The organism is Flavobacterium album (genome assembly GCF_003096035.1).
GTDB lineage: Bacteria > Bacteroidota > Bacteroidia > Flavobacteriales > Flavobacteriaceae > Flavobacterium > Flavobacterium album.
Map to the genome: position 1 here is coordinate 3,515,979 of NZ_CP029186.1, position 57,671 is coordinate 3,573,649.

The 57,671-nt window shown below is 44.6% G+C and carries 47 protein-coding genes, 1 tRNA gene and 1 other RNA gene (2 of these 49 cut by a window edge); 21 read left to right on the forward strand and 28 right to left on the reverse strand.

Annotated elements, in window-relative coordinates; genetic code table 11:
- Positions 1-466: the final stretch of a TonB-dependent receptor gene (locus tag HYN59_RS15860; RefSeq protein WP_108779216.1), read on the forward strand. Its footprint begins 2,105 nt before the window's first position; the window shows 466 of its 2,571 coding nt (coding positions 2,106-2,571); its start codon lies beyond the left edge, outside the window; its stop codon occupies positions 464-466.
- 57 nt (positions 467-523) lie between these two features.
- On the opposite strand, the gene HYN59_RS15865 is transcribed toward HYN59_RS15860, so the two are convergent.
- Complete coding sequence (locus HYN59_RS15865; RefSeq protein WP_108779217.1) at positions 524-946, reverse strand: hypothetical protein; 423 nt, start codon at positions 944-946, stop codon at positions 524-526.
- 242 nt (positions 947-1,188) lie between these two features.
- Positions 1,189-2,463 carry a Glu/Leu/Phe/Val family dehydrogenase gene (locus HYN59_RS15870; RefSeq protein ID WP_108779218.1) on the reverse strand — a complete coding sequence of 425 codons (1,275 nt, stop codon included), beginning with the start codon at positions 2,461-2,463 and terminating at the stop codon, positions 1,189-1,191.
- Positions 2,464-2,761: 298 nt separating this feature from the next.
- Between HYN59_RS15870 and HYN59_RS15875 the strand changes: the two genes are divergently transcribed.
- The 4 genes from HYN59_RS15875 to HYN59_RS15890 all read left to right on the forward strand — a co-directional run bounded on the left by HYN59_RS15875 (position 2,762) and on the right by HYN59_RS15890 (position 6,473).
- Entirely contained in the window at positions 2,762-3,556 is a 795-nt protein-coding gene (locus tag HYN59_RS15875; RefSeq protein WP_108779219.1) for a sulfite exporter TauE/SafE family protein, read from the forward strand.
- A 38-nt stretch (positions 3,557-3,594) separates the two neighbouring features.
- The gene (locus tag HYN59_RS15880; protein WP_108779220.1) at positions 3,595-5,001 is read left to right on the forward strand and encodes an MBL fold metallo-hydrolase; all 1,407 of its coding nucleotides are present in this window, start codon (positions 3,595-3,597) and stop codon (positions 4,999-5,001) included.
- An 84-nt stretch (positions 5,002-5,085) separates the two neighbouring features.
- A complete protein-coding gene (locus HYN59_RS15885; protein ID WP_108779221.1) occupies positions 5,086-6,222 on the forward strand; it encodes a redoxin domain-containing protein in 1,137 nt (378 codons plus the stop codon).
- Positions 6,223-6,392: 170 nt separating this feature from the next.
- A tRNA-Tyr gene (locus HYN59_RS15890) sits at positions 6,393-6,473 on the forward strand.
- Between the two features lie 300 nt (positions 6,474-6,773).
- Here HYN59_RS15890 and HYN59_RS15895 read toward each other — a convergent pair.
- Positions 6,774-7,757 (reverse strand): fasciclin domain-containing protein, encoded by a 984-nt coding sequence (locus HYN59_RS15895; protein WP_108779222.1) that lies wholly within the window; start codon positions 7,755-7,757, stop codon positions 6,774-6,776.
- A 182-nt stretch (positions 7,758-7,939) separates the two neighbouring features.
- Positions 7,940-8,869 carry a MerR family transcriptional regulator gene (locus tag HYN59_RS15900; protein WP_108779223.1) on the reverse strand — a complete coding sequence of 310 codons (930 nt, stop codon included), beginning with the start codon at positions 8,867-8,869 and terminating at the stop codon, positions 7,940-7,942.
- A 175-nt stretch (positions 8,870-9,044) separates the two neighbouring features.
- On the opposite strand from HYN59_RS15900, the gene HYN59_RS15905 reads away from it, so the two are divergent.
- The 7 genes from HYN59_RS15905 to HYN59_RS15935 all read left to right on the forward strand — a co-directional run bounded on the left by HYN59_RS15905 (position 9,045) and on the right by HYN59_RS15935 (position 16,034).
- Positions 9,045-10,115, forward strand: a complete 1,071-nt coding sequence (locus HYN59_RS15905; protein ID WP_181369464.1) for an FAD-binding domain-containing protein — start codon at positions 9,045-9,047, stop codon at positions 10,113-10,115.
- Complete coding sequence (locus HYN59_RS15910) at positions 10,099-10,803, forward strand: SDR family NAD(P)-dependent oxidoreductase (protein ID WP_108779773.1); 705 nt, start codon at positions 10,099-10,101, stop codon at positions 10,801-10,803. Before HYN59_RS15905 ends, HYN59_RS15910 begins: the two co-directional genes overlap by 17 nt.
- A 2-nt stretch (positions 10,804-10,805) precedes the next feature.
- Positions 10,806-12,218 carry an SDR family oxidoreductase gene (locus tag HYN59_RS15915; RefSeq protein ID WP_108779225.1) on the forward strand — a complete coding sequence of 471 codons (1,413 nt, stop codon included), beginning with the start codon at positions 10,806-10,808 and terminating at the stop codon, positions 12,216-12,218.
- Between the two features lie 5 nt (positions 12,219-12,223).
- Positions 12,224-12,502, forward strand: coding sequence for a TIGR03643 family protein (locus tag HYN59_RS15920; protein WP_108779226.1), 279 nt, complete (start codon positions 12,224-12,226; stop codon positions 12,500-12,502).
- Positions 12,499-12,660, forward strand: coding sequence for a DUF2256 domain-containing protein (locus HYN59_RS15925; RefSeq protein ID WP_108779227.1), 162 nt, complete (start codon positions 12,499-12,501; stop codon positions 12,658-12,660). The genes HYN59_RS15920 and HYN59_RS15925 overlap by 4 nt, the downstream gene beginning before the upstream one ends.
- Positions 12,606-14,174, forward strand: a complete 1,569-nt coding sequence (locus tag HYN59_RS15930; protein ID WP_245895600.1) for a cryptochrome/photolyase family protein — start codon at positions 12,606-12,608, stop codon at positions 14,172-14,174. Before HYN59_RS15925 ends, HYN59_RS15930 begins: the two co-directional genes overlap by 55 nt.
- A 330-nt stretch (positions 14,175-14,504) precedes the next feature.
- Positions 14,505-16,034 carry a sensor histidine kinase gene (locus HYN59_RS15935; RefSeq protein WP_108779229.1) on the forward strand — a complete coding sequence of 510 codons (1,530 nt, stop codon included), beginning with the start codon at positions 14,505-14,507 and terminating at the stop codon, positions 16,032-16,034.
- Positions 16,035-16,105: 71 nt separating this feature from the next.
- Here the strand turns inward: HYN59_RS15935 and HYN59_RS15940 are convergent, their stop codons facing one another.
- The 5 genes from HYN59_RS15940 to HYN59_RS15960 all read right to left on the reverse strand — a co-directional run bounded on the left by HYN59_RS15940 (position 16,106) and on the right by HYN59_RS15960 (position 20,806).
- Positions 16,106-17,065: a sodium-dependent bicarbonate transport family permease gene (locus tag HYN59_RS15940; protein WP_108779230.1), complete on the reverse strand. Its 960-nt coding sequence runs from the start codon at positions 17,063-17,065 to the stop codon at positions 16,106-16,108.
- Positions 17,066-17,161: 96 nt separating this feature from the next.
- Positions 17,162-18,118, reverse strand: coding sequence for an L-threonylcarbamoyladenylate synthase (locus HYN59_RS15945; protein ID WP_108779231.1), 957 nt, complete (start codon positions 18,116-18,118; stop codon positions 17,162-17,164).
- Positions 18,115-18,954: a DUF6671 family protein gene (locus HYN59_RS15950; protein WP_342748328.1), complete on the reverse strand. Its 840-nt coding sequence runs from the start codon at positions 18,952-18,954 to the stop codon at positions 18,115-18,117. The genes HYN59_RS15945 and HYN59_RS15950 overlap by 4 nt, the downstream gene beginning before the upstream one ends.
- Entirely contained in the window at positions 18,951-19,208 is a 258-nt protein-coding gene (locus HYN59_RS15955; RefSeq protein ID WP_108779233.1) for a hypothetical protein, read from the reverse strand. The genes HYN59_RS15950 and HYN59_RS15955 overlap by 4 nt, the downstream gene beginning before the upstream one ends.
- A 161-nt stretch (positions 19,209-19,369) precedes the next feature.
- Entirely contained in the window at positions 19,370-20,806 is a 1,437-nt protein-coding gene (locus tag HYN59_RS15960) for an NADP-dependent isocitrate dehydrogenase (protein ID WP_108779234.1), read from the reverse strand.
- Positions 20,807-20,898: 92 nt separating this feature from the next.
- On the opposite strand from HYN59_RS15960, the gene HYN59_RS15965 reads away from it, so the two are divergent.
- The 5 genes from HYN59_RS15965 to HYN59_RS15985 all read left to right on the forward strand — a co-directional run bounded on the left by HYN59_RS15965 (position 20,899) and on the right by HYN59_RS15985 (position 26,985).
- Complete coding sequence (locus tag HYN59_RS15965) at positions 20,899-21,819, forward strand: LysR family transcriptional regulator (protein ID WP_108779235.1); 921 nt, start codon at positions 20,899-20,901, stop codon at positions 21,817-21,819.
- A gap of 78 nt (positions 21,820-21,897) precedes the next feature.
- Complete coding sequence (locus HYN59_RS15970) at positions 21,898-22,578, forward strand: TetR/AcrR family transcriptional regulator (protein WP_108779236.1); 681 nt, start codon at positions 21,898-21,900, stop codon at positions 22,576-22,578.
- Positions 22,575-24,248, forward strand: coding sequence for a peptidase domain-containing ABC transporter (locus tag HYN59_RS15975; protein ID WP_108779237.1), 1,674 nt, complete (start codon positions 22,575-22,577; stop codon positions 24,246-24,248). The genes HYN59_RS15970 and HYN59_RS15975 overlap by 4 nt, the downstream gene beginning before the upstream one ends.
- The gene (locus HYN59_RS15980; protein ID WP_108779238.1) at positions 24,242-25,600 is read left to right on the forward strand and encodes an HlyD family secretion protein; all 1,359 of its coding nucleotides are present in this window, start codon (positions 24,242-24,244) and stop codon (positions 25,598-25,600) included. Before HYN59_RS15975 ends, HYN59_RS15980 begins: the two co-directional genes overlap by 7 nt.
- On the forward strand, positions 25,597-26,985 hold the full coding sequence (locus HYN59_RS15985) for a TolC family protein (protein WP_342748329.1): 1,389 nt from the start codon (positions 25,597-25,599) through the stop codon (positions 26,983-26,985). The genes HYN59_RS15980 and HYN59_RS15985 overlap by 4 nt, the downstream gene beginning before the upstream one ends.
- A gap of 145 nt (positions 26,986-27,130) precedes the next feature.
- On the opposite strand, the gene HYN59_RS15990 is transcribed toward HYN59_RS15985, so the two are convergent.
- The 5 genes from HYN59_RS15990 to HYN59_RS16010 form a co-directional block, all read right to left on the reverse strand.
- Positions 27,131-27,547 (reverse strand): hypothetical protein, encoded by a 417-nt coding sequence (locus tag HYN59_RS15990; RefSeq protein WP_146185967.1) that lies wholly within the window; start codon positions 27,545-27,547, stop codon positions 27,131-27,133.
- 112 nt (positions 27,548-27,659) lie between these two features.
- The gene (locus tag HYN59_RS15995) at positions 27,660-29,093 is read right to left on the reverse strand and encodes an MFS transporter (protein ID WP_108779240.1); all 1,434 of its coding nucleotides are present in this window, start codon (positions 29,091-29,093) and stop codon (positions 27,660-27,662) included.
- A gap of 47 nt (positions 29,094-29,140) precedes the next feature.
- Positions 29,141-30,898 carry a family 43 glycosylhydrolase gene (locus HYN59_RS16000; protein ID WP_108779241.1) on the reverse strand — a complete coding sequence of 586 codons (1,758 nt, stop codon included), beginning with the start codon at positions 30,896-30,898 and terminating at the stop codon, positions 29,141-29,143.
- Between the two features lie 3 nt (positions 30,899-30,901).
- The gene (locus HYN59_RS16005) at positions 30,902-32,995 is read right to left on the reverse strand and encodes a glycoside hydrolase family 97 protein (RefSeq protein ID WP_108779242.1); all 2,094 of its coding nucleotides are present in this window, start codon (positions 32,993-32,995) and stop codon (positions 30,902-30,904) included.
- 148 nt (positions 32,996-33,143) lie between these two features.
- Positions 33,144-33,350: a YqaE/Pmp3 family membrane protein gene (locus HYN59_RS16010; RefSeq protein ID WP_108779775.1), complete on the reverse strand. Its 207-nt coding sequence runs from the start codon at positions 33,348-33,350 to the stop codon at positions 33,144-33,146.
- Between the two features lie 129 nt (positions 33,351-33,479).
- On the opposite strand from HYN59_RS16010, the gene HYN59_RS16015 reads away from it, so the two are divergent.
- Together HYN59_RS16015 and HYN59_RS16020 are read left to right on the forward strand one after the other, a co-directional pair.
- Positions 33,480-34,313, forward strand: a complete 834-nt coding sequence (locus HYN59_RS16015; RefSeq protein WP_108779243.1) for a hypothetical protein — start codon at positions 33,480-33,482, stop codon at positions 34,311-34,313.
- 2 nt (positions 34,314-34,315) lie between these two features.
- Entirely contained in the window at positions 34,316-34,699 is a 384-nt protein-coding gene (locus HYN59_RS16020) for a hypothetical protein (RefSeq protein ID WP_108779244.1), read from the forward strand.
- Between the two features lie 63 nt (positions 34,700-34,762).
- Here HYN59_RS16020 and bglX read toward each other — a convergent pair whose 3' ends face one another.
- The 7 genes from bglX to HYN59_RS16055 all read right to left on the reverse strand — a co-directional run bounded on the left by bglX (position 34,763) and on the right by HYN59_RS16055 (position 48,177).
- Positions 34,763-37,006 carry a beta-glucosidase BglX gene (bglX, locus tag HYN59_RS16025; RefSeq protein WP_108779776.1) on the reverse strand — a complete coding sequence of 748 codons (2,244 nt, stop codon included), beginning with the start codon at positions 37,004-37,006 and terminating at the stop codon, positions 34,763-34,765.
- A gap of 107 nt (positions 37,007-37,113) precedes the next feature.
- A complete protein-coding gene (locus tag HYN59_RS16030; protein ID WP_425433049.1) occupies positions 37,114-38,493 on the reverse strand; it encodes a glucoamylase family protein in 1,380 nt (459 codons plus the stop codon).
- A gap of 138 nt (positions 38,494-38,631) precedes the next feature.
- Positions 38,632-39,582 (reverse strand): LamG-like jellyroll fold domain-containing protein, encoded by a 951-nt coding sequence (locus HYN59_RS16035; RefSeq protein ID WP_108779245.1) that lies wholly within the window; start codon positions 39,580-39,582, stop codon positions 38,632-38,634.
- Between the two features lie 30 nt (positions 39,583-39,612).
- Positions 39,613-41,073: a RagB/SusD family nutrient uptake outer membrane protein gene (locus HYN59_RS16040; protein WP_245895601.1), complete on the reverse strand. Its 1,461-nt coding sequence runs from the start codon at positions 41,071-41,073 to the stop codon at positions 39,613-39,615.
- Between the two features lie 26 nt (positions 41,074-41,099).
- Positions 41,100-43,904, reverse strand: coding sequence for a SusC/RagA family TonB-linked outer membrane protein (locus tag HYN59_RS16045; protein ID WP_108779246.1), 2,805 nt, complete (start codon positions 43,902-43,904; stop codon positions 41,100-41,102).
- A 242-nt stretch (positions 43,905-44,146) separates the two neighbouring features.
- The gene (locus HYN59_RS16050; RefSeq protein WP_108779247.1) at positions 44,147-46,891 is read right to left on the reverse strand and encodes a helix-turn-helix and ligand-binding sensor domain-containing protein; all 2,745 of its coding nucleotides are present in this window, start codon (positions 46,889-46,891) and stop codon (positions 44,147-44,149) included.
- A gap of 65 nt (positions 46,892-46,956) precedes the next feature.
- The gene (locus HYN59_RS16055) at positions 46,957-48,177 is read right to left on the reverse strand and encodes an NAD(P)-dependent oxidoreductase (protein WP_108779248.1); all 1,221 of its coding nucleotides are present in this window, start codon (positions 48,175-48,177) and stop codon (positions 46,957-46,959) included.
- A 206-nt stretch (positions 48,178-48,383) separates the two neighbouring features.
- Here HYN59_RS16055 and ssrA point away from each other — a divergent pair.
- Positions 48,384-48,779: a transfer-messenger RNA gene (ssrA, locus tag HYN59_RS16060) on the forward strand.
- 169 nt (positions 48,780-48,948) lie between these two features.
- On the opposite strand, the gene HYN59_RS16065 is transcribed toward ssrA, so the two are convergent.
- From HYN59_RS16065 to HYN59_RS16090, 6 genes are all read right to left on the reverse strand, one after another.
- The gene (locus tag HYN59_RS16065) at positions 48,949-49,926 is read right to left on the reverse strand and encodes a T9SS type A sorting domain-containing protein (RefSeq protein WP_108779249.1); all 978 of its coding nucleotides are present in this window, start codon (positions 49,924-49,926) and stop codon (positions 48,949-48,951) included.
- Positions 49,875-50,669, reverse strand: coding sequence for a choice-of-anchor tandem repeat GloVer-containing protein (locus HYN59_RS16070; RefSeq protein ID WP_108779250.1), 795 nt, complete (start codon positions 50,667-50,669; stop codon positions 49,875-49,877). The genes HYN59_RS16065 and HYN59_RS16070 overlap by 52 nt, the downstream gene beginning before the upstream one ends.
- A 95-nt stretch (positions 50,670-50,764) precedes the next feature.
- Entirely contained in the window at positions 50,765-53,194 is a 2,430-nt protein-coding gene (locus HYN59_RS16075; RefSeq protein ID WP_108779251.1) for a T9SS type A sorting domain-containing protein, read from the reverse strand.
- A 304-nt stretch (positions 53,195-53,498) separates the two neighbouring features.
- Complete coding sequence (locus HYN59_RS16080; protein WP_108779252.1) at positions 53,499-54,407, reverse strand: helix-turn-helix domain-containing protein; 909 nt, start codon at positions 54,405-54,407, stop codon at positions 53,499-53,501.
- Positions 54,408-54,425: 18 nt separating this feature from the next.
- Positions 54,426-54,605, reverse strand: coding sequence for a hypothetical protein (locus HYN59_RS16085; protein WP_146185968.1), 180 nt, complete (start codon positions 54,603-54,605; stop codon positions 54,426-54,428).
- 65 nt (positions 54,606-54,670) lie between these two features.
- A complete protein-coding gene (locus HYN59_RS16090; RefSeq protein ID WP_108779254.1) occupies positions 54,671-55,378 on the reverse strand; it encodes a hypothetical protein in 708 nt (235 codons plus the stop codon).
- A gap of 348 nt (positions 55,379-55,726) precedes the next feature.
- Between HYN59_RS16090 and HYN59_RS16095 the strand changes: the two genes are divergently transcribed.
- Positions 55,727-57,418, forward strand: a complete 1,692-nt coding sequence (locus HYN59_RS16095; protein WP_146185969.1) for an AraC family transcriptional regulator — start codon at positions 55,727-55,729, stop codon at positions 57,416-57,418.
- A gap of 62 nt (positions 57,419-57,480) precedes the next feature.
- On the opposite strand, the gene HYN59_RS16100 is transcribed toward HYN59_RS16095, so the two are convergent.
- Positions 57,481-57,671: the 3' portion of a hypothetical protein gene (locus HYN59_RS16100; RefSeq protein ID WP_108779256.1), read on the reverse strand. It continues 199 nt past the right edge of the window; the window shows 191 of its 390 coding nt (coding positions 200-390); the start codon falls outside the window, past its right edge — the gene reads right to left on this strand; the stop codon is at positions 57,481-57,483.

Below are 57,671 nucleotides of genomic sequence, written 5' to 3' on the forward strand. Positions count from 1 at the left end.
GAGCAAAGGTGATTACACTTTTGTGTATCAAAATGAGGAAGGCGTAACCATAACCGATTTCCAGAACTTCAACAGGACGGCTTATAGCTGGACTACAAGGATCAACTCAAAAATTACCCTGCCGGGGAAGATCGACTGGCAGCTGAACGGACAGTATGATGCGCCCCAAAACAATGCCCAGGGCCGCAGGGTTGGCGTAGCAAGCGCTAACACCGTGCTCAGTAAAGATTTATTGAAGGACAAGGCTACCATTGCCCTTAATGTGCAGGACATCTTCAATTCAAGGAAAATGAAAAATGACACTTATGTTCCCGGTGAATTGAGGTCGTATAGCGAAATGCAATGGAGGCAGCGCCAGGTAACGCTTTCGTTTACCTACCGCTTCAACATGACCAAGTCTGACAGGCAGAAGGAAAACCAACAGAAACAGCAAGATGGTGGCGGCGATGATTATATGGGAGGATAAAATGTTATTTTAAATTCATCTATAGTAAAAATGCTGTCTAAACTTTGACAGCATTTTTTATGGATTTCCGGTAAAAAACTCAACACCTTTTGGCTTAAGCTTAACCGAATAATCTTTTCCGCTGTTCACTATTAAATTAATCCCCCTTACGAGACCCACAATGTCATACGCATAACCGGAGTCAAGGCGATAGGAATTGAAAGAAGGCTGCGGCATATCCGTTACAAACCCGGCATTTTGCCCAAAGTAGAATTTGTTGTTAGCACCTACATACACGCTTCGCTTCGAGATCTTTTGTGCATCGAAGGTATACTGGTAGTAATCAAATATCGTATTGTAATTTTTGGAATAAAAAGTAAAGTCCGGCTTTTGAAATACAATAGAGTCGTTGGCCTTAGTCATTGGCGCTGAATTCCCCGATACCTGTGCCTTTGCAGTAAAACCGGCAGCTATAGCGAAAAACAAAAGGTACTTTTTCATGGCGTGGTTTTTTGGTATTCCAAATATAGGGAATATTTTTTAGCCACGAACCCGCCTCTCTTAGGCAGGGTTTTACAAATTTTAAATTCATTCTTAATATAAAATCCGCGTCAATCTGCCAAATCCGCGCCATCCGCGTTCCATAAAATTTGTGTAATTCGTCTAACCTTGAATGTAGCAGGCAGGTAGGCAAAATAAAAAAAGGCGCCAAATTGGCGCCTCCTTGGTAATATGTATATCCATTAAGGGAAAATACCCCTTTGTTTGTAAGCCATTTCAATACGGGTAAGGGCCACAATGTATGCTGCGGTCCTCCAGTCGGTTTTGAACTGTACTGAAGATGTTACCACTTTTCCGAAAGCCTCTTCAAGCTTCTTCCTTAGTTTGATAATTACATCGTCCATCGTCCATATTTCGCCGTTACGGTTTTGGAGCCATTCGAAATAGCTGCCAATAACACCGCCTGAGTTACAAAGGATGTCCGGGATGATATCGACACCATTAGCAAGAAGTATTGCCTCGCCTTCTGTATCTGTAGGGCCGTTGGCGCCTTCAGCGATTACCATAGCCTTGATATCTCCTGCATTTTCATCGGTTATCTGGTTGCCCAATGCTGCCGGTATAATAATATCGCAATCAATACCGAAGAATGATTTTGAATCGTATTCCTGGGTGCCTTTAAACCCGGTTATTGTAGCATTGTCTGCCTGGTAACGCAAAAGCGCTTCAGGGTCGATACCTTCAGGATTGTAAATAGTTCCTGTAGCATCCTGTACACCTACCAGTATAGCGCCATTCTTGTTCATGAAATGTGCAGCCCAGTATCCTACGTTACCGAAGCCCTGCACGATATATCTTTTTCCTTCAAGGGTTGTGCCTTTCACATTTGCCCATGACTCCAAAGTAACTACAACGCCAAAGCCTGTTGCCCTGTCACGCCCTTCCAGTCCGCCCGACCCTACCGGCTTACCGGTAACGACGTGCTGGTTCTTGGAACGCTCAGCAGGCGATTTGGTTGACATATAAGTGTCAGCTATCCAAGCCATCATCTGTGCATTGGTGTTCACGTCCGGAGCAGGAATGTCATGCTCAGGGCCGATATTATCTCCCAAAGCAAATGTGAACCTCCTTGTTATCCTTTCAAGCTCTCCCTGGGAATATAATTTCGGGTCGATCTGGATACCGCCTTTCCCACCGCCATACGGCAGCCCTGCCAGCGATGTTTTCCACGTCATCCAGGTAGCCAGTGCCCTTGCAGCATCGATATCTACTGTGTGGTGGTACCTTAGGCCGCCTTTATATGGGCCTAAAGCATTGTTATGCTGTACCCTGTAACCGGTAAAAACCTCAACCGTGCCATTATCCATTTTTACAGGGAAATGCACTACGATTTCATTATTGGTTATAGAAAGGATTTTTTTAACGCTTTCGTCCAGCCCCATGACGGCTGCAGCTTTTTCAAACTGGTTCTTTACATTTTCATACATGCCCACACGGGCCTTTACTGCTGTTGCCATAATTTTAACTTACAACTTGTATAATAATAAAAATTTTACTTTTTTAAAAAGCATCACAAATATAAAGCAAACACAATGATTGAATTAATAATTTTATAAAAAATAAATGCTAAAATTATGATTGCTGTAATTTAGTCCATCAAAAAACCTACCAAAATATATATTATGTAATTTTTATTACCACAATGCACCCGCAAACAATTCATAATCAATAAAATAGAAAATAAGGCTGGTTTTTCGCCTCATTGTCAGGTATAGCAACCGTTTTTGTTATACATTTATTCGCTGAAAAATCACAATGGAATTAATAGCAGGCTATACCGGAGCTTTTATGATCGGCCTTACACTTGGGCTTATGGGAAGCGGCGGCTCTATACTTACAGTTCCGCTTCTGGTATATGTATTTGGAATTGACCCGGTAATTGCTACTGCCTACTCGCTCTTTATCGTAGGCACTACGTCAGCGGTTGGCGCTGTTAAAAATTACATTAAAGATAACGTATCTGTAAAAACAGGATCGATTATCGCAATCCCTTCTTTCCTTTCGATATATCTTACCCGAAGGTATATCGTAACACGATTACCCGAAGAGTTTACCCGGGATAACTTTACAATAACGCGGCATACCTTTATAATGACCGTATTTGCGATTGTCATGCTGTTAGGTGCTGCATCGATGCTCTTAGCAAAAATTGACAACAGGGAAGACCAGATACCAAAAAAGATCAATTATTCTTTTATACTGCCCTGTGTAGCGGTAATAGGTATTGTTATGGGGCTTGTGGGTTCCGGGGGCGGCTTCCTCATTATCCCCATGCTGGTTTTTTTTGGAGGCCTCACAATAAAAAAATCCATAGGCACATCATTATTCATTATCACAATCAATTCATTAACGGGTTTTGCGGGCGACCTGCATGCTATAAATATTGACTGGCATTTTCTTTTATTAATTACGATAATCTCAGTTTTTGGTATATTTGCAGGGACTTATCTGCACAGGTATGTGAATGAGGGCCAGCTAAAAAAAGGATTCGGCATTTTTATCCTTGTTATGGCCGTATTCATAATAGCAAAAGAAATGACAGGTTTTTAACGGGATTGAACACAACAGAAGGCTAAAACACACACATTATGAAAATCGAACAAATTTATACCGGCTGCATCGCACAGGCAGCTTACTATCTGGAGAGCAACGGGGAAGCTGCCATCTTTGACCCCCTGAGGGAAGTACAGCCTTATATTGACCGCGCTGCCAAAGACAACGCTAAGATCAAATATATCTTTGAAACCCATTTTCATGCCGATTTTGTCTCGGGCCACCTGGACCTGGCAAAGAAAACAGGCGCGCAGATCGTATACGGGCCAACTGCCAAGCCTGATTTTGAAGCGCTTATTGCTGCTGACGGACAGGAATTTACCCTGGGCAATTATACCATTAAAGCCATACACACACCGGGGCACACGCTGGAAAGCACTTGCTACCTGCTGAGTGAGAACGGTGAGCCGACAGGCATTATCACCGGCGATACCTTATTTATTGGTGATGTGGGCCGCCCTGACCTTGCGCAGGCCCTAACCGAAGAGCTGACACAGGAAGTTCTTGCCTCGCACCTGTATGATTCGCTGCGCAACAAGATAATGGTATTGCCGGACAGCCTTATCGTATACCCGAGCCATGGTGCCGGAAGCGCCTGTGGAAAAAACATGAGTAAGGAAACTACCGACCTGCTTGGTAACCAGAAAAAAACAAACTATGCGCTTAGGGCCGATATGACCAAAGAGGAATTCACGAAAGAATTGCTTGACGGGCTTAGCGCTCCCCCCGCCTACTTTCCGCAAAATGTAATGCTGAACATACAGGGTTATGAAAGCCTGGATACAATACTGAAAAAAGGTTCAGTTCCTTTGACTGCATCTGAATTTATGGCTGCAGCAAATGAAAAGGACGCATTAGTGCTGGATGTAAGGCACGAAAACGACTTTGTAAAAGAACATATCCCGGGCTCGATATTCATTGGCCTTAACGGAACATTCGCCCCATGGGTAGGCGCGCTCATAATGGATGTTAACCAACCCCTGGTTCTTGTAACGCCTGAAGGCATGGAAGAAGAAACCGTTACAAGGCTGGCGCGCGTGGGCTTTGACAATACGCTTGGCTACCTGAGCGGAGGCCTCAGCGCGTGGAAAGAAGCCGGCTTTGAAACTGACAGCATCCGATCCATATCTCCTGAAGAGTTTGCTGACAGGCTGGAATCGGAAGAGAAAATAGTGGTTGATTCCAGGAAGCCGGGCGAATTTAACGGTGGGCATGTTATTAATGCGGTAAACATTCCGCTTGACTTTGTAAACCAGCAACTGGCAGAAGTGCCAAAAGAGGAAGACTTCTATTTGCACTGCGCCGGAGGATACCGTTCGGTAATCATGGCATCTATACTTAAAGCGAGAGGCTACCATAACATGATCAATGTTGAAAAAGGCTTTGGAGGTATAAAAAACACATCGGTAAAAACCACTTTCATACAGCCGGCCTGCTCATAATTCCACACTGAAAAATAAATTTTAAACACGGCAGGGCGCAATGGATTTTTAAATACTTTTGCACCATTATTTAAACAAAAAAATATGAAAAAATTTCTTTTATTTCTTGCGGTATCAGCTACGGTTGTATCATGCAAGAAAGACCAGTATGAAATAGCAGGAACTGTAGATAAATCGCTGAATGGAAAGAATGTTTTCCTTGAGACAAACGGTGACATGGGAGGCTTTACAGCTAAAGACACCGTAAAAGTAGAGAATGGTAAATTTGTATTTGAAGGAACCGCTACTGAACCGGCATTGTACTTTATACAGGTTGAAGGCCTGAACGGAAAAGCAGAGATCGTACTTGAACAGGGCGATATCGAAGTTAACATCGATAAGGACTCGCTTTTCAAATCGAAACAGGGAGGTACTTTTAATAATGATATGCTGCACCAATACTATCAGGATATAAACAAGATCAGGACAAAAATGATCTCTTTCCAGAAAGCCAACCAACAGGCAATGATGAATGCCTACAAATCCAACGATACGGTGGTTATGAACAGGCTGAATAAAACCTATACGGCTATTGGAAAGGAAATGACAAACGCTTCTTTAGATTTTATAAAGAAAAACCCGAAAGCGTATATCAGCGTGCTTCTTTTGAAGCAGCAGGTAGCAATGGGTAAATCATCTTACGCTGACATTAAAAAGCTATATGATCCGCTTGATGAAGCCAATAAAAAGACTAAGGAAGGAAAAGAGCTTGCTACAGAAATGGCAAAACTTCAGAAAGCTGAAGAAAGCAAGGCAAGTGTAGAAATTGGGAAGCAAGCCCCTGACTTTAGCGCCGCTACCCCTGACGGAGCAAAAATGTCGCTTAAACAATCGCTTGGCAAAGTTACGCTTGTAGACTTTTGGGCATCATGGTGCAGGCCTTGCAGGGAAGAAAACCCTAACGTAGTGGCTATGTACAACGAACTTCACACCAAAGGCCTTAACATTATAGGCGTATCGCTTGATAAAGAAGGAGCCAAATGGAAAGAGGCTATTGCTGCCGACAAACTTGTGTGGAACCAGGTATCTAACCTTAAGTTTTGGGACGAACCGATTGCAAAGCAATATGGCGTACAATCAATCCCTGCGACTTTCCTTCTTGATGCTTCAGGAAAAATTGTTGCCAAAGACCTTAGAGGCGCTGAGCTTAAAGCCAAAGTAGAAGAGCTTTTGGCTAAATAACAAAAGGCTTTCCATATAAAATTATAGAGAATCTCCTCCGGGAGATTTTTTTATTGAATTAACTTACAGACGTTTAAAAAATAGTTGCCAAAATAGCAGCAAATATGTTTGTTTACTTAAAAAACAACCCTATATTTGCAACCGCAATAAGCGAAAAAGGTAAAGCCTTTGGGGAGATACTCAAGCGGCCAACGAGGACGGACTGTAAATCCGTTGGGAAACCTTCGCAGGTTCGAATCCTGCTCTCCCCACAAAAGGGTTAATAAGGAAATAAATGCTTTTCCAAATTTTTCAAAGCCCACAAAAATGCATAAACCTGCAAATGATAAATTTGCAGGTTTTTTTATGTTTTGCACTTTGTAAAATACTTTAATTGCCGAAGGGATTTCATAGAAAAGCCTAAACTATACAATAAGAAAGTTTAAATTATAAACGGAATGATATATAATTCCGATACACCCACGAAAGATTACAATTGGATAATTAAGCGTGTAAAATAAAAGAAGGGCGCACATTAAATGCACGCCCCTCAATTAACCAACCAACCTATTTTACATTTGAGGTAACAATACCTTATTTATAGCGTGGATAACACCATTCGATGCCTGCACGTCTGTTGCGATGATGTTTGAAACCCTTCCGTTAGCGTCTGTGATTGATGCACCTCCTTCAAGGTTAACCGTAAAATCACCACCCTGGAATGTACCTACTTCCATATTGTCCATCAGTGAAGTCGAAAGCACATTTTGCCCGGTTACCACGTGGTATTTGAGCGTGTTTTCCAGCGTAGCCTGAGGGATTGAGGCCAATCCGGGAAGGTTAAGCTCTGTAAGCAGCGATGTGAATGCAGCATTGTTTGGTGCAAATACGGTAAATGGCGAGCTCTGTGTTCCTGATAAGATGCCTGCAAAGTCGGGCTGGTCATTTCTAGTAAGCGCCTGTACAAGGACTGAGAAATCCGGATTTGCGATTGCGTGGCTCGTTACTGTTGGAAGGTCGATTACGCTGTTAACCACATGCACTACCCCATTGCTTGCCATAATATCGGGAGTAGTTACTGTAGCGCCGCCGTTGGTTGCACCACCATTCAATACTACACCGTTTGAAGTGTTTACAAACATGCTTAGCGTATTAGTAGCAGAGGCACTACCCTTGCCCAGTGTCTTTACATAACCGGTTTCCAAAGATGAAGAAATTGCGGTTCCTGATACTACGTGGTTAAGCAATATTTCTTTAAGTGTAGCTACGGGCACCTCGTTGATTGATGCAAAGCCTTTATCGTCCAAAAAGTTCTCGAATGCCTGATTCGTAGGAGCAAAAACGGTATAACTTCCCTGGCCATCAAGTGTTGCCACAAGATTAGCGCGGTCCAGCGCCTGTACCAGTATCGAAAGGTTTTGGTTTGCCGATGCAATATCCGCAATGGTATTGCCGTCCTGATTTGTGTTGTTGTTGTCATCGTCACTGCACGAGGTGAACAAAGGCAGTACCATTAGCATAAACAGACCTGCCGTTTTAAAAATTTTTCTTTTCATGATTATAATTTGTTGAGGTTTTGATACAACAAACTTAAACAAAAAGTTTTTTGTTTAACTATTCCGGCTAATTATTTAAACAAAAATTTAACATTTAAAACTCATGCGAACCGTAATTGGGCATCAAACAATATCCCGATTATAAGTAACAAAAGAGACCTGATCTGGAACAATTTACGCCATTAGTTACTATTGCTCTCTTGCGCAAAGGCGAGGGAAAGCGCTTCGACAGACATTGATAGTGAAGTAAAAAAGCGAAGGGTATCAGACTCGGGAATCTCCAATCCCATTGTCTTCCTTCCTACCACCCATAGAGCCGAACCGTTGCGCTGTATCTTGCCATGAAGTGCCGGTATATACTCCGTAAGTGGTTTTTCCTCAGGGGTAACAGTAAGATAGGTGATATAGGTAATGCCTGTAAAAAGCCTTGTAACTTCCGTGAGGCTATCCAATGACATATTGCTTCCGAGGTAGATGCAGTTGCGTCCTGATGCGGTAATTTCATACTGAAGGTAGAGCAGGCCAAGTTCATGGATCTCGCCAAAAGGGAGAAAAAGTACAAATGCCGGCTGCTGGCCCTTTTTGATCTTTCGGCTGGAGGCCGCAGTCTGCTGAAGTACAACCATCCTGATGAGATTGCTTACAAAATGCTCATGGGCAGGCTCAATGGTGGCTGTCTGCCACATGAGCCCTATTTCTTCCAGCAAAGGGAGGAAATAGCGCATAAACACTTCCCGGAACGGCATCTTCGAGAGCAGCTGCTCTGTCATATCAATAAAGGATGCCTGGTCAAAGGTCATCATCGCAAGCTTGTATTGGTGGACAACCGGCGCAATATCAGTACGCGTACTTCTCACTTCGGTCACCAGGACCTCGATCTGGCGCGCATCCATCGCTGCGACCCTGGATATTTTAAAGCCGTGACCCGTAAGCAAAGTCACATTCAGCAGCTTACGCAGCTCATCCAGCGTATAGGTCCGGCGCATGCCCGACTCCCCCCGCCCGGGCGTAAGCAATTCGTAGCGCTTCTCCCACATACGGATCGTATGGGCTTTAATACCTGATAGATTTTCGAGGTCGCCTATTGAGAATTCTGTCTTTATATTGTTCATTATAACTTGATTTAAACGGAGCGGTTCCGGAAACAAAGTAACAAAATTTTGTTAAACAAAAACTTAAAATAAGTTGAACAAATTATCTGTTTATGTATATTTGTTAAAGTTTAAAACAAATAATTCTCCAAACACATACTTCTTTAAACAGCAGGTTAGCTAAATGGAATTTCCGGTGTCATATAAACACATAATTAGTCGTATCGATGATTTCGATCCACTGGGTTATGAACACACACGAAACTTTGAAGATGGCGGCATCTCCGGGCTCTCCCCTTACCTGTCACGCGGGGTGATAAGCACGAAGCAGCTTTACCTAAGACTGGCAACCCGCTATGGTGAGCCGGCTTGCAGCGGATTCCTGAAGCAGCTGCTTTGGCGCGAATATTTTCAGCAGCGGCAGGTCGGCGGATTGCTTACAGCAGCGCCCCACCCCGACACAAACCGTACAAGGGGTGTGCCTGTAGCCGTGCTTCGTGGCGTAACCGGCATCGAAGCTATTGATGGGGGAATCAGAAAATTATATGCTGGAGGCTATATGCACAACCATGTCCGGCTTTATACAGCTGCTGTATGCGGGTTAGCAGGTTATCGTATTGAAATGCCTTCCCAATGGATGTACTACCATCTTTTTGATGGCGATATAGCAAGCAATACGGGTTCGTGGCAGTGGGCTGCGGGAATGCTTACAGCAAAGAGGTACATTGCCAACCAGGACAATATTAACCATTATTGCAGGACCAGCCAGAGCGGTACTTTTCTTGATATGGATTATGACGCACTTGACCGGCTGGCCGGAATTGATGCACTGAACGAGTGTACCGAGATTGCCTTCAGCACTGTGCTTCCGGTAACACCGCTGCCAAAGCTGGATTCCCGCCCTGTAGTGCTTTATACCAATTATAACCTTGATCCACTGTGGCATTGTGATGGTGATTTTAACCGTGTGCTGCTTTTGGACAGCGATCATTACAGGTCATATCCGGTAAGCGAAAAAGTACTGGAGTTTACCCTGGGCCTGGCTATAAATATTGACGGCCTACAGGTATATGCAGGCCGCTACAGCGACCTGAGAGCCGCCTATCCGGAAAATCGCTTCATTGTCAGGGAGCATCCGCTTTTCAGTTACCCGGGCACAGAAATTGAGCCGCGTGAATGGCTTGCCGGACGCGTAAACAACGCAGCGGGATCGTTCACAAAATATTTTAAAGCAATACAAAATGAATACCATGGAAGATTTATCTAAGCATTTTATTATAGCAGGCGCCAGCAGTGGCATAGGCTTGAGTATGGCACGTGCGCTGACGGCTTCCGGCCACCGGGTTACCGGGTTGAGCCGAACCCCGGGCGAGTTAGAGGGCACTCCCGGCTACACCCATGTCTTTCACGATTTCCTGTCTCCGGATCCGCTGCCTGCAATTGCCGGGCCGGCTGACGGAATTGCTTACTGCCCCGGAAGCATAACGCTGAAGCCCCTTGCACGCCTGTCCCGCACTGACATTACAAACGATTTTGAACTTAATGCCATGGGAGCATTCCTGTTTGTAAGGCAGTATATTGAAAATATGAAGGATGCGGGGTCGGGCGCAGTGCTGCTTTTCAGTTCGGTAGCCGCTTCAACAGGGCTTCCTTACCATGCGAGCATTGCCATGGCCAAAGGAGCGATTGAAGGCCTCGTAAAAGCATTGGCTGCCGAGCTTGCTCCTCAAATCAGGGTGAATGCGATTGCCCCGTCACTGACAGATACGCCTTTAGCAAAGCAACTGCTAAATTCTGATGCTAAAATTGCGGCTAACGCTGAGCGCCATCCGCTAAAATCAATTGGCAGGGCTGAGGATATTGCAGAGCTGGGATGCCAGCTCCTAACAGGTTCGCCATGGATGACGGGCCAGGTGATTTCCGTTAACGGAGGGCTCGGAACCATACTACGATAGCCATGAAAATACTACTCACCGGCGCAACCGGATATATTGGGCAGCGGCTGCTTCCTGTGCTTCTGGAAAGTGGCCACCAGGTGGTATGCCTCGTTCGTGATGCCAAACGCTTTGACATACAGCGTTATGGAGAAGGCGTTGAAGTTTGGGAAGCGGACCTGCTCACCCATGATAGCCTGAAGGATATACCGCGGGATATTGATGTTGCATACTACCTCGTTCATTCCATGAGCGCAGTAGGCGATTTTATGGCACGGGAAGAGCTGTCGGCAACGAATTTCAAGAAGGCTGTGGCTGCCACGGCGGCAAAGCAGGTTATTTACCTTACCGGAATCGCCAACCAGGAAGACCTCTCCCCCCACCTGCTCTCCCGCAGGCGCGTAGAGGAGATACTATCTTCAGGCCCGGTGCCCCTTACAGCGCTTCGCGCCGGTATAATTGTGGGTTCGGGAAGCGCGTCGTTTGAAATCATTAGGGACCTTGTGGAAAAGCTTCCGGTAATGATCGCTCCAAAATGGCTGATGACACGCTGTCAGCCGGTTGCCATCAGGAATGTAATAGAATTCCTTTCGGGCGTGATGCTGAAGCCCTGGGCCTTTGGCAAGCACTATGACATCTACGGACCCGACGTGCTGACCTACAAGCAGATGCTTGAACAATTTGCGCACGAGCGCGGCCTTACACGGCACATTATTACACTGCCGGTCATGACACCGAGGCTATCATCTTACTGGCTATATTTCGTGACATCTACTTCCTACACACTGGCCAGCCACCTGGTAGACAGCATGAAAATTGAGGTGGTAGCCCATGAAAATGACCTTGGCAGCAGGCTTGGCATTACGCCTATACACTACCGTGAGGCTATACGTATGGCTTTTGACAAGATTGAGCAGAACATGGTACTCTCAAGCTGGAAAGATGCTATGGGCTCACGGGCCGCGGCAGGAAGGCTATCCGAGCATGTGGTAGTACCGGAATATGGTGTTTTCACCGATAGTAAAAAGCTGGCTACAAAAGACCCGGAGAAGGCGGCAGAACGCATTTTTGCGATTGGCGGACACCGCGGATGGTATTATGCCGACTGGTTGTGGAGTTTCAGGGGCTTTCTTGATAAACTCTTTGGAGGGGTTGGCCTCAAGCGCGGCCGAAAGAATGCCGCAACCATCAATGCAGGAGAATCACTCGATTTCTGGAGGGTTATCTATGCTGACCGTAAAGAAAAACGTTTGCTGCTCTATGCCGAGATGAGGCTCCCGGGTGAAGCCTGGCTGGAGTTTTCGGTAAAGGACAATATGGTATACCAAACCGCTACCTTCCGCCCCCTTGGGCTTGGCGGCAGGCTGTACTGGTATTCGGTGTTACCTTTCCACTGGTTTATATTTAAGGGAATGATTAAAAAAATTGCAGGCTAAAAGTTATGGAAAAGAGCTACATTACCGAACAAATCGACCGGATCATTGAAATGGCCTGGGAAGACAGGACGCCCTTTGAGGCGATTGAAATCCAGTTCGGCCTGAATGAATCGGGCGTGCGGGCACTGATGAAAAAAGAATTGCGGTTCAGCAGCTACAAACGCTGGCGCAGGAGAGTGGAATCCTGCAGTACGAAGCACGCGCGAAAGCGTAATCCGGGCATCTCCCGTTTTAAGTGCGACAGGCAGCGGGCTATAACAGGAAACAAGATCAGCAAAAGATGAGAGGCGTAAAAAAATCCGACCTGCCTTCAAAAACATGCATTGTATGCGGGCTTCCTTTTACATGGCGGAAAAAGTGGGAGAATAACTGGGAAAATGTAAAATATTGCAGCAAGAGATGCGCGAACAGCAAAAAACAGCAAAAAGATACCGCACCCTGAGGCTTATCCTGGGTGACCAGCTTAACGGCGCGCACAGTTGGTTTGCGAACCGTAGCGATGACGTGCTCTATGTGATGATGGAGGTGCGAAGTGAGACCGACTACGCATGGCACCATATCCAAAAAGTTTGCGCATTTTTTGCAGCGATGGAACGCTTTGCAGTCAGGCTGCGCCACGATGGCCATGATGTACTGTACCTGACCCTGGACAACCCCGGAAATGAGCAGAGCATTACCCGCAATTGCAGCGTCCTGATGCAGCGCTACGGCATCTCGCGTTTTGAATACCAGCTGCCCGACGAGCATAGGGTAGACCAACTGCTTCGGGATTATTGTGAGTCGCTTGATATTGAGTGGCAAGCTTTTGACACAGAGCATTTTTACACAGCCCGTGATGAAATGGGGAATTTCTTCCGTGGCACGAAAACCATTTTGATGGAAAACTTTTACAGGCATATGCGCAAAAAGCACCATGTCCTTATGGAAGGCGATATTCCCGCAGGAGGCGTTTGGAACTTTGACACTGAAAACAGGAAAAAACTGCCAAGGGGCCACAGGCCACTGCCACCGCTGCTCTTTAGCAATGACCTTACCGTTCAGAAAGAGCGTATTGAAGCAGCCGGTGTTAAGACAATCGGTACTATGGATCGCGGCTACTGCGGCTGGCCACTGGACAGGCAGCAGGCACTGGAGCTGCTCTCGCATTTTGCAGATAACTGTCTTCCCCTGTTCGGTACCTTCCAGGACGCCATGCAGGCGGGAGAATGGTCCTTATACCATTCGCGCCTTTCGTTTTCACTCAATACAAAAATGATATCGCCGCAGGAGGTAGTTGACAAGGCTCTATCGGCCTGGGAAAACGGCAATGGAATAGCCATCAACCAGGTGGAAGGCTTTGTGCGCCAAATACTGGGATGGAGGGAGTATATGCGCGGGCTTTATTGGATGGTTCCCGAACTTAATACGCTAAATTTCTTTGGAAACACGCGAAAACTTCCCAACTGGTACTGGTCGGGAGAAACAAAGATGAACTGCCTGAGGCAATCTGTAAAGCAATCCCTGGAGTATGCTTATGCACACCACATACAGCGACTCATGGTAACCGGAAATTTTGCGCTCATTGCAGGTATCAACCCCGGCGAGGTCGATGCGTGGTACCTTGGGATATACGCGGATGCCCTTGAATGGGTAGAGCTTCCTAATACGCGGGGAATGAGCCAGTTTGCCGATGGTGGCATTACGGGATCGAAACCCTACGCTGCCAGTGCCAACTATATCGATAAGATGAGTGATTACTGCAAGGGCTGCCAGTACAATAATAATTTACGCCACGGCGCCAGCTCCTGTCCGCTGAATAGCCTTTATTGGAATTTTTTCGACCGCAACCGCACAAAGCTGGAGGGCAATCCCCGCATAGGTATGGCATACAGGATTTGGGACAGGATGGAACCGGCAGAAAAAGAAGCGACACTCAGGCAGGCAGCAGTCTACCTTGCAATGATAGATCAGCTTTAGATATCGCACTTTCAGCGTTATTACGTCAAAGTTTCGGGCACGGAGGCGTAAATTTTAGAACGCAATCTTTGGTTTTTTAATTTGTGTAATCCTTTGTAAATTATTAGCAAATACCGTAGCACCTATGCTGCTGATTTTAAGAATACTACATCAACCTCCCCTCCTTTTCTCCAATTAATCTTTAACAATTGTTAATTATCAGGTAAGCCGTTCGAAATGTATGAGTGTAAGCGTTACTTTTGTTATAATTTTAATTACCCGGATTGCTAGTTATGGAGTACGGATATTGAGAAGCCCGGCATTCCGATTATTAAATATAAATCACCTGAAATGGACGAATTAGGAGAATTCATTGAGAAATTTTTTGATACCGGAGCTTTCCCGCCCCGATGGTACTGTGGGAAATGGAGCGAATTTCACGGATGGCTCTACATTATTTCAGATCTGGCTATCTGGGCAGCCTATTTCACAATTCCGCTGCTACTGGTCAGTTTTATCAGAAAGAAAAAAGACCTGCCTTTTCCAAAGATCTTCTGGCTATTCGTAGCTTTCATCGTTGCCTGTGGCGCAACACACCTTATCGATGCGGTGATTTTCTGGTTTCCTATTTACCGGGTAAGCGCTTTCGTCCGACTTATTACCGCAATCGCCTCCTGGGCCACAGTGGTCGCCTTGTACAGGATCATACCTAAAGCGCTACAGTTACGGACCCCTCTCGAATTGGAAAAGGAGGTTGCCCTTCGCACTACGGAGCTTCATAACACCGTGGCCAGGATGCGGTTCATGGCTGATGCCATGCCACAGATTGTATGGACCGCAAAACCCGACGGAACTGTCGACTATTTCAATAAGCGTGCCTGCGATTATACTGGCAAGGAAGAATCGCAATTACACGGATGGGGATGGGTTGAGCTGATTCACGCTGAAGACAGGGAGTCTACAGGTAGTCTTTGGAATAAAGCAATAGCCGACAGGCAGCCATTCGAGGCTGAAAACAGGATCCGATCAGTTGATGGCAAATTTTACTGGCACCTCACACGTGCCATTCCCCAATACGGTGAGGACGGAAGCGTGGAATGCTGGGTAGGCACCGCAACGAATATTGAGCAGCAGAAGCGCACCGCAGTACTTTTGGAGCAGATGGTGGCAGAGCGTACCGGACAGCTGGAGCACGCAAACCGCGAGCTGAAGCAGAGCAACCAGGATTTGGAGTTTTTTGCCGCGGCAGCATCTCACGACCTTCAGGCTCCGCTGCGTACGGTAAGCACCTATCTTTCGATGATTACTCAGGGTGTGGGCGAGCCTATTGAAGAACGCACATTATTGCGGATACAAAAGGCCGCTGCAGCAACAACACGCATGGGCGGTCTGATAAACAACCTCTTGCAGTTTTCACGGGTAAACGCCTCGGAACTGGTACTTGCTACTGTTGACCTGAATCAGATTGTTGGCAATACTGCCACAATGGTTGGGGAGACTGATTACGGCAAAACGGTCTCAATAAATGTAACGCCAATGCCTACCGTTAAGGGCGATGCTTTACTGATCGGGCAGCTGATCCAAAACCTTGTTATTAACGGCATTATTTATAATAACAGCGATACCGCGGTTATCGCTATCGGCGGATACAACACAGAATCCGATACGGTGATCACCGTGCAGGATAACGGCATTGGCATTGCAAGGGAGCACCAGGAAAAGATATTTGCCGCCTTTACCAGGCTGGGAAGCGATATAAAAGGAACCGGTCTCGGACTTGCCATCTGCAAAAGGATTATGGATAAGCACAATGGCACCATCCGGCTGGAATCGGATCAGGGGAAAGGCACCATTTTCTATATTTCGTTCCCAAGGTCATAGCCACTAATTAGGCAAATCACGTTTTTCCCAGCCGGTTGATAAAAAGGCTCTCATGGCAAACCGTTATCAGGCTACAGCGACTGCGCAATAAAAAGGTATAGCGGCATCCCTATGGTGATATTGACAGGGAATGTAACGCCCAGCGCCATAGGCAGGTAAAGCCCGGGATTGGCTTTTGGCGCGGCGATCTTCATGGCCGCCGGCACTGCGATATAGGAAGCGCTGGCCGCAAGTATTGCGAACATAAAGCGGTTGGCAACGTCATTTGTAACTGCTGCACTCGCTATCGCCACTATGGCGCCGTTGAACAGCGGAACCACTACCCCAAAAGCGAACGGGAACCAACCCTCCCTGAATAGCGAGCCAAGCTTCCTGCCGCTAACAATTCCCATATCCAGCAGAAAGATAGCAAGGAACCCCTTGAACAGGTCATTTGTAAATGGCTTTATCCCCTGTGCCTGCTCGGCACTGGCAAGGTAACCAATGACAAGGCTGCCCAAAATAAGCAGTACCGAGCCATTGGTAAGCGAGTGGTGCAATACCCTGCGCTTGCTGAATGCATCGCCACTTTTATCGTAAAGGGAAATAAGCACCAGCCCGGCAATGATGGCCGGCGACTCCATAAGCGCCATAATAGCGACCATGTGCCCGCTGAGGTGCATTCCCTGCATTTCGAGATAGGACGCGGCAGTCACAAACGTAACTGCGCTCACAGAACCATAAGCCGCCGCAACAGCGCCTGCATCATGCAGGTTGAATTTCCTTTTAAGGATAAAGAAGAGATAGACAGGAACAAGCGTTGCCAGGGATAGCCCGAACAGCATAGACATCAGTATCTCGGGGGTAAATGCCTCATGGGAGAGTTCCTGCCCTCCTTTGAACCCGATGGCAAAAAGCAGGTAAAGCGAAATGAATTTGGAAGAATTGGGTGGTATTTCCAGATCGCTCCTGAGATAAACTGCTGCGATGCCAAGTACAAAAAAAAGCAGTGCCGGATTGGTAAGGTTGTCTATTAGTAAAGTAAAGTTCATGTAAGCTGTTGTTATTATTGGTTGTTATTAAACAAAGTACTGCGGTTGTGGCAGCCTATCCCAGAAAAGGGAGAAATGCCCCCAACTACATTTTTATCACCGGGATGCCCTGTAGAGCTTATCGTTGAGGGCCGCGCCGATGCCGCAGGCAGGAAACTCCTCTGCTACAATGAGGTCCAGGCCCATGAGGTCCATCGCATGCAATGCTTCATAAAGGCCGGCGGCTGCCTGCGTGAGGCTGCCTTCAGGCGACAGGGTAATTTGCCTGGCTACAGGAAGCTTCCCGCCTGCTTTAAAAATAACCGCCCCAATTTGCTTGCCTTTGTGCGCGGCAATTATTTCTTTTACATCTCGCGATGTTACCAGTGGGGTCCTTGGGGAATAATGGCGCGAATGCATGCCCGGTGCCTTGATTACCCCGGTTTCGTAGGTTTCAAGCGCGGCGTTGCCTACTATAGCTGCAACCTGCTCGTGGGTTATGGCGCCATGGCGGTAGATTACCGGAAATCCGTTTTCGAATCCGACTATTGTGGATTCAATACCGATAGCGCAGGAGCCGCCATCTACTATTAATGGAATCTTTCCTTTGAAATAGCCGTATACGTGCCTTGCGTTTGTGGGGCTGATACGTCCGAATGGGTTCGCGCTTGGAGCAGCGACCGGGCAGCCTGCCACGGCAAGCAACTGCTGGGCCATTGGATGTGCCGGCACACGCACAGCAACGGTCTCCAGGCCCGAGGTTACCACCCCGGATACGGTGGGCTGTTTTGGAAGCACAAGCGTCAGTGGCCCCGGCCAGAATGCGGCAGCAAGATCATATGCCGACTGTGGTATGCCGGTAGCTACCGCATCAAGATCTTTCAGCCCGGCGATATGAAGGATAAGCGGATTAGAGCGTGGCCTTTCCTTCAAATTATATATTCCTTCTACTGCGGCAGGCCTGAAGGCAGAACCGGCAAGGCCATACACAGTCTCGGTGGGCAGGCCTATTATTTCGCCACTGGCCAGCGCAGCAGCAGCGGTATCAATATCTTTGGTTATTATCGTTGTCATGGATTACAAAAATTACAATACATAGGGTCTTCCTCATTTTTCCCGTGGGGATACAGTTTCTCTACAGTATGGCTGCACTTTGCACAGACTGAGATGTGACTGAGTGTGGAATCGGTCTCACAGCGGCAGGCACTGCATGGCAGCCCGGCCTTAACCGAAGTGACACCAAAACCGGGGGTTCCGCAGGCGGGGCAAAGTGAACCTGCCCGCTCAATGAGCTTGGCCGTTGCACGCCTGATAACCTGCATACGGGTTGGGTTGTGCATCGCACGCATGTCGGTTTCAATGAAAAAACTTCCGTACTTTTCAAGATACTCGCGGCTGATACTGTCCATCTCCTCCGGATCGCTGATACCTTTGATCATGGCTGTCGTGTCGTTTTCAGCCCTGCGTACGATAACTGCATGCCCCGGAAACCTGGCAAGCTGAAGGAAATGGTCCAACTCCTCTTTACTGTTGATGGTAGCAGCGCTGAAATTGGTATCCACGGTTAGTTCCCTGGCAACGATTTCCAGTCCGTTCAATGTATCGACCAGCATTACTAGCTCATCATCGCCCGAAGCGATAAATATAGCCGGGTGGGGACCGAATGATCCCTCACTTGCAATGGCCAGGTCGCAACCGTACAATGCCAAACCCTCATGGCATTTTCTCCTGAGGGTTTCCAGTGCATCGCCCGGCCGCCCGATCTCACCTGTAAATGTACCCAGCAGGTCGGTATCGAATTCATCTGCAACGATGCATTCAACCCCGAGAGCGCTTTCCGCCAAATCGGCAATAACACGCTCTTTTCCATGCTTTGTTACTATAAGCAGTTTTCTTCCCCGGAACATCATGTGAGGATAATATCGGCGGTTATCATAATTTTGGCTCCCGGATCCATCGCCTTTATTTCTTCCAGGAATGCGCTGCGTGTAGCGATCAGTTCCTGCCTGCGCTTCAGCGAACGCTCATCGGTATGGCCCTTACGTATCTCACTGCCGAAACTTTCCCGGCTGTGAAAATTGATTTTGTATTCCAATAAGGCGAGTATCAGCTCGCGGGCTTCGCTTACCGTGAAAGCGCCTTCTATTAGTTTAAATTTTGACATTGGAGTAGTATTTGAGAATTATACAGCAACTTATAATTACAGCACAGGCCATCAATTCGGGCCTTGCCGGAAAATCCCCTTCAGGGAGGGACAGCACAAGGGCTGTCCCTAAGATAACCAGCAGCACCGCAATAAGCGCTACAGCTAAATTGAGCCGGGGCTTACTGGCCCTGGCCGAGGGAGTAAACGTCTTTTCCATCGAATTTGTAAAGATTTTCTGTTTTTATGATGTCAAGGTTGTGGCTTTCTGCACTTTCCAGCAGCCCTATAATCTCTTTTTTGGAGAGCACGCCGCCATCGGTGCGCTTGAACCGGCACCTCCAATGATCGGTGCAGAAAGTTTCTCTAAAGCCTTCAGGCCATACTTTAATTCCCCTGTTGGTAATCATGGTAAGCTGTATACCATCCTGCGCAATCGCTGTTACTTTCCCTGCAAGTTCGTCAGCATCGGTGCCAGGCCAGTGTACGAAGAGATCAACCCCGGTAAGCTCTTTGGCTGCCGGCGATTTCCTTTTGTAACGTGGCAATGTTATTGCTTTATCTTTAGCATAGTTTACCGGAGGAAGCTTTTGCGGCTGCTGCCCGAGGTTGGCTATTACCGCTTGGGCAAATTCTTTTGTACCTACTAGCCTGCTGCTGGTTTCTTCCTTATACAGGTCGTATGTGTGTATGCCATCTTCTATGGTTTTCAGCCAGGCGTTCTGGACTTTCTCGGCAACTTCGGTCTGCCCGATATGGGTGAGCATCATTACCGCGCCCTGCAGCAGCCCGGAAGGATTGGCCATATTTTGTCCTGCCCGCCTGGGAGCCGACCCGTGTATGGCCTCGAACATTGCACACTCCTCCCCTATGTTGGACGAGCCTGCCAAACCGACTGATCCCGCAATTTGCGCTGCTACGTCTGAAAGGATGTCACCATAAAGATTTGGCATTACAATAACATCGAACGCTTCAGGAGTGTCGGCCATCTTGGCGGCACCGATGTCGATAATCCAGTGTTCGTTCTCAATTTCAGGATATTCGGCTGCAATCTCGTCAAATACTTTATGGAAAAGCCCATCGGTCTGCTTCATGATATTGTCTTTGGTAAAGCAGGTTACCTTTTTCCTGCCGTATTGCCTGGCATATTCAAAAGCATAGCGCACGATTTTCTCGCAGCCCGGCCTGCTTATGAGTTTCAGGCACTGCACCACCTCATCAGTTTGCTGGTGCTCTATGCCGGCGTAAAGGTCTTCTTCATTTTCGCGGATAATCACTACATCCATTACGGGGTGCTTTGTTTGTACAAAAGGATGGAAGCTGGCGCACGGCCTTACATTGGCATACAGGCCTAAAAATTTCCTTGTGGTAACGTTAAGGCTCTTATAGCCTCCACCCTGTGGCGTGGTGATAGGCGCTTTAAGAAACACTTTATTCCTGCGGATCACATCCCACGATTCCTTAGCGATGCCTGCGGTGTTTCCGCTCAGGTATACCTTTTCGCCGACCTCGATCTCTTCGATCTCAATTTGCGCACCTGCCGCCATGATGATGTCAAGGGTAGCCTCCATAATCTCAGGGCCGATTCCGTCCCCTTTTGCAACTGTAACTTTTTTCATTGAAATGTGTTTTTATGATTACGGGACAAATGTATTATGCCCTATTGATAAATTTTTATTTATATTTGAAATGAAATCCATTAAAATTATTTATGAATTATACATTGAACCAACTGCAGATCTTTTTGAAGGTAGCGCAAAGTCAAAGCATTACAAAAGCAGCCGAAGAACTTCACCTGACCCAGCCGGCAGTTTCGATACAGCTGAAAAATTTTCAGTCCCATTTTGACATACCGCTGACGGAAGCCATCGGCAGGAAAATTTATATTACCGACTTCGGAAAGGAAATCGCAGAGGCTGCAGCGGCAATAATTGAACAGGCCTATGCCATCAATCATAAGACAGCCGCTTTCCGGGGCGAGCTCACCGGGAAACTGAAAATAGCTGTTGTATCGACAGGGAAATATGTAATGCCTTATTTCCTTGCCGATTTTTTGCGACAAAACCCGGCTGTAGAACTGGTTATGGACGTAACCAATAAGAGGGAAGTAATCCGAAGCCTTGAAGCAAATGAAGTTGATTTCTCATTGGTATCAGTACTCCCTCCCAAACTGGCGATCGAAAAGCTGGACCTGCTTAATAATAAGCTCTACCTTGTAGGGCATACGGCAAGACAATTCCACGGGCAGACCCCAGCAGCCATATTCAGGGAATTGCCATTAATATTTAGAGAAGCCGGATCGGGTACACGGCAGACGATGACTGAATTTCTGGACCGTAACGAAATCCCGCATATCAAGAAAATGGAACTCACCTCTAATGAAGCAGTTAAGCAGGCGCTTATTGCAGAAATGGGCTATTCTATCATGCCGCTGATAGGCCTTAAGAACGAATTGTTTAACAATGACCTCCAAATTATACCTGTGAAAGGACTGCCAATTACTACAATGTGGAGCCTGATATGGATGAAAGGGAAGAAACATTCTCCAGTAGCTGCGGCATATCTGGCGCATCTTGAGGCAAAAAAAGACGAAATTGCTTCAGACAAATTCGGATGGTATGACGGATATTAAAAAAAACAAAAGTTAAATAGTATTAATACTTTCTAATTTAATAGTAACACTATTAAATTTGCAACTAAATAATTTGTGATGAAAAATTTACTTTCAAATATAAAGATTAAGGTAAATCCGAAGATCTATCTGAAAGATCCGGAAACATCGGCGCTTGGCCGCAAGATCATATCTGAAGGAATACTACTCATTGACGAAATAGGTTTTGACAACTTTACCTTTAAAAAGCTTGGCGAACGAATCGGCTCGAATGAAAGCTCGCTTTACCGCTATTTCGAAAACAAGCACAAGCTACTCGTCTACCTGTCGTCATGGTATTGGGCGTGGATGGAATACAGGATAGTTTTTGCGACTACCAACATTTCGGATCCGATGGAGAGGCTACAGAATGCCGTCCGCCTGGTCACAGAAAAGATTGAAGACGATGCGGCGACCGAATATATTGATGAGTCGGTGCTCAACCGGATCATCATTACCGAATTTACCAAAACATTCCTGACAAAAGAAGTGGATGAGGAGAACAAAGAGGGCTTTTTCTTAATATACAAGAGTGTAGTAAACCGTATCGTGGACATGATTAATGAGGTGAATCCCAGCTTTCCATTCAGCAGGAGCTTTGCTTCCGGTATAGTAGAGGGAGCCCTCCACCAGCACTTCCTGAAAGACCATTTTAAGACGATTACCGACTGTAACGAAGCCACTTCGCCAACCGATTATTACCAGTTTATAATTAACACCGTATTAACCCAGAAGCAATGACACCAGCCAAACGATTTTTTAGCCTGCTCCGCCTTGATAAGCGGGATGTTTACCAGATTTTCTTCTATGCTATCTTCGCAGGTATCATCAGCCTGTCGCTCCCGCTTGGAATACAGACCATAATTAATTTCATACAAAGCGGACGTGTGAGCGCCTCATGGGTGCTGTTGGTATTTATTGTCGTGGCGGGGGTGGCAGTAGTTGGCGTTATGGCAATTATGCAATTGCGCATAACGGAGAACCTGCAACAAAAAATATTTGTCAGGTCTTCCTTTGAATTTGCCTACCGCCTTCCCAGGATCCGGTTTGATGAGCTCTACAACGGCATTTACCCGCCAGAACTGGCCAACCGGTTCTTTGATACGCTGACCATACAGAAAGGGGTCTCAAAACTATTGCTGGATTTTTCGGGCGCGTTGCTGCAAATAGGGTTTGGCGTAATACTGCTTTCACTGTACCATCCTTTCTTTATACTTTTCGGTATCCTGCTGGTTATCCTGCTGTATATGATATTTAAATTTTCGTACACACCGGGCCTTGCGACCAGCATGAGCGAATCTAAATACAAATATCGTGTTGCAGACTGGCTGCAGGAAATAGCACGAAATAACTCTACATTCAGGAGCCCTCTCAACTTTACTTACGGACTGGAGAAAAACAACAGCCTGGTTGGCGGCTATCTTGAGTATCGTGAAAAACACTTTGCCATAATAAAACGGCAGTTTGCGCAACTGGTTGTATTTAAGGTCATCATAACTGCCGGGCTTTTGCTTATAGGCGGATACCTGGTACTTGCCCAACAGATGAATATCGGTCAATTTGTGGCCGCCGAGATCATTATACTATTGGTGATTAATTCGGTTGAGAAGATAATCCTTGGCCTCGAAACATTTTACGATGTCCTTACTTCAGTCGAAAAAATTGGCCAGGTTGCCGATATGGATATTGACAACGAAGACAGTAAACGTGAGGCCCTCCCGGACAATGAGGGCATTACAATCGAAGCTGAAAGTATAAGGTTCAGGTATCCCGGTGCCCAAAAAGATACTCTTAAGGATATATCATTACGATTAAACGCAGGCGAAAAAATAATTTTACAAGGCGCTAACGGATCGGGTAAAACTACCCTGATAAGGATTCTTTCGGGGTTGCTGATGCCAACTTCGGGGCAACTTCAAATTAATGATAATAGCTTCCGTAAATTTGGAACGATACAATACCGCTCTAAGATCGGCAGCATCATACAAGGCGAATCGCCTTTTGAGGGGACCATACTTGAGAACATTACATTCAATGATCCCACAGTATCCGATGAGGACCTGCGATGGGCACTGGAAAAAGTACAGTTGACTTCTTTCATAAAATCCCTGCCGGAAGGACTGGATACAAAGATTTTCCCTGAAGGAAGGCAGCTCTCGTCTTCAAATGCCCAAAAGATACTGCTGGCGAGAAGCATAATAAAGAAGCCGTCCATACTCTTTTTTGAAGACCCGACGGACCGGATGGACAGTCCCGCAGCTGCGGAAATAATAGATTTTATTTTTTCGGCGGAAAATTCATGGACGGTGGTGGTTTCATCTGCCAACCCTCACTGGCAGCAACGATGCACCAGGCAGATAACAATGCAAAACGGAAAAATTATAACCGACACAAAAAATAAGCCATGCTAAATATCTCTGCAAACAATAAAGTGCCCCTGGGGGAAATAGAAAGGTTTAGCACCGTGAGGTACCTTACTACCAGGCCGCACCACAAAATGCTTAACCGCATCATTATCGGGCTATGCATCCTGGCTGTAATAATCCTTTTCCTGCCATGGACGCAGAATATTTCCGGAACCGGATTCGTAACCACCCTTACACCCGACCAGCGACCGCAAACCATACACAATGCCATACCCGGCAGAATTGAAAAATGGTATGTACGCGAAGGTGATTTCGTTAAGAAGGGCGATACGATACTTTTCCTCTCAGAAATCAAGGAAGATTATTTCGACCCCAACCTCGTAGAAAATACAAAGCAACAGGTTGACGCCAAGCGAAATGCCCTGCAGTCTTATGACAGCAAGGTTGGAGCGCTCGAATCACAGGCGGTAGCGCTCTCCAGGGAAAAAGATTTGAAACTACAGCAGGCCCGCAACAAGATAAAGCAGTCATTGCTGAAAGTAAAGAGCGACAGCATTGATCTTGAAGCGGTAAAGACCCAGCTCAGGATCGCAACAACGCAGTTTGACCGTTCGGTAAAGCTTAACAAAGACGGCCTTAAACCCCTTACCGATGTTGAGGAGAAACGGCTTAAGCTACAGGAATCGCAGGCTAAGATAATAACGCAGGAAAATAAACTGCTGACCGCAAAAAATGAACTCATCAATGCACAGGTCGAGATTAACCGCATTACCGCAGAGTATTCTGAAAAAATATCAAAGTCCAACAGCGATAAATTTACAGCTCTCAGCAGCCAGTATGATACCGAGGCGCAGGTAAACAAACTGGAGAACCAGTACGTGAACTACTCAATCCGTAACGGGCTGTACTACATAACCGCGCCACAGGACGGATATGTAAACCGTGCACTGCAGTCGGGTATTGGCGAAACGGTTAAGGAAGGTACGGCGTTGGTGAGCATTATGCCTGCCGGTTATGACATTGCTGTCGAGACCTATGTAAACCCTATTGACCTTCCTTTATTAAAAAAAGGCGATGAAGTGCGGGTGTGGTTTGACGGATGGCCGACTATCGTATTCTCCGGATGGCCGGGGATGTCCTACGGCACCTTTGGCGGACGGATAGTCGCTATTGAGAATTTCATCAGCCCTAACGGCAAATACAGGATCCTGATCGCTCCGGATCCAAAACAGGCCCCATGGCCAAAGCAGCTGAGCATTGGTGCCGGCACGCAGACCATAGCATTGCTGGACACTGTACCTGTGTGGTTTGAAATCTGGCGGACCCTCAATGGCTTCCCTCCTAATTATTATCAGGCAAACGAAAGCGATACAGCAAAAGAAAAAGCTAAAAAATGATGCGACTCATCTACATAACGATTTTCATGTTCGCCATCAGTGCAAGTGCGCAGGTTGTTGGGCAGGAGCAAATGACATTTTCTGAATACATCGGGTATGTGAAGAAATTCCATCCCGTTGTGCGGCAGGCAAACCTTCAGGTAAGCGCTGCTCAGGCTGCGCTGATGGCCGCAAGGGGCGCATTCGATCCCAAGCTGGAAGTTGACTATAATGCTAAAGAATTCAAGGGAACGGAATATTATTCGCTGCTTAACAGCAGCTTTAAGATACCTACATGGTATGGCATTGAGCTTAAGGCAGCCTTTGATAACAGCGAAGGAATGTATCTAAATCCGCAAAACGTGACTCCTAATTCCGGGCTTACCTCTGTGGGGATATCGATACCATTAGGAAAAGGCCTGCTCATTAATAGCCGCATGGCCGATGTGCGCGCTGCCAAAATAAACCTGAATCTGGGCGATGCTGAACGTAAGCTTCAGACTGCAAATGCCCTGCACGACGCTTCGCTTGCCTATTTTAAATGGCAGCAGGCCCACCAGGAGGTTGCTCTTTACCAAACTTACCTTGATTTTGCAAGCCAGCGATATGAAGGTATAACGAAGTTGATAGAAGCCGGCGACAAGGCAGCAATTGACAGCGTTGAGGCAGGGATAATAGTACGAAACAGGATGCTTACACTTGAAGATGCAAGGCTTAAACTTGCAAAGGCACGACTGGAAATGTCTAACTATCTCTGGATTGACAATGTGCCTGTAGAGCTTTCAGAAACCATAGTACCGCAGGACGATACGAAAAGTTCTGTATGGGAGGCGTGGGGAATAACAAACAGCGATGCAATTTACCAGTTGCCTGAAAACCACCCGAAAATTGTTGCATTGGAAAGCAAGCGGGATGTTTTGGACATTGAAAGGAAACTGAAGGCAAACCTGTTGCTGCCGGAGATCAACCTAAGCTATAATTATCTGTCTGAACCTGCCTACTTTGACAATTACCGGCTGGAGGATTACAAGATAGGGCTAAACTTTTCCTTTCCCTTGTTTTTGCGGAAAGAGCGTGGTGGGCTGAAACTGGCCAAGCTAAAACTACAGGACGCGCAACTGGATCTTGATTTAGAGCGTGTAGCCCTGAAAAACAAGATTATGGCACAGGAAGCCGAGATTCGGTCGGTAGAAAGGCAGCAGGAATTGCTCGATAGCCTTGTGAAGAATTACAGCCAGATGCTTTTAGCGGAAGAAGGCCTGTTTGCAGCCGGAGAAAGTTCTATCTTCCTGATAAATTCCCGCGAAAACAGCCTTGTTGGTGCGAAGCTGTCGCAGATCAATATGGAAAACAGATATCTTACATCAACTGTGAAATTATTCAACATCCTGGGCCTCGCCCAATAATGTTACGTCCTGAAAAAGTTGGCTAAATGCCAACATTACGAACACAAAATCAGCGTAAAAATAGTTACTTATACGCAGTGCCTGTACTCCTGTTGATAATTCAACATTAATCCAGGCACTGCGTTTTTTTAAAGGCGGGGTAAGTTTAGTACAACTCTTCGACCTTAATCATGGTATCTTCTTCTACCTTAAAGGTTTTGCCTATTACCTTGATAACATCGCCTACATTAAATTTCCGGTATTGTTTGGGGTCTTTCAGGTTCGGGATACTTATCGTTGCAAAATACACCGTACCATTAGCCATTTTTAGTTTGGCAGTGTAGCCATCCTTACCCTGGTTGATTTCTGTTATCTCGCCTTTCACAGTGATCTCGGTACCCTCGGCAAGCTGGGCGCTCTTATCAGGTACTTCTGCAGGTGCCGGTACACTATCTACAGCCGTAGCAGTTTTATCTACAACCTCTACTGCAGCAGGTTCTTCGGTTGCGGTTTCTTTCTTTTCTGTACAAGCAGTAAATGCTAAAGCGAATACTACTGATAAGGCTACGATTCTTTTGTTCATGATGATAATTTTTTGCCAAAGATAAGCCTTTTCCCACATTGCGGATGTTATTAAAAACACAAAACCGCCCCTGTGAGGAGGCGGTTGGTTTATTATTATGCGGAATATTATGTTAGTGTCCTCCGCTGATCTTTGTATCGAAATTGATGCCCTGGCGTTTCAGGATGCCCTTAACAACAATAGCATAGAATGCAAGGTAAGCGAAACAAACAACACCTACTATATAACTCATCTTGATATTGGTCGCATCGGCAACCATACCCTGGGTAAAGCTTACTAATCCGCCACCCATGATCATCATGATAAGGAAGTTACTACCCTGGGTAGTTTTCTTACCAAGTCCGCTGATTGCCAGCGTAAAGATACAAGGCCACAGCGTACTGCAAAATAAGCCAACGCTTGTAAAGGCATACACACTCACCATACCTTCAGTAGTCATACCTACCAGTAATGCAATGATACCCAGAAATGCAAACAGCATCAGCATAGTAGCCGGGTTTCCTTTACTGGCAAGGTCGGCAACTATAAGCACCAAAATAATGGCGGCATATACATAGAACGGTGCAAGGTCGTGCTGTGCGATAGCATTTACCCCAAGGAACACGCCAAACGCAAGGTAAGGCGCTATGAATTTGAATACCATCTGCATGCTCTTAGTATTGGTAAAAGCCTCAACAGCACCGCCCCAACGGCCGATCATAAGGCTGGCCCAATACAATGAGATATAAGGAGCAACATCTTTAGTAAGGAAGCCGAGGTCTTTTTCAAGATAGGCTGGCAGGTTGCTCGCTGTAGAAACTTCAACACCTACATAAAGGAAGATCGCAAGCATACCCAATAGCAGCTGCGGATACTGCAAAGCCGATTTGCCAGGCCCTTTTGCATCTTCAACAATATCTTCTTCCGTAGCCGGATGGTTTGGCAACGAAGAGAATTTCAGCATTATCGCAACAAGGATGAAAGCCGCGCCAAGAATAAGGTACGGTATTTTTACATCCTCGATATTAACATTAGGATTCGCGTTAGCAGGATCGCCAAACAGTGCAAAGCTCACGATAAGCGGGCCTATAGTCGTACCGAAGTTATTGATACCACCGGCAAGCGTTAGGCGTTGTGATCCCGTAGTAACCGGCCCCAGTGCAATAGCAAGTGGGTTGGCCACCGTTTGCTGCAGTGAAAACCCAAGCCCAACGATAAAGAGGCCTGACAGCATTAGAGGAAACGATTGCGTATTTGCCGCCGGAAAAAATAATAATGTCCCCAATGCAGAAATTACAAGGCCAAGCGCAAGTGAATTCTTGTAACCCAAACGGCTTACGATGTCTTTTTTGGTAAGGAATGAAATTCCCATATAAAGCAGCGCACCAACGGTATAGGCTATATAAAATGCAACGGATACCAATTGGCTTTGCCCCTGCGAAAGGTCGAACGCCTTCTTGAAAACGGGAATGAGGATATCGTTACTTGCGGCAACGAACCCCCAAAAGAAGAAAACGGTTACCAGCGGAATGAACTGGCCCCATTTGGTTTGGTTTTGTGAACTCATAAATGTTTAATGGTTAATGTGAATATTTGTTAGATAGAATGTTTTAATTACTCTGATTTTTTAATTTCTGTTTTGGGCCCGATACCATTGGCATTAAAAGCCTCGATCTGGAAATAGTAGGCATCGCTCCTGTCCAGGCCGCTAAAATAATACTCATTTTTGCCATATACCATAATCGAGCCATATAATTTATCAGCAGACTTGCCAAAATAGATCACATAGCCATCGGCATTGGGCTCCTGCTGCCATTTGAACCACACATTGCGGCGTTCGCCCTTCTTTTTCGGCTCGGCGCGTAAAGGAACGAAATTTTTTACTTCTCCCGGTTTTTCGCCACTGCCTTTCCCAAAAATCCGCAATCCGCTTATCGCGAATTTACCCTTAGGCATTTGCAGGTTTTCCAGTTTTATATAACGTGCTGTAGCAGGTTTGGTAAGCTCAATATAGTCGTGCGGCACGTCTTTGGTGTTTTTGCTTTTGTCCACCAGCACCGACCATTTCTTTCCGTCTTCCGAGGCATAAATGATGTACTTATGCCCTGTAGTCGTGGCGGGCTTGCCCATAATTTCCACGTCCTGGTCGGCATAATTGATCTGTATCGCATTGATGGTGCTTTTTTCACCAAGGTCGGTCATGATGTATTCGCCTTTATTCCCTGTTTTAGCCGACCAATACGTCTTGATATCCTCGTCAACAGCAAAGTTCGGCTGAAAACCTCCCAAAGTAGATGACACCTGTACGGGCTTGTTGTAGTTGAGCAGCATCCAGCCGGCAAATGATGCCAGCCCGGTGTGGCCTTTCTTTTGTGTGGGAAGATACGTCGGGTAATCGCCATAGGCCGTATTAGAGTACATTACGCCCTCCTTATCAAAGCCTGCGGGCCAGATGCCCAGACGCCTTTCAAAATTATTCTTTACAGATAATACCACAGTCGATATGTGCCAGTAATCGTTGTTCACATCCTGGTAGGTCGCGCCATGCCCTGCCCCTCTTGCAAAGCCTCCCGGCTTATAAGAGAACGGGTTGAAAGGTTGGTATTCAAACGGGCCAAGCGGGTTAGTGCCCACATATACCCCATCGGCATAACCGCTGAATTCAGTACCCGGTGCGCCATATTGCAGGTAGTATTTGCCCTCGTGCTTCGTCATAAAAGCGCCTTCAGTAAAAGGCTGAAGGAAAGTATTGTCGTTATGTTCGCCAAAGCGTTCCCATCCGTGCTCATCGTCATTCAGCGCTAAAACAGAGATTACTTCGCCTTCAGGCTGGAATGTTTTACGGTTGAGCTTTACACCATATAACGGGTACAGGTTGCTGGAACCGTAATACAGGTACAACTCGTCTTTTTCATTATCCCAGAAAATGTAAGGATCCCACGCGCCGGCCTCAAATTTGTGTACCAGTTCTTTCCAGTTATCGCCTTCGGGTTTGGTGCTCATCCAGATAGGGAATTCTTTAGTATGCGTAGAACCGACTACGAGCAGTGTATCGTTTACAAAAGAAACGGACGGCGCGCAAAGCTCGTCATATACACCGTGCTCCGGCCTGAGGAATTTGCGGGGAATGAATTTCCAGTCGAGCATATCATCGCTGTGCCAGTAGCCCCACTGGTTGGTAGAGAACAGGTAATATTTCCCTTTGAAGAATGTAATTACCGGGTCGGCTGTGGCGCGGTGCTTCCCTTGCGTGACAAAATTGGGTATCGGGCAATAGCCGTAATCGATGTTTATGGGATTGCAATAGGTCTTCTGCTGGCCGTAACCCGAAGCAAACACAACAAGCAATAATATGATAAGTATCCTTTTCATTCCTTATTTGTCAATTGGCATAAAACTGATAGCGGTCCCCCCGCCTGCTGCAAGAATTAGCTTCAGCTTGGTTTTAGACGTTACTTCCTGCGTTTTTATCTCGTAGCTGATCGGATTGTTTTTCCAGTCGGCCGTTTTTCCATCCTGATAAATAACCGCTCTGTACTTTTTGCCCGGTGTAAGGAAATCGAGGGAAACAGTAGTCGTACGCGTATTCTCATCGGTGATTGCACCGAGGAACCAGCTTTCCTTGCCTTTAGTTTTGCGGGCAATGGTAATGTAGTCACCCGGTTCAGCTTCCAGTATTTTGGTGTCCTGCCAGTCGGTCTCCACATCTTTTATAAACTGGAAAGCATCCGGATATTTCTCATAATTTTCCGGTATGTCGGCAGCCATTTGAAGCGGGCTGTACATCGTGATGTAAAGCGCCAATTGCTTTGCTAAAGTAGTGTGCACCTGCTCTGTTTTTGTGGGGTCGTACACATTCATCTTGATTTCGAATATACCAGGCGTGTAGTCCATAGGGCCGCCCAGTAGCCTTGTGAACGGCAGTATGGTTTCGTGCGTCGGCGGGTTGCCTACGCTCCACGCGTTGAACTCGTTGCCACGCGCGGCTTCAGCAGCAATGTAGTTGGGCCATGTGCGCTGTACACCTGTTGGCCGTGCCGATTCATGCGAATCGACCATGATCTTATTCTCTGCGGCACGTTTTACAACATACAGGTAGTGGTTTACCATTGTCTGCCCGTCGTGGAACTCACCACGCGGAATGATCCTGCCCACATAACCACTCTTTACCGATTGGTAACCGTAATCTTTCATGTGCTTAAAAGCCCTGTCGAGCCTGCGCTCATAGTTGGAAACGGAGCCAGAGGTCTCATGGTGCATGATCAGCTGGACTCCATTCTTTTTGGCATAATCGCTTACCTCTTTTACATTAAAATCAGGATATGGCGTGGTGAAATCGAACACTTCTTCCTTCCAGTTGTTGTACCAGTCTTCCCAGCCGGTATTCCAACCTTCTATCAAAAGGCCTTCGAAGCCGTGCTTTTTGGCAAAATCAATATATTTCTTTGCATTGGCAGTTGTAGCGCCGTGCGGCCTTGGCGTGGCTGTTGTTTTTTGCGCGGCATCCTGTGTCCCACTCATATCCCAGGTCGATTTTCCGGCGTGCATCTCCCACCAGATACCGATGTATTTCATGGGTTTTATCCACGAAGTATCGTCTATAGCAGACGGATCATTGAGGTTGAGTATCATCTTCTGCGCCAAGATCTTCCGTGCATCATCGCTTACCATGATAGTCCGCCACGGCGTGTGGGCAGGCGTTTGCAAAAAAGCCATATCGCCCATGGCATTCGGAACTAATAATGATTTTAGCGTATGCTTTGCCGGGTCTGATTGCAGGTGCATTACCGGGTAATTGATCACTGCCGCTTCAAAGATATTAATGTACAGGCCATCTTTGCTTTTCATCATCAATGGTGACTGAACCGCATATCGTTGCGGAATAGATTTCATCCCGATCCCGTTGTTCATATCGACCTTCTGGTTGTCTATCTGCGAAAGCAATGTTTCGTTGTAAGCATATTCCTGGCTGTCGAAATCGCCGGGAATCCAGAAAGCTTTATGGTCTCCCGCAAGATTGAACTCTGTATTTTCGCCCGAAACAATGAAATAATTGAGGTTCGGCTGTTTTGGAAAATCGTAGCGGAAACCAACGCCTTCGTCGAACACGCGGAAAATAATATTCATACGCCTGCCGGTCTCCACTTGTTCAAGTGCAATGGCCAGCTGGTTGTAGTTATTCCTGATCTCCGCCACCTCGCCAAGTACCGGCTTCCATGAAGTATCCACAGTAGATTGCGCGGTCTCGATTGCTTTAAAGCCTCCCGTTAAGGCAGGAAGGTGTTTTATTTCAAGGCCCATACCGCTTTTAAGGATAACAGGCTTGTTTTTATAGGAAACAGTATAATTCGGCCGCCCTGAAGCATCAATTGCAAAGGTGACCGTAATTTCTTTTGAAGGCGACTGTACGGTTTGGGCATTAAGCAGGCCCGCGCAGAAAATAATGATTGCTGTAATGTAAAATTTCATAATTAAAAATTTCATAAATATACAGATATCATGCGGGATTGCGATTAATCAATCTGCTAAAAAAACACCCTGAAATAAGGATTGTCTTTAAAAATCCATGGGCTTCAATCGTTTGCAATGCGGATATGATAAAAACAACTGACAGGCTTTATTTCCGGCTCCGTTCAACAGCCCTGATGAGCTGCCTGTTACGCCTGTCGGCATACATACGGTTCAGCGAGCTTACTGCCCAAATAAATGCCGGTATCCAGCCAATGAGCGTCAGCTGCAAAACAAGGCAGATGAATCCCGACATTATTTTTCCCTGAAGGAAAAGGGACAGCCACGGGAAAAAGAAGGCAATAACGTATCTCATGGTTTTGTCTTCAATCAATTTTTTAAATTATTGTAAAAGAAAAATACAATTAGAATCCCCACTAATGGGGATGTTTTTCAATCAATCAAATTGCCAATTTTGGAATAAAGTTTAACTAAAAACAAAAATATGAAACATTTAAAAAAAATCTCCGCATGCATTCTGCTTTTAGCACTTATGAGCAGTTGCGTAAATCTTAAGCATGTCCATGATTTCTCTTCTTCTTCGCTTAAAAGCATCAACGAGTTTGAGGAAATAAACTATGGATTCGAACAAATATGCATTGACAATTGCAAAAACAAGGATATCAAAAGGCTTCTTCTTGATGATACATCCCATTGTGATTGTGCTAATGAAATAAAAGCAGACGAAGTTACAATGCTTATTTACAATGTGGTTGTTGGTTATTTTGACGGACTTTCAAAACTATCTGCCGAAGATCTGACAAATTATAAAACTGACGGATTGGCAAAGGCCCTGGGGGATGCGGGCGCTGAAACTGAAAAAGTAAATGCTGCTGCCGAAATCTCCCGGATAACCTTAAAAGCTGTTGCTGGGAAGTACCGCAGCAAAAAAATTAAAAACTATATTAATGAAGCAAATAGTTCAATTATAGTCCTTATCAAGGCATTAGATTTCAATGTATCGAATATAACCGGTAAGTTAAAATTGCAGCAGCAGTCATTAAAGGCGGATTATTTTAGCCTTATAAAAGATGCCAGCTTATCAGGCTTTGAAAAGAGAAAGGTAATAGAAGAATATCATTCCAGGCTGAAAGAGATCTCTTTAAAAATTAAAAAATATGAAACGTACTCTAAAAGCCTGAAAAAAGTTACCGAAGCTCACCAAAAGATAAAAGATAATATCGACAAATTCAGCGCGGAAGAAATGAAGGCTATGCTGAACTCCTATGCAAGCGATATAAAAATCCTAACCTCAGAATTTAACAAACTAAAAAATTAAAAATGGCAAATTTAACAGCCCAACAAGCACAGAAACTGGCCAATCATTTTTCAGCTATGGCTGAAATAATAGGCAATTACAGGTATAGCAATAATCTCCCTCATAATGAAGACATGGAGATAGGCAGATTGCAGGAATTAATAATCGAACAGGCTGATGATCTGTATACTAATGCTGCAATACTAATATTCAACGATGTTCAGGGAGCACTCAATACCATACAGACGATCACCGAACAGATGGAAAGCACTTATAATACATTGATTAATATACAAAAAGCTATTAATATTGCTGCATCTGTTGTTAACCTGGGGATGGCAATTTTGGCAAGGGATATGAATGAAATAAGTAATTCAATCGATGAGCTGCTAGAATCCGTATCATAATATAAATAAAAAAGGCTGTCCCCTTCAGACAGCCTTTACACACAAAGATCAACAAAATTAAACTCACTTAACTAACACAAACTTATCTTTAAGGTTCGCATCAGAGCTGCCGCCTACCGACACTTCAAAGTCTCCCGGCTCTGCAACGAATTTCATATCAATGTTATAAAATCTCAGGTCATCGGAAGAAAGGTCAAATTCCACCGTTCTCTTCTCCCTTTTTTTAAGGAGCAGCTTGGTAAACTCTTTCAACTCTTTCACCGGACGCGTCACCGACCCGAATTCATCCTTAACATACAGCTGCACTACTTCTTCACCGTCATAATTTCCGGTATTGGCAACATCAACGCTAACTTTAATCTTTCCGCCCATGCTCATGCTTTTTGAAGATAGCTTCAGGTTGGAATATTCAAACTTAGTATAGCTAAGCCCGTAACCAAAGGGATAAAGGGGACTGTTATCCGAATCGATATAACGGGACTTGTATTTTTGTTCAGGGTCGGAAGCCCCTAAATAAGGTCTGCCTGTATTTTTATGGTTGTAATATAAAGGCACCTGCCCTAAATTCCTTGGGAAGGTTATCGGCAGCTTACCGCCCGGGTTGTTGATGCCGTAAAGCGTCTGCGCAATGGCATCGCCACCCATAGTACCCGGGAACCATGCCTCAAGTATGGCATCCATATTGTCATTTTCCCAACTAAGGGTAAGGGGCCTTCCGTTCATAAGCACTAAAACGATTGGCTTGCCCAGTTTTTTCAGTTCAGCAAGAAATTCTTTCTGGATGCCCGGAAGGTCGATATTGGTGCGCGAAGCAGCCTCGCCTGTCATGTTTTCAAATTCACCCATAACAGCCACTATAACATCAGCATTGCGGGCATTATCAAGGGCTTTCTGCATCATATCCCTGCGTTGGTCTACGATCTCAACGCCTTTATCAAAAGTCACTTTACTTTTATCGGTAATTATTTTGTTCACGCCTTCCTGTACGCTCACCGCAAATCCCTGGCGGTCGCCGGTAGCGGCCCATGAACCTATGATGTTCCAGTCGTCGCTTACCAATGGTCCTACAAAGGCCACTTTTTGTTCTTTACGCAAAGGCAGTACATTATTACTATTCTTCAGCAACACCATAGACTTGTTGGCTATGCGCAACGCAGCATCGAGGTATTCTTTTTTGGTAATGGTAGCAGCCTCCCTTTTTTCGTTATTATAACGGTATGGGTCTTCAAAAAGACCAAGGTCGTATTTGGCTTCCAGTATCCGGCGGCAGGCATCGTTAATCTGTGCCTCAGTTACACGGCCTTCATTAAGCAGCTTTTTCAGGTTCTTTAGGTAAATACCACCCACCATGTCCATATCCACCCCTGCTTTAAGAGCCAACTCCCCCGCATGCATAGAATCTTTGGCAAAACCATGGTATATCATTTCGTTCATGCCGGTATAATCGGTCACCACAAAACCGTCAAATTTCCATTCGTTCTTCAATATTCCGTTTACGAGGAATTTATTACCCGTGGCAGGCACACCCGATATTTCGTTGAAAGAGGTCATGAATGTCTTAACGCCTGCATCTACAGTAGCCTTGAACGGCGGCAGGTAGGTCTCGCGAAGCACGCGCTCGCTCATGTCGACTGTATTGTAATCACGTCCGGCCTCAGCAGCGCCATAGGCGGCAAAGTGTTTGGTACAGGCAAGAATTGTATTGTTTAAAGAAAGGTCATTGCCCTGGAAGCCTTTTACACGAGCGTAAGCCATTTTAGAACCCAAATAGGTATCTTCGCCAGAACCTTCTGACACACGACCCCAACGCGGGTCGCGGGCAATGTCTACCATCGGTGCAAACGTCCAGTGGATGCCCGATGCTGCAGCCTCATCAGCAGCTATGCGCGCCGAAAGCTCTGCGCCTTCCAGATCCCAGCCGGCGGTTTCGCCCAGTGTTATTGGGAATATCGTCCTATAGCCGTGGATCACATCATAGCCAAACAGCAATGGTATCTTCAGCCTTGAGTTTTCCAGATTGAGCTTTTGAAGTTCACGTGTATATTTTACACCTGTGGCATTAAGTATTGAGCCAACATTCCCTTTTTTAATTTCGTTGATGAAGTTATCGCCACCCTTGGGCCCCGTTACGGTACCATCGGCAGTGAACTGCACCGTTTGGGCAATTTTTTCATCAATGGTCATTTTTGCCATAAGTTCTGCAACAAACTCATCGCGGGGTTTTATTTTTTTGTCGGCTTTTTTCTTCTGCGCATGCATTGATACTGAAAAAGCCAGTAAAAGGAGTAAGGTCGTGTTAAATCTCATTTTAGTATATTTCGAATTAGATGTTTTGAAAAAAAGACCGTCCTCCGCCATTGGCAAAAGACGGTCCTGAAAAAGAATTGCTATGAAAAAATCCTAATCATTCTAAATTAAAATCCATGCTGTGTTGAATGGAAACCAAGGTTAAGCAACCCCTGCTTCACTTCCGGCGCCTGCATGAACAGGTTCCACAGCATACCTGTGCGATGGTTCTCTATCATTGGCACTATCGTTCCCTGATCTATGGCAAGGTAGCGCGGTGTAACCCAGTTGTAATGGATACTAAAGGCATCAAACGGGCCGGCTACACCTATAAGCCTTGATTTCCAGTCGGCATCCTCGTATACGAACCGCAGCATTTTCATTGATTCTTCCGGTGTATAAGGGAAGGATGATAACGCTGCCGTAGGGCTTATGATACCTTTGTCATTTACGGGTGAATGTGCATCGTAGCCCGTAGTGCCGTTCGGGTTGCGGCTATAGCTTGCGGTAAGCCCCCATACTTTGTCGCTATATCCTGTCCATCCTATTGGGTTGGCAACAGAATAAGCATGCTGTATTTTTGCATGGTTCTGCACCAGCGTCCAGTAATTGGCATACTGATCACTCAATCCTCTCGGATCCATCCCCAGGTAAGAATAATGCGACCAGAACATTGGGCCTACATTGCCATTGGCACCATTATAGCTTAGCACAACCGGCAGGTTATAGCGTTGCCCGTTGTTCACTATAGCGCCATTCCTCGCCCAACCTTCATGATAGGCGGCGGCATCTACAGGGTGTGTAGTCGATGCAGCTGCCATGATATAAGTAATGAGGCATTCATTATAGCCTTCAAGCTTAAAGTTGATCTGCCATTCGTATTGCGGCGACCAGTGCCAGTACAGCGCGTGCTCGCCGCCTTTGGTATACCAGTCCCATTCCACGCCTTTCCATAGGTCGTCGGCCTGCTGGGCAAGGGCCTGTTCTTCCTCGCTGCCATTTTTAAAATATTCGCGCAGGCATATCAGCGCTTCGCATAAAAATGAGGTCTCTACAAGGTCGCCGCCGTTATCCACGGTACCAAATGGTATCACATGCCCGGTTGTGCCGTTCATCCAGTGCGGCCAGGCACCATGGAACCTGTCAGCATTCTGTAAAAAGTTAAGTGCAGTCTGTAGCCTCGTGACTGCTTCGCCCCTTGGCACAAAGCCACGTTCTATGCCTACGAGGATAGTCATCAGGCCAAAGCCCGAGCCGCCTGTAGTCACTATCTGGGCATCGTTGCCGGGATCATCGGTATGGTACCTTTCGCGTGCCAGCTTTGAATTCGGTTCGGCATAATCCCAGAAATATTTAAGCGCATCTTTCTGCGCAAGGTCCAGGATTTGCTCGTCGGTCATTGTTTCCCCTACCGGAGGGGTAGTATTATTATCGCCATCCTTACTGGAATCGCACGATGCGCACGAAATGCATAAAGTAAGAATGATGGCTAAATGGTAAATTTTCACTGTGAAATGTTTTTTGATGATGATTTTTTGGAAATTTATTTTGGAATTACAGTATAGTTGGGGACATACTGTCCCGATGAAATCGGGATAAAAATACCCGGCAGCAATGCTGCCGGGATTTCTAAATAATAAGTTTAATTACCTTCCTGCAGACTCAAGCTGGTAAAGAGCCCTGACATCTGAAAGGATAAGCGCTTTTTTGTAAACACGTATCTCATCTACTTCTCCTTTAAGAGCTCCGTTCCATGTTTCTACATTTGTTCCATTTGCTATACTTGGAAGAGCACCGATAATTGGGTGGGATGGCTGAAAAAATGCAATTGGCAATGGCAATGCCACCGTGTTATTGTTTGTTCTGTCTTCCCATGCAGGATTTGATATTTTTTCACCATTTACATACATTGCAACTTTAGCTGTATTGCCATCATAAGTAAACACGATGTGTGCCCATTGTCCACCAATTTTGTTAGGAAAGGCAGCATGAAGAGGCGTTGTACCATTGTTGGCAGCATTATCTGATATCATCCACGATTCCATTTTTGTCATGTTTACGCAGTCACCATTGAAATCGGTTCCGTCTGGTTTCATAAAGTGGTATTCCGCTTTCATCTGGATTGAGTCACTTGACACCAGGCCGTGTGTATTACCAAAAAGAGCAAGATTACCTACGTTACCGTTTGGCCCTCCTGCAAATGAAATAATAGGAGATATAGTGCTCACTGCATCGGGTGTAGTTTTTTGGTTTGTTATTTTAGCCCAACAGCTTATTGTTATACCAGTATTAGATCCGTTTAGTGCCGCAATCGATGGATAGTCCAGGAATCCTGAATTTAAATGCAAACCCTGTCCCTTTTTTCCTTCAATCCATGAAGCTCCTACCGTATTTGAAGGCATTGTAGAAGATTTTTCTTCCTTGCCGTCACCATTAAGTGGCCAATAAGCTAAAAGGTCAGAAGCTGCTACTTCGTCTGCGCTATTGTATCCCCCAATTGGAGGAAGGCTTCCACCTGAATCATCGCTTCCGCAAGAAGTTAATAATACGCCCGAAGTCGCCATCAGGGCATAAGCAAAAATTTTGATTGTTTTCATAGTAAAAATAAATTAAAAATTAAGTTAGTATTAGTATCCGTTGTTTTGAATTAATCTTCCACCGCTTACTGTTATAGCCGATGCCGGTAAAGGGAAAACTTCATGTTTACCAACCACAAAGGTTTTGCCATCGGCTGCCATTGCCGCTGCTGCCTGCCCGGTACGCACCAGGTCGAACCAACGGTCGTGCTCCATTGCCATTTCCCAACGCCTTTCTTTGTAAAGCTGCTCCATCGTAAGTCCCGATATTTCTGCCAGGCCGGCCCGCACACGCAATTGGTTAATAATATCCTCAGCTTCTCCGGTATTACCTGTTTGCATTCCTGCTTCGGCACGTATCAGTAAAATGTCACTGTATTTCAGCAGCCTTAAGTTCTTGGCTGTGTTGCCTTTATCACCGTTCCATGATTCGGCAAGGCTGCTTTGGTAAGCTTTGTAGTTATAGCGGGGATTGTTTAATGTAGACGGCGCAACAAAGCCATCCCATAAAGTTGAAGGAATGTACATGATTGTAGCTTCTCTCCTCAGGTCGCCCGGCTCATAAGAGTTGCTCAGCCCGAGTGATGGTGTGTTAAAGCCCCAACCCAAATCGGGAGTACCCCTTGGTCCCTGCACATTGCAGTAATCTACAAGCCCTTTTGTGAGCGTAGCCTGAACCTCAAAAACCGACTCCTGCTTGTTCTCCCCTACTTCGCGCCATACATCGGCATAATTTGGCAACAGGCCGTATTGTCCCGAGCTGATCACGTTGCCCGACATGGTATAGGCTTCATTCCATTTTTGCTGGTACAGGTATACCTTTGCCAAAAGTCCCTGCGCAGCGCCCTGTGTGGCACGCCCCAGGTCGGCATCTGCATATTGCCCTTTCAATGGAAGCTTTCCTATGGCATCAGTAAGGTCGGCCTCTATCTGTGCATATACTTCTTCTTTAGATTTTTTGGTAAATACCTGTGCGTTGATAGCTTCGGTATCGTTCAGATCGATGCTGGTTGTTACCAATGGCACACCGCCAAAACAACGCACAAGATCGAAGTACCAAAAGGCACGCAGGAATTTCACCTCGCCTATCAGCCTGTTCTTAAGTGTTGGGTCTATACTCAGCTGCTCCAGGTATTTCAGGGCGTTATTGGCACGATAAATACCTTCGTAACGGCCATTATAGACATCCTGGAACGATATATCATTGGCATCAAAAGTCAGGGCGTCCATCTTTTGCTTATCGGTACCTGTATCGCTTGGGGTCGAACCTTTGTCAGCATCATCGCTGGTAATGCTCGTAATGCCTATCCACGAAAAGGAGTACATGTTATAATCAAGCATTTTGTTATATACGCCGTTTACCAATTGCACCGCATTGTCAGGATTGTTCAAAAAGTCCTGCTCGTTGATAACATCCTGCGGATTTACGTTAAGGTCGTCATCGCAGGAAACCATTATGGCTGAAGCCGAAAGCAATCCTGCAAGCAATCTATATGTAAATTTTCTGTTCATTTTTAAAGTATTCATTTTCATAGCAGTTAGAAGCCTATATTAAGACCGAATAAGAATGTTTTATTTGTTGGATAAGCATCCAGCTCTATACCGGCTGTCCCAAGCGGGTCGCCCCCATTGTTACCTACCAATTCAGGAGAGTAACCACTGAATTTGGTAAACAAGAAAGGGTTGACCGCCGTAGCATATATCCTTACCTTATCCAGCTTTTCAAATAATTTTGGCAATGTATATCCGAGGGTAATGTTGTTTATCCTTAAATAATCGCCTTTTTCAATAAAGTAAGTAGAAGCCCTTGGCACGTCGTTGGACGGTTTCGGGTTGTGCGCATTTGGATTGCCCGGCAGCCAGAAATTCTCCAATACGGCGTTTTCTACATTTTCACCCCCAAAACGCTGAGCCTTTTTACCGTTATACAACTTGTTGCCTCCTACACCGTAACCATCAACCGAAAGATCGATGCCTTTGTAGGATACGCCCACATTAAAGCCATAGGTTACTGTAGGGAGGTAGGAGCCCGCCGCTACACGTTTATCGCTATAGGTAAAACCGCCATCGCTGTTAAAGCCGGTTACATCATACACATAGAATGTTCCTAAAGGCTGGCCTACAAGCACCTGCTTGGTAGTCTGGCCATTGCCAAGGCTTCCGCCAACATAGTCACTAAACAGCGGATTGTATACAGCCGATAGCTCATTTTTGTTGTGTGATATATTACCACTTACCCAGTAGTTAAAATCTGTACCAATATTGTCCGACCACTTAAGGGAAAGCTCCACACCTTTGTTGGTAACTGCCCCGGCGTTAAGCGGGACTGTTTGCGGTGATAGTACGGACGGCACTGCTATCGGGAGAACGATGTTATCATTTTTCCTGCTGTAATAGTCAAATGTACCGGTAAGCCTTTGGTCGAGGACTGAGAAATCAAGCCCTAAATCGATCTCCTTCATTACGCCCCAGGTAAGGTTAGGGTCTATCTGGTACGGTATGTTAGAACCCGGGTTAATTACCTGGCCGCTGCCAAAAGCATAATTATAGCCGCTTCCGAAGATGATACTGTTTTGTGAATTTCCGGTATACCCGTTACCCACCTCACCATAGCCTCCCCTTAATTTAAGGGTGTTGATGAAGCTGATTTCCTTCATAAAATCTTCTGACGTAATTACCCATCCTGCCGAAACCGAAGGAAATGTTGCGGTACGGTGGCCCGGTGCAAAAGCGCTTACGCCCTCACGCCTTATTGAACCTGAAAACAGGTACTTGCCTTTATAGTCATATTCGCCCCTGGCAAAGTAGGCCACTGAAACTATTGGGGTGCTGCTGCTATTCTGAACCGTAGTGCCCGGCGCTATAACGCCGTTCGCCGAAGAAAGGTCAAGATTCCAGTAGTTCGATTGCACTGGCACATTGTTACGGGTACCGTTAAGGAATTCCGATATATTGAAAGTAGAACGGTTCATACCTGCCACTACTGTTATAGTATGATCGTCTGCAATTGTCTTATTAAAAGTCAGATAGTTATCCCAGTTCCAGCGGTAGTTGCTGCTGCGGCGCTGCTGCAGCGTGTTGGTGTAAGTATTGAAGTTATCCACATCCAGGCCCGGATTCTGGGAAAGGTAGATATCGCTGTTCGGTGTAAAAGTGTAGCCCCTCGCCCAGTTGGCAGTGGCACCAAAGTTTGAGTTAACCTTAAGCCAGTCAGTGATTTGGAGCTCGCTATTAATGGATCCTGTAAGAGCCGTGTTGCGCTCCTGTTGATTGTAGTAATACAACTGTGCTACAGGATTGGCAACGTTGTTGTAACGCTGGCCGGTAATGTCATTAAAGCCCTGATCGTTGACCACTGGTATCGCCCACCTTCCATTAGCATATTTTACAGGCATTATTGGCGACTGCTTATAGGCATTGGTAAATGCACTTAACGGTTTTGGTGTATTATTGGTGAGTGAAAGGTTAACAAAAGGTGTTATCTTCAGCTTGCTGTCGAGCATTTTGAACTCATTCTTCATGATAACGTTCGTCCTTTCAAAAGCGGTACCATTTAGTATACCTTTCTCCTTATAATTGCTGGCGCCAAAATAGTAATTAGCATTTTCTGAAGCGCCTGATAATGAAACGGAGTTGCTCATTACCTCTCCGGTACGTGTTATCTCATCGAGCCAATCGGTATTATAAGGCTGGTTGAAATTAAAATAATCGGAAGATCCAAGTGCAGTGTTGTTATAATACGCATAGCGGTAACTATCGGCCAGGTCTACCTTACGCTGAATGAACTTTTGGCCGTAGTAAGAATCGTAAGTCACTTTTACCTGTCCTACCTTACCTTTTTTTGTGGTAATAAGCACAACGCCATTTTGCCCTTTTTGTCCGTAAATAGCCAGTGATGACGCATCTTTCAGGATATCTATAGTAGCAATATCGCTTGGGTTAAGGCCATTTATGCCCCCGGATTCCACCCCATCAATGACATATAACGGATCACGAGCGCCTGTAAGCGTACCCAACCCGCGGATGCGTATCGTTGGCTGCCCACCCGGCTCATCATTAGTAACAATATTTACACCTGCAGCTTTACCCTGTATGGCCTGAATGGCAGACTGGGCCGGTGTCCTGACAATATCCGCTGCCTTGATCTGGACTACAGAACCTGTAATCGCACCTGCTTTTCTTGTTCCATAACCTATAAGTACTACTTCGGTCATTTGGTTGTCAAAAAAGACGGAATCGTTAAAAACAGAATCGTTTACAACCTGCTGTGGGGTTGGCGGAACCTGTGCGAATGCAAATGCTCCTGTCAGTAAAAAAGTAATATTGAGTACTGTTTTCCTCATGGTATATTGAATAAAAATTTATCTAATACCAAATTTAGGAAACTAAAACGTTGTAGTAACTTTATAACATACCTTACTACACTACATCAATTACGCAAAAATTATATATAATTAATTATAAATAAGTAATTTACAATATCAACATACACATCATATAAAGACTATATGATGTAGTGATGATGTATAAAGAGTATATAATAATCTAAGATATTTTATAAGTATTGTATAAAAATATGACTTTTCTATATATTTATCATAAACTTATAAAGGCTTTCTTCGGCTCCTATGTCGAGTTTTTTACGCAGCCTGTACCGGTGAAGTTCTACTCCGCGGAAAGATATATTCATCAATGGCGCTATTTCCTTTGATGAAAGGTTCATCTTCAGGTAGATTGAAAGCTTGATATCTTTTGCGGTAAGTGCCGGATATTTTTTTGATAGCTTTTCTACAAACTCTTCATGGCTTTTCATAAGATTCTTTTCAAAGTTGAGCCACTCATTCTTATTGATCGCATTTGTTTTAAGGATTTTCCGGATACGTGACTTGACGTGATTGCCATCTGACTCCGAATCTAACACTTCCTGGATGCTTTCTATCATTTCACTATGCTTGGCAATAGAAAGCGATTTCCCTGCAACCTCGGATGCTTTGCTTTGCACTTCCATCTCCAGCATGTGCTTTTCATATTCCTGCTGCCTGAGCTTATTTTCCGCCTCCATTTCCAGCTCAAGTATCTGCCTGCGGTGCTTGAGTTCTTCCTCGTTCAGCCTGATCTTCTGGTTATACCTCACTTTATTCCAACGATAGTACAAGAAGAATATGCCTGAAATAGCAAGTACATATACTACAATCATTAAAAATGAAAAATACCACGGCCTGCTCACCCTGAAGTTATAAGAAGCGACCTTTACATATTTGACACCATCATTGTAGTACACAACAATCTCCTGTTTTCCGCTCGCCAGGTTATTCAAAGTAAGGCTTCCGTTCCCTACAGACACATAATTATCATCGTTAAGCCTGTAAAACAGGTCGGGTCGATTGTACCCGAAATATCCCGAGATTATGTTAACCTGTACGGGCTGGTTATACTTGATGTCGGTAGTTGCGTCAATTGGCGATCCCTGGTAAAAAGCTTCAATGGTAATCTTATGCTCTTTCAGCCTGTCACCTCCGGGCCCGAAGGCAAGAAAACCATCGTCGAGATTTAGCAGCAGGCGGTTGCCATCTTTGCTAAGCTGCGTGTTTTCCATGATGAGGCGGCCCTGGTAATATTTTTCAGGGAACAGCTTCCAAACGAACTCCTTTTCGGATTTGGATATAGTATACAGCCGCCCATCTTTAATCACCATGAAATTGTCATCGTCTATAGGGATGATATCCGAAATATTACGAAAAGCATCATTAAACGGGGCGTTTTTTTCCAGCCTGCCTGAGATGCTGTTATACGTATACCAGGCATTATTAATAAGGAATAAGATCTCATTCCTGAAATTGAATATCTTAACCCCATAATCGCTATTGATGTTATTTTTTGCTGATATATTCTCAACGCGCTTTACATTAAAGGAGGCATCATACGTTATCCTGTAAAGGCTCCTGTAGTTATCTGCGGCCCAGAGCTCACCGGGCTTGTTCTGGGCAATATTCCTGATGGGTTTGGTAATACTGTCGAGTATTTTCCATTTGGACAGGTCGTTTATATCCTTATAGACTGCTATACCCGAATAATTCGCCTGAAAATACGCACCATCATAAGTGCTCTTCAGGAACTTCCATCCCCCGTTTACCGGATTGACCCATTTAAGGGCGCTGCCTTTATAAACAAAGGTACCATCATTATGCCCGATAATGAACTCACTGCCATTCTTATAGATGTCCCACACCTGGCCCTGGGAGTTGGGTATAGCTTCGAGCTGCTTATTATCGTAGGTAAAAATACCGTGGTTGGTTACACATAAATAACCATTATCTGTCGTGGAAAGCGAATATACCGAACCCAGGATTCCTGAAGTATCCGAAAAAATGGAGACCGGCGAGTTGACCTCTATATGCGATATTCCATTATCAAGGCCGAGCCAGATGTCTTTTTCCCTATCGAGCGTAATAGACAGGACGGCATTGTTCTTAAGGGCATTTTTACGGTTTATATTCTTGTATTCACCCGTATTGAGGTTGATGATATAAAGCCCCTGAAGTCCCGTACCAATTGCCAGCGTATTCTGGTCAATAAATTTGGCTACAAGTATCACATCGCTTTTCAGCAGGTCGTTCACCCTGCTCTTCCACGGAATAAGCCTGCTGCCATTCGCAATATAAACACCATTGTTTTTAGAAAAGATATAGATGTCGCCCCTGTTCTTCTCCATCCCGTGGATGACATTCCCATTCAGTTCGGCCCAGCCTTCTGCACTGCGAAAGGTTTTGCCTTCCATTACATAAATGCCATTGCGCACCGATGCTACATAAATAGTATCATCTATAAGGTAGCAATATGATATCTGGGACGGGAATTTTACTTTTTCAACCGATTTGCCATTATGAATGTATATCTCATTGAACGATTGAAAATAGATGTTTCCTTTGTGCTTAAAAACTTTCCATATCTCCTCATTATCGGCATTCCCAAGAAAGAGGCCCTTATCTTTGGATAACGAGGTATATTCCATTTTCCCGCGCTTTCGCTGCCAATAGCCGAATTCTTTATAGGATCCGCAGTAAATCCTATCACCGTCTACAAATACCGAGCGTATGATAGTCTTATTTGGGAGCGCATATTTTTCCCATTTAACGCCATTATACCTGAGGAAGAAATGGTTGTTGGCAAAATACATTGCGTTGTCGGTTCCCTGCACCGCGTTCCAAACCTGGTTATCGCCCAGATATTCTGATTTGGTGAAGTTTTCAACGAAAGGCAGAAGTCCCTGCGCCTGTATTACTACAGAAGCGAACAGGAAAACCGATAACAGGAATCTTTTTAAGGGCATTTTCTCAGAATTACTTCTCAAATTTAAAAAACTAATCCCAATAAAGCCCAAAATAAAAAATGCCCCTATACTTGGGGCACTGTTTCTTTTTGTTCTACATATCCTTCGAGATAGCTGAATCTTTTGGCGAGATGCCCTTTTTCGGTTATCTTCGCCCTGTTCAGTATGCCATCCTTATCACCGTTATAGAAGGCCGGGATAACATGTTTAAGGAACATTTCCCCAAAGCCTTCGGTAGCATCCCTTGGGAGTTCGCATGGCAGGTTGTCAACAGCCATAACCACAATCGCAGCCGGGTGCTGCATATCTACTTCTTTATTTTCTGAAGGGTAATAGCCGTAGAATGGTTCCGCTATGGTAGAAGACCGTACCGTACATGCCAGCGGGCCATCTACGTCACAGGAAATATCGGCTACGACCTTAATTTTATTATCTTTTGATTTCAGCATATCCTGAGAAAGGATTACCGGCGCATCATTTCCGCAAAAATGACCTGCAATAAAAATATCGGACACCTTTGTGAAACGTTCAAAGTCAGAACTGTAATCCTTCGGGTTATTGTAAAAATCTTTGTTATCAAGCTTCTTTCCGTCTTTCCTTTTGTTGTACTCCAGTACATCTATCTGTACATATACCGGAACGTCATACGACTTTGTAAGGAAATCATCAGCAGACACTTCTTTTATTTTTATGGCATCAAGTATTTCTTTAGCGCCCATGCCTACTTTACCTTTCCCTGTAAGTACAATCTTTAGCGGCGGCAGCGTTATCCTTTTCAGCCTGGCTACGAGGGCATCCTTGTCCTGCAGCGTTTCAGCTTTCGGAAGGCTGAACAGGTCGTATTTTATTCCGAATCCCCTGAAACCATTATAAGCGCCTACATTGCCTGCATACCTGCCGAAGCCGATAAGCCTTTTGTTATTAGCATCAACAATCGTCTCGTGGTCATACAACTCGATGTCATTGTCGATAACAGCCTGTAATAACTTTTGGTTGTGCGACTGTTTTTTTATTGTGTGAGAGAAGAAAAAATATTTTTTCTCAGGTATGAGTGCATTTACAGGAACTTCTTTTACCCCGATAAGCACATCACAATCCGTCATGTCGTTACTTATCTCAAACCCAAGCGCCTCATATTCCTCATCTTTAAAGATGCGTATATCAGACGATTCCACTTTAATTTCTGCCTGCGGATACATTTCTTTAAAGGCTTTCAGCATCTTTGGTGAAAATACTGCCCTTTTATCCGGCGGCGACTTTCTTTCCTTTATTATCCCAAACTTCATAGCAATCTCAACTTTAAATGCGACATTAATTGTTAGGCTCAGTAAAACGAAAACGTTATATCTTAAAAATATCACTTATACCTACCAAAATCTGCCCAAATATAACAGTAATTGCGCTTTTAAGCAATTATTATTTTAAAAATAAATCATTATATTTGCACCATATTATCTGGTATTGTTTTTGTATACCAAATCTATAGATTACTGGGGTCGACTGGTTTTGACAGCAGGCCGAAACAGACAGTAAGCACGTCGGGAAATGAGGCTGTTCCCGTATATCATTGCCTTAAACATTTAAACGGCGAAAATAACTACGCTCTTGCTGCTTAATCTGAATTATAGTAAGAATTAGCCACGTCCCTGCAAGGCAGGGAGGCGGGATTCTCCTGAAAAGCCCCGGTATGCGGCGTTTCGATTAGGAGAACCGTAAATGTATACCTGGATGCCTTTCCGCTTCGTGGGGGCATCGAGACTAAGAAGCTAAGTAGTGTGTGGCAGTTTCCGGCCTTGCACACTAACGAAAACCCAAGCGGAAACTAAGCGTGTAGAAAGCTCTTTGCTTCCCTGTTTGGACCCGGGTTCGATTCCCGGCGATTCCACGAAGACGGTTTAAGGCATACTTTTCAAAGTTGCCAAAAACACACAAAACGTCCCGAAAGCCTATAAAGCCTGCAAATTTTAATATTTGCAGGCTTTTTTATTTTCCCGGCAACGCGCAAAATTTTCAAAAGTGGCCAAAGTTCCCGGGGCAAATTCGGAAACAGACAGCAACTACTCTTTTATGAATTTTCCAAACCAATTGCCTTTGTCGGTTTTTAAAACAATGTTGTAAACCCCTTTTGCATAATTAGCAGTTTCAACCTGAGCGATTTCTTCATTACTTTTAAAAACTACCTGCCCGAGCATATTGGAAATAGTACATCCGGTAACTTTTATATTGCTGTTGTAGGGCAGCTTTATGCTAAGGACATCTTTGGCCGGATTTGGATATACAGTTATTAGCTTCTTATAAGCATCCATTTCATCAATGCCTAAGCACCCGACCGTGATGTGCAGCACTGTAGTAACTGTTATGCCGCATTCGTTTTCCATTTCACAGGTGTAATTACCCGAATCGGCTACAGTGATATTTGGAAAGCTCAAAATACCTGAACTTTGAAACGGTACAACTTCACCATTCTTTTTCCACACATAAGATGTTGCATTAGTATTTTGGACATCAAAGCTAAAAGGAGTGTTTTCGCATGGATTAAAGGTGTCTGTAACAAACTCATGGTAGGAGGGCTTGCGGCATATTTCGATCAAAGATTCTGTGACATTGGCATTAGGAGGTAAAGGGGTTCCAAACGGTGTAGGCATGATTACAGAATTATCGGCAGGGTTAAACTGAAAAACCCCGAATGAGGTAACCCCGAAATAATTTCCTGTCGATGCCCTCATAATATAATTTGGATTTGCTCCTGTAAATAAATTGGGCGGGTTTTGCTGCGTTCCGAAATCATGTAGTTTCGTAATGGCATTTGTAGCAGGTGTATATTCAAACAGCGTACCACGGTGCTCTGTGTAGGTTACATCATTGATGGTTACATAGCTAATGCCGCCGTTTTGACAAACGCCATACAGCTTGCCATTATCTGCGTTAAATGTGGCTTGTGGCCCGCTGCCCAAATTGTCTCCATTAAATTCGATTTTCTTTGTTAGCGTGTTCGTATTGATATCAAACTCAAGTATCGTCCCATCACCTGGCATGGCGTTACCCCCCCCTCTGTAATATTAATTAATTTGCCAGGGGTTGTTTCTATAAATTCACCACTAAACCTGCCACCCTCGCTCCCATCGCATTTTAATTGGTATACCTGCTGTATGCTATTCCCGTTAATATTTACTTTGATAATGGTACCAAAGTTATTTGGCCCTACAGAACTAACTCCGGGGCAAAATGAATCTCTTGTTGTACAGTATAAAAAACCGTTAGAAGCTTTGAATAATTCGCTGTCTATGCTGTATCCGGCAGCCCCTGTTAAAAATGTAAAGGTTTCTGTTGCTAAATCAAAACAAAAGACCCTGTTTGAAACAGAGCCATAAAGCTTTCCGGCTACAGGTTCTGTTACACCGGCACCATAGATATAACTTGGAGCCTGTGTGTCAAAATAATGCACCACCCTGTATTTATCAAAAACCAGGTCATATTCATACAAGACACCATTCCCGTTTGCAATAACACCTCCAGAAGTATTACCTCCTGCCACTGTTATCCCGTATAGCTTACCGTTTGACGCTAAAAATAATTTCCCTTTTGGTGTTTTTCCGGTTGAAAAGTCTAAGAATTCATGGACAATCGTTGGGTTTTGGCCATTGATGTCATATTTTATCATATTACCATTGTATCCGGTAGCATTCTCGCTACCCCTATTTACGCCCCAAAGCTCTTTTTGCGAATAACAATTACAGGTGCAAATTAGTAAACCTATTATAAGTACTATTTTATTCATAGCATACAGATTTCAATTTTCCAAATCATAACATTGTAAAAATAAGAAACTTTGGCATTTGCATGCCAAAGTTCCTTTTTAAATTGTAGATTAAACTATTTGATAATAATTTTTTTAGCTTCTTTTTGACCATCGATATCTAATACTATGATATAAGAACCTTTGGCTAATGCTTCACCTTTAATATTATTTTCTCCACTTTGCAGGTCATATCTACTGATTTCTTTACCGGAAACATCATATATGCTGGCTGTAGCTTTTTGATTGAAACCAGGAATCTTTATAAAGAAATTACCTGTATTTGGATTAGGATAGACTTTGATGTCATCATCGCCGGAATCAGGTCCTGATCCCTGGGCTACGCGCTGTGTATGCGTACCTGCAGATGAGCAGAGGCGTGTTGTACATCCTCCTGATGTTACATTTACACAAACTGTAACTGATCCCGGGGAAACAACCGGGCCGTTTAGAGAGAAGTTATTAGCCGTTGCGCCTGCTACAGCAGAACCATTTACAAACCATTGGTATGTAGCGCTTGGAGGAGGCGTTATTACAAAGTAGCTATCAGGATTTCCCGCGCTAAAAGATGTGAACAGCTGTGCGCCATTGGCAGAAACAGTAACCGATGTTACACTTGTAGCAGCAGCGCCACAACCACTGTTATGTGTAATAGACAGATTGTAAGTACCTGCGGCAAGTGCATTCGTGTTAAATGTAAGGATATTAGGAGATGTAAAGGTCACGCCTCCTGTAATGTAATTGCTGCCTCCTCCTGTAGGAATAAGCGTAGCTGTATAAGTACCCGAAAGCGGATTAGTAAATGTTACAGAATTGGTACCCGGTACACCTACGCTAAAGCAGCCGGCTACTACGCCTGTAGGTGCTGCGGCACTATAGCCTATAGTAGTAGAGGCTGAGCTGTTACAGCCTACAATACCATTTGCCGTTACAATTACAGTTCCATTTAGTGTTGCTGTTGTACTGGCTGGGGTGACTGTTATTGAATTGGTAGTAGTGGTGAAACTGGACGCGGTCCAGCCAGACGGGAACGACCAGGTATATGTTGCGCCCGGTGTAGCTGCACAAGTATAGGTTTGAGAGGTCAATGCACCCTTAACAACACATGCCGGCCCACTTATGGTTGGCGTTACAGGCCGTACCCTGAAGGTATAGGTAATATTGCCTGTACAGGCAGTTGATCTAGCCGTTAGTGTATACGTTCCGGTAGTTGCCCCGGCAGCTACGTTTACAGCTACTGTAGAGTTAGGTGTTGAAGGTGCCAGTGTAACCCCTGTGCCAGAAGGTGATATGGTCCAGGTGGTTGGGTTGGCTGCGGCCGAAGTACTGATGGTAAACATATTATTACTGCTTCCCGGAAACAAGCAGGTAGTACCGGCAATAACAGGGGAAATGGCTACCGGAGCTGCAAATGAACGGTTGATCTGATACTGGAATGTTAACGGATCACAAGGTGCGTTGCCAACCGTTAAGGTTAATACGCCAGGGTTATTAAAACCATTTGTATCTATGGTCACAGTATAATTATTACCGGACACTAACACAGGTGTACCAACAATCCAGCCGGTATTGGGTGCAGTCCATGTGCAGGTATTAGGAGAACTGTAATTAATTGTAAATGTAGCAGAAGATCCGGTTGGTGCACAAAGTGGCATAATTGTAGAAAGAGGTGTTGTTGTAGTTCCTACCGTTGGTTCAGAAGGTGCATCACCTATATCTTTTGTAACACATGTTGTTCCCAGTGTTCCATTTACGGATGTTCCCGCATCCCATGGGTTGGCCCTGCCCAAGCAGCATTTAATGGTAAATGCGCCCGAAGCAATGGGTGTAAACGTAATAGAGCTATTATCGGCAGAGTAGTAAGTAGAATTTAATACAGAGGGGGGCATCCCAGTCCAGTAATACTGGTCAAAACCAATATTGTCACCGGCATTGTCACTTGCTACCTGATCAACGGAAAAAGTACACGGAACCCCGCCCTGTACGCATGCGGGGCCTACAATTGGAGGTGCTGTTGTATAGGTCTTATAAACTTCGAATGTAAGGCTGTAGCCACTACAGGCACCAGCGTTATATCCTATGCTCACAGTACCTTTACTTTTACCCAATTTTGAAGCGGGAGTTCCCGCTGCACCTTCTGACCCACGCAGGAATTTATTATACGACTGTATGCTCAATGAAGATACTGCACCGGCAGATTGCGTTGGCGGAGTTGGCGGTATATTCGTTGTTGTTGTTACCGAAAGATCGCCCCGTAAGCTCCATCCCGTCAACGTATAGCCACCCGGGGTAGTTACTGTAAATGTTCCGCCGGCAAAGTTATCCGGCATGGCTACTACGCCTCCATTCCCAACCTGGTTCAGGGCAATAGATCCACCGGTTCCCGCTACTTTAACAGTACAGCCTGCCGGTACTGTCACGACTTGTGCAAAACTCGCTGTCATACCAAATAGTACAACTAAGAACGCAACAAATGATTTCTTGAAAATTGTGTTTAATTGTTTCATTAATTCTAAATTTAAAGTTCAACCTAATAGTCCTTATACATGCTGCTTTGGCGGGCAGGATCCATGATAAGAAAACAATGCTTTATTTAGATTCCCGAAAGTGCTACTTTGAATATTGATATGCCTGCGCTTTATTACTGTAAGCGAAAAGAGAATGGAACCGGGCAGCTGAAACCCAAGCATCACGCTACAGTGTTATTATCTTCCAAACTTACCTACAAGATGCGGATAAAGAGTTATCAAAATCCTGCCTAAGTTTTTAAAAATCAATCCTTTTTACTGAAATGCTTCAGTTGGAAATAAATCAAAAAACAAGCTTTGGGCTGACAGAACGAATTTGACCTGTACCTTGCTGAGCCGCACCGAAACGATATTCTGTCGGGCTTACGGTTGTATTCTTTTTAAAAAAAGTGCTGAAAGAGGGTACCGTAGCAAAGCCCAACTCTTCTGTAATTTCTTTAATGGGTAGCGCCCTGTCCTCTAAAAGCGGCTTAGCCTTAGATATAATTACTTCTTCTATACATTGCTTTACTGTTTTTTTACGGCGCTGCCTCACTATTTTATTAAGATGGCCCGGCGTGACACAAAGTTTATCCGCATAAAACTTTACCTTATGCTCCCTGTCTGCATGCTGATGAAGAATATCAAAAAAGCGCTGTACGAGTTTTTCTTTCCTGTCGTGATTTGAAAGAATTTCTTCATTGCTTTCAAAATAAACTGCCGCTATTTCGTAAATAAGCTGGATAAAACTTAACTGGATAAACTCAATATAGAAGCGCGAAGTGCTGCTAATTTTCCTGTCAAGGACTTTACAGGTACGGTGCAAAGATTCATATTGCAGGGGTTTTGCATGCAATACCCAAAATGATGTATGCGCAATTGATTGTAATTGCTGCCACAGTGAGCTGTTAAACAAATTTGTAGCAGCATACGACTTTTTAAAAATGCAGCATTGAACAGATATATTACCTTCCGGTTTGGATACTCCGCACAATACACCGGGGGAAACGATAATTACATTACCAGCACATAACTGATAGTTAACATTATTAAGGTTAACATGAAGTATTCCGGACTTTACTAGGAGAATTGAAAAAAACTCAAGTGTAAACTGCTTATCTGTCGTATTAGAAATTTTACATTTAAAAATCGTAATACCATTGCACTCAAGCTGGTCAAGCTTTTTTGTGCTGTTTATGAGATGATGCATCATAAGGTGTGGATTATGATATTACTTTTCCTTCTTAATATAGGATGATGCGCAAAAAAATATATTTGCAGCTGCCACTAAAGAGAGTACATATACTATTCCCCGTAAGCTGTCCAGCTTTTCACCTTCCTGCTTTGAATAGGCCACTAAGGCATCATAGCCTGCCAGTTTTATAACTACGATCAGGCCGGTGAGGTTCAACCCGATTATTAAGAAGCTACAGATGCGCCTGATCAGAGCCTCATTACGATATATCCAGACAAACATTAGTTACCATTGTTATAAAGTCCTCCGGCTAACGACATGATAATGGCTTTGCCCGGTCCTTCCTGCGAACCGTATATAGCGCTTGTAAGGCTGCCTCTGGACATGCGCCAGTCTTTATCCTTACCTTTCTTCCTGTCATAAAAAGCAGCATAACGCGCTATAGAGGTGGTAGTCAGGATAATTTTACGTTCTGATTCCGGTAATGCAGTGTTTCCAATAATTCCGGATTCGTAAGCTACTATAAGGTTATATATGGCCTCATAGGAAGATGCATTAGACTCTAAGTCAAAAATATTATCAATAATACCATTTAGGTTATTTTGTGAAGCAGCTGATAAAGAGCTGTTAGATAATACCTGAGTAAGGTTGTCCTGTACAATTACATTGAGTTGGGCAGTACTGATTGAGGTGTAACCCGGTGCCAGCGATAAAAAGGTAGCGTCTGCCTGTGCTATTGATTCTATGGCCATGACACGCGCTGCGAGCGAGGCAGGGGTATTGTATGTATATGCTTCTAATATCTGGTTATGCATCCATCCGGCTTTGTCATATTCATTGTCGGGGTTTGCAGGCATTGTAATGGGTTTCCTTAATGTTTCATTGAGTAGATTTTGTTGTCCTTGCCGGTTTTCTGTTTCCTGAACTTCAGGACTGCACGAAAGTGAAGCCATTGCAAAAAGCAAAAGCCACAGGATTGATTTAATCATAATTTTAAAATGTAAAAGGTTACTGAATTTGTTTTATCCAGTCCATTTCGCCCGGGGATTTGAACAGCCGCTTTGAATTCATGGCAAATCTATACTTATGTGCAATGTTAAGCAATAAACTATTTGTGGCATTCTAGAATTTTCAGTTCGTATTTCTAGAATTACACACTACACTTTATACCCGTAATCAAATATTAATCAACTACTTAAACATATATTAGGCATTATTTAAAATTGCTGTAAATTCATTTGCGCAAATGTATTTTATTACCATAAAATAGATACTTTAGTAAGCGGATTTATATCTCATGAAATGTAGTCAAGCCAAAACCGGAAAACCAACCTAGTTTGAAACGCCATTTAGATATTTTCATGCTTATCCTTGCCTTTTGTACATCCAGGGCAGTTGCAGGTATAATTTATTACCCTGAAAGAGACACCCTGCTTTTAAAAAATTATGCCTACTTAAGCGACCATATCGACAGGTTTGAGGGCAAACCACAGGCAACTATATACCTCAGGGCGTACCTGGCTAAAGCGTATGGCGAGAAAAACTGGCCGGAAGTTGTAGAGGGATATAAAAATTTTGTGCACGCTTCCGAAGAAAGTAAGCGGCTTGCATATACCGACAGCATGATAATTGCAGCCTCGAAAACGCGTAATAATGACATATTGGGATCGGCATACCTCACAAAAGGTATTGTTCATTATTCTATGAAGCACTATCCCCAGGCGCTTGATAATTATCTTGTAGCCGAACGTTATATAGCAAAAGGCAACGACCTGTATTTAAAATTTAAAGCAAAATATAACATTGCCCATATCAAATATTATTTAGGGTATTATGAAGAGGCTCTACATCTCTTTCAGGAATGTTCGTATTACTTTAAAAAGGAAAACGACCTTGCCTATTTAAACTGTTTGCATTCCGCGGGGCTTTGCTATAGCCGGATGGGGAAATATGCTTTGTGCAGTACTACCAACGCCCTAGCCCTGAAAGAAAGCCGGCGGCTAAATATATCAGAACTGGATCCTTACCTTCGGCTTTCAGAAGGCATTAATCTTTACTTCCTGCAACAATATCAGAGATCGCTGCGTTTAATTGGCCAATCACTTCCCGGCATACTGAAAGATGATGATTTTGCCAATGAAGCCATAGCCTGCTTTTACCTTGGGAAAGCAAATATGGCCTTGGGGAATAAAGCACTTGCATATACCTATTTTAGGAAAGTAGACTACATATTTGGGGAGAAGCACTACTTACGCCCTGATATGCGCGAAGGCTATGAGGCATTAATTAAATACAGCCACGAAAAAGGTAATCCGGAAAGTGAATTGTATTATATCAACCGACTGTTCAAAGCCGACAGTTTATTGAACAGTAACTATAAATACCTTTCGCAAAAAATCCATAAGGAATATGATACCGCAAAACTTATAGAGGCTAAAAGCGCTGTAGAGACAAGGCTATTGATAAGAAAGAACTATGAGATCGTTTTCATTGTATTGGGCTTGTTATTAATTTGCTTTTTGCTTTACCTCATTCATAAATATTTTAAAAGTAAGCAACAGTATAAAATACGATTTGAACAAATAATGCAGGAAAAGGCGGCTACAACTCCTTTAATAAATTCAACGGTTCAAAAAATTGCAGAAAACGATCCTATACCCATTAAGGCAGAAGTAATAGCTTCTATTTTAAAGCATTTACAAAAATTTGAAGATCAGCATAAATACCTTCAAAAGGAACTGACAGCTGTGAAAATTGCTGAGTCTTTTTCTACAAATCATAAGTATTTGTCAAAAGTGATCCTAATGCACAGTGGCAAAAAATTTACCGATTATGTTAATGACCTCAGGATAGATTATATCATCAACCTTCTAAAGGAAGAACCACGGTACAGAAAATATAATAATAGAGCGCTGGCTGAAGAGGCCGGCTTCAGCACGACACAGCACTTTACAAAAGCTTTTTTAAAAAGGGCACAAATATCCCCCTCCTTTTTTATCGCCGAATTAAACGCATTTTCCCTAAGTTGAGAATGATTGTAGTGCATTAATATAATACATTACAGGGACCAGTCTTAGCTTGAGCTACTGCTTTAATTTTCTGGCAGACTGTATGCGGGATAACAGCGCATAGGCTGCTTTTCCTGCCGCGACTCTATAAAAAAACTAAAATTGCTTTGTTTATGACGCTTTATTATTAAATAGCTTTTTTTTTCGCGCTTTGCTACAGCTACAATTAAAAGTAATACTGCTATAAAGGCAATCAGACAGCACAATAGGGTTT

Coding starts and splice junctions, on each gene's coding strand:
- HYN59_RS15865 (WP_108779217.1), bottom strand. CDS start 946: ATGAAAAAGTACCTTTTGTTTTTCGCTATAGCTGCCGGTTTTACTGCA.
- HYN59_RS15870 (WP_108779218.1), bottom strand. CDS start 2,463: ATGGCAACAGCAGTAAAGGCCCGTGTGGGCATGTATGAAAATGTAAAG.
- HYN59_RS15875 (WP_108779219.1), top strand. CDS start 2,762: ATGGAATTAATAGCAGGCTATACCGGAGCTTTTATGATCGGCCTTACA.
- HYN59_RS15880 (WP_108779220.1), top strand. CDS start 3,595: ATGAAAATCGAACAAATTTATACCGGCTGCATCGCACAGGCAGCTTAC.
- HYN59_RS15885 (WP_108779221.1), top strand. CDS start 5,086: ATGAAAAAATTTCTTTTATTTCTTGCGGTATCAGCTACGGTTGTATCA.
- HYN59_RS15895 (WP_108779222.1), bottom strand. CDS start 7,757: ATGAAAAGAAAAATTTTTAAAACGGCAGGTCTGTTTATGCTAATGGTA.
- HYN59_RS15900 (WP_108779223.1), bottom strand. CDS start 8,869: ATGAACAATATAAAGACAGAATTCTCAATAGGCGACCTCGAAAATCTA.
- HYN59_RS15910 (WP_108779773.1), top strand. CDS start 10,099: ATGGAAGATTTATCTAAGCATTTTATTATAGCAGGCGCCAGCAGTGGC.
- HYN59_RS15915 (WP_108779225.1), top strand. CDS start 10,806: ATGAAAATACTACTCACCGGCGCAACCGGATATATTGGGCAGCGGCTG.
- HYN59_RS15920 (WP_108779226.1), top strand. CDS start 12,224: ATGGAAAAGAGCTACATTACCGAACAAATCGACCGGATCATTGAAATG.
- HYN59_RS15925 (WP_108779227.1), top strand. CDS start 12,499: ATGAGAGGCGTAAAAAAATCCGACCTGCCTTCAAAAACATGCATTGTA.
- HYN59_RS15935 (WP_108779229.1), top strand. CDS start 14,505: ATGGACGAATTAGGAGAATTCATTGAGAAATTTTTTGATACCGGAGCT.
- HYN59_RS15940 (WP_108779230.1), bottom strand. CDS start 17,065: ATGAACTTTACTTTACTAATAGACAACCTTACCAATCCGGCACTGCTT.
- HYN59_RS15945 (WP_108779231.1), bottom strand. CDS start 18,118: ATGACAACGATAATAACCAAAGATATTGATACCGCTGCTGCTGCGCTG.
- HYN59_RS15950 (WP_342748328.1), bottom strand. CDS start 18,954: ATGATGTTCCGGGGAAGAAAACTGCTTATAGTAACAAAGCATGGAAAA.
- HYN59_RS15955 (WP_108779233.1), bottom strand. CDS start 19,208: ATGTCAAAATTTAAACTAATAGAAGGCGCTTTCACGGTAAGCGAAGCC.
- HYN59_RS15960 (WP_108779234.1), bottom strand. CDS start 20,806: ATGAAAAAAGTTACAGTTGCAAAAGGGGACGGAATCGGCCCTGAGATT.
- HYN59_RS15965 (WP_108779235.1), top strand. CDS start 20,899: ATGAATTATACATTGAACCAACTGCAGATCTTTTTGAAGGTAGCGCAA.
- HYN59_RS15970 (WP_108779236.1), top strand. CDS start 21,898: ATGAAAAATTTACTTTCAAATATAAAGATTAAGGTAAATCCGAAGATC.
- HYN59_RS15975 (WP_108779237.1), top strand. CDS start 22,575: ATGACACCAGCCAAACGATTTTTTAGCCTGCTCCGCCTTGATAAGCGG.
- HYN59_RS15980 (WP_108779238.1), top strand. CDS start 24,242: ATGCTAAATATCTCTGCAAACAATAAAGTGCCCCTGGGGGAAATAGAA.
- HYN59_RS15985 (WP_342748329.1), top strand. CDS start 25,597: ATGATGCGACTCATCTACATAACGATTTTCATGTTCGCCATCAGTGCA.
- HYN59_RS15990 (WP_146185967.1), bottom strand. CDS start 27,547: ATGAACAAAAGAATCGTAGCCTTATCAGTAGTATTCGCTTTAGCATTT.
- HYN59_RS15995 (WP_108779240.1), bottom strand. CDS start 29,093: ATGAGTTCACAAAACCAAACCAAATGGGGCCAGTTCATTCCGCTGGTA.
- HYN59_RS16000 (WP_108779241.1), bottom strand. CDS start 30,898: ATGAAAAGGATACTTATCATATTATTGCTTGTTGTGTTTGCTTCGGGT.
- HYN59_RS16005 (WP_108779242.1), bottom strand. CDS start 32,995: ATGAAATTTTACATTACAGCAATCATTATTTTCTGCGCGGGCCTGCTT.
- HYN59_RS16010 (WP_108779775.1), bottom strand. CDS start 33,350: ATGAGATACGTTATTGCCTTCTTTTTCCCGTGGCTGTCCCTTTTCCTT.
- HYN59_RS16015 (WP_108779243.1), top strand. CDS start 33,480: ATGAAACATTTAAAAAAAATCTCCGCATGCATTCTGCTTTTAGCACTT.
- HYN59_RS16020 (WP_108779244.1), top strand. CDS start 34,316: ATGGCAAATTTAACAGCCCAACAAGCACAGAAACTGGCCAATCATTTT.
- bglX (WP_108779776.1), bottom strand. CDS start 37,006: ATGAGATTTAACACGACCTTACTCCTTTTACTGGCTTTTTCAGTATCA.
- HYN59_RS16035 (WP_108779245.1), bottom strand. CDS start 39,582: ATGAAAACAATCAAAATTTTTGCTTATGCCCTGATGGCGACTTCGGGC.
- HYN59_RS16040 (WP_245895601.1), bottom strand. CDS start 41,073: ATGAACAGAAAATTTACATATAGATTGCTTGCAGGATTGCTTTCGGCT.
- HYN59_RS16045 (WP_108779246.1), bottom strand. CDS start 43,904: ATGAGGAAAACAGTACTCAATATTACTTTTTTACTGACAGGAGCATTT.
- HYN59_RS16050 (WP_108779247.1), bottom strand. CDS start 46,891: ATGCCCTTAAAAAGATTCCTGTTATCGGTTTTCCTGTTCGCTTCTGTA.
- HYN59_RS16055 (WP_108779248.1), bottom strand. CDS start 48,177: ATGAAGTTTGGGATAATAAAGGAAAGAAAGTCGCCGCCGGATAAAAGG.
- HYN59_RS16065 (WP_108779249.1), bottom strand. CDS start 49,926: ATGCCAGGTGATGGGACGATACTTGAGTTTGATATCAATACGAACACG.
- HYN59_RS16070 (WP_108779250.1), bottom strand. CDS start 50,669: ATGAATAAAATAGTACTTATAATAGGTTTACTAATTTGCACCTGTAAT.
- HYN59_RS16075 (WP_108779251.1), bottom strand. CDS start 53,194: ATGAAACAATTAAACACAATTTTCAAGAAATCATTTGTTGCGTTCTTA.
- HYN59_RS16080 (WP_108779252.1), bottom strand. CDS start 54,407: ATGATGCATCATCTCATAAACAGCACAAAAAAGCTTGACCAGCTTGAG.
- HYN59_RS16090 (WP_108779254.1), bottom strand. CDS start 55,378: ATGATTAAATCAATCCTGTGGCTTTTGCTTTTTGCAATGGCTTCACTT.